Raw genomic sequence first — 56,127 nt, 5'->3', positions numbered from 1 at the left:
GAAACTTATCATTTACGAAGTCTACCCAGGTATTTTTCAAAATGATGGCGTGGAGTCTTCGTTAGATATAATCTCTAATGAGCCACTGAATTGGAATACTGTATCTATGGCCTTGAAAGTAAATCACCTGAAGACTTTCAATGTATTGAACTACGATATTTTTGTAGAGGCTTTAGGGTTGAAGAAATACTATCAGGAGCCGTTGATCAAAGATGATGAAAGATATGTTAGAGGCGGATATGTACAGAAAATCAACGTGAAATCTACTATTCAGCAAAACCACACTGTCTCAAACTATGAGCTTCAGAAGAACCAGATTGACAGTTTCGAAAAGATAGTAGCGCTCATAAAAGATAATGATTACCCGCTCTTATTGGTACAAGCTCCGATAACTCAAAACCTGTATAACTCAAGACTAAATAATTCTGAAGTAGACAGTCTGCTTTCAACTCAGGCACAGTATGTAAATTTCAATGACCTAATGGACTTAAGTAACGATTTTTTTTATGACAGTAATCACTTGAATCAAAATGGAGTAGAGTTATTTAATAAAACCTTAATTAATTGGTTACGAACTAATGGCTTGTAGACTTGAATACAATTAAATTGTCAGATTCCTGTAAGCTCCTTTAATTTGAACACTAGTAATTTCCTTTAGATAGATGAGAGTTTTATTTGTACAAAAAGAGGGAGGTATTTTTGGTGCTGAAAACTACCAGCTCAAAGTGGTCCCTGGACTTTTGGCCGAAGGAGTTCAGATTGAATTTCTTCGGCTTTACACGAATTATCAAGGGGGAGAAGACGGAGACTTTATCGATCGTCTTGAAGTTTTAGGTGTAAAGACCTATCAAGTCAATATTGGAAAAATCCCTACCTTAAGGGTGCTCAATAAGATTAAGAATATTGCAAATAATGGTGATTTTGATATTATCCATACGCATTTAATTCATGCTGATTTTCATCTAGCCCTGATCAAGGCTTTCATGAAGCTCCAGCCAATATTAGTTTCAACTAAGCATGGCTACGATAATAACTTTACTTCCAAATTTGGTTTTGATGCAACCAAACAGACTAAAACCCTTTACTATCTAATCAGTCGATGGGGAGAGCGACAAATGGACGCTTCCTATACAATATCAAAGGGCCTGCTAAATTTCTTCATCAAAACGCGCTTGGCGACACCGGAGAAAATGAGGCTTATTCACTATGGGTTTGATATGCCAGAGAACTACTTAAGCAAGGGCGATTTGTCATTGAGGTTGGCATCTAAGCAAATAATTATTGCCGGTAGGCTGATTCCTTTTAAGGGGCATGAATTTCTGATTAGGGCTATGGCTACGCTTAAATCGAGGTACAAAAGGGAGGTGAAATTATTGATACTAGGGACGGGAGAGTTTGAAAGTCACCTGAGACAATTGGTGACAGAAATGGGGTTGTTAAATCAAATCCAATTCTTAGGCTATTCTAATAGAGTAGGCGCTTATATGGCAAATTCGGATGTGGTAGTGGTGCCTTCAGTGTCTGAGGGATTTGGGGTTGTGTTTCTCGAAGCATTCAGTGCTAAGACTCCGGTTATATCTTGGGATGTTCCTTCCGGTAATGAGCTAATGGAAAACGGTAAAACAGGTTATCTTGTGCCACCTTATGATGTTGACAAATTGGCTGAGTTACTAATACAGGTCTTAGATAATCCCAAAAAACAAGAGAAGGTTGCGGAAAGAGCCTATAACCGGCTAAAGAGTCATTTCAATTTGGAACGTATGATAAACGAAACAATTGAGTTTTATAAAAAGGCTCTTTCTACCTAATGGCTTCTTTTGAAATTCCAGGTCTTTTGATTGCTGTAGTATTGTTTTCTTTACTCGCATTCTTCTACAGTCAAAAACATGTGCCAAGTAAGTTCCATGATATTGTGACATGGGCTGTGGTTATAAGGTTCTTTGGGGTGTTGGCATATGCCTTTGTGGCGTTTGGTATCTATAGAGGAGGAGCTGACCCTGTTATTTATTTTAGATGGGGGCAGAAATTTGCATCGTATTTCAGAGACTTTGATATGTCACCGTTATTTGATCCAACTACTTGGAGGGGGCCGGCTTTTACAGGAACGAATTTTGTGGGTTATCCTGCAGCACTTATGATCCTATTAGTCGGTGAAAGCTTTAGAGGGACTTGGTTATTATATTCTTCTCTATGCCTTATAGGCCTTTTTTATTTTGCCAAGGTATTTTATCGTGCCTATGGAGGTATCGAGTATAAAAAATATCTCTATATACTTTTGATCTATCCATCATTATGGTTTTGGACTGCAAATGTTAGTAAGGATACTTGGATGTTTCTGGGGGTCGCAGTCTTTATTACAGGTATAGTCTCAAACAATGGAAAGCAGAGTATTTGGGCAATGACTTTTGGACTCTTTTGGTGTTATTTAGTTAGGCCTCAGGTCGCTGCTATGCTTGCGTTTGCATTAGCAGGAGCGTATTTTTTAGGGTCTTTTAAGAAATTTAACCTGCAAAATATTTTCATTCTGGTTGTTGCTTCCATTGGGGCATTGTATTTTCTGTCAGTCGTTGGGGTCACTGATATTACGGAAGTAACCAATTTTGCAGAAGATCAGCGTAGAAAGTCGTCATATGGAGGGAGTGAGATTACTGTTTCAGAAGGGCCGCTTGGTTTTGTTCAAGCACCTATAAATATCTTGCTTCGACCGTTCCCTTGGGAGGTGACTAGCTTGTTACAAGTGATTAGTTTTCTAGATATATACATAATTTGGTTTTTAGTAATTAAAAATTGGAAAGCGGTTAAGAGAGCAGCATTCAGCATTCGTAGGGATAGGTTAATGGCTTTTAGTTTTGTATTCATTGGCCTCTTCGCAGTTGGCGCTGGATTAGCCCTTGTAAACATTGGCTTGATCGCGAGACAGCGAATAATACTCTATCCATTTATGTTTATGATTATATATGCTTATTCAGATAGACGAGTGGCATTTCTAAAGCAAAAGAGACAAGTTAAGCACAATCAAAGACTTAAAGAGATTGCAAAACTCCAAAAAGCCTAATTTTTTATTAATTGGAGGGTTCGCCTCTTCTCTAATTAACTTCAGAGGACCTTTACTAAAAAGTCTTGTGAAGGATTTCGAAGTTTATGCAGCAGCGCCATTCATAGATAAAAAAACCAGAACTCTTGTTGAGAAGATTGGTGTCCATTGCATATCTACTGAGTTTGACAGAACCGGACTGAATCCTATCAAAGACGTCAGAGCCTATTTTAAGTTTAAGAGACAGCTACGAAGCATCGAACCAGACTATGTTCTAGCTTATACCATAAAGCCAGTCGTCTTCGGGTTAAGAGCTCTTAGTTCAAAAGATGTATCAAGGTTTGCATTAATAACAGGTAAAGGGTCAGGCTTTGATCAATCAACTTTCAAAAGTCGAATGGTGCGTTTTTTTGTTAAAGCTTTGTATAAAAGTGCCTTGAGTTCTGTCAATGGTGTAATCTTTCAAAACGACCAGGACAAAGATTTTTTTGAATCCGAGGGAATTCTTTCGAAAGCCTCAAGATCCACAGTAATCAAGGGTACCGGTGTAGATTTAAATCACTATAAGAGTAGAGCTAGTCATACTAAAAATGACAAGACGGTATTTCTTTTCATAGCAAGAATGATACGGGAGAAGGGTATTCCAGAACTTTTGGAAGCAACAACTCTACTTCGGCAATCCCATGGGAACTTTGAAGTACAACTGTTGGGTTGGATAGATCCTAATCCGGGAGGTATTTCAAAAGATGAAATTAACAGACAGCATGAGTCAGGTTTGATAAATTACCTTGGTACGACCGATGACGTCCGTCCATTTATGGATGCGGCTGATGTTTTCGTGCTCCCTAGTTATTATAATGAGGGTTTGCCGCGTACGATTCAGGAGGCAATGGCAATGGGTAAACCCATCATTACAACCGACCACCCAGGTTGTAGAGAGACTGTTGAGGATAGAAAAAATGGCTTACTTATTCCGGTAAGAAATAGTGAAGCACTTGCAGAGGCAATGAAATCCTTTCTAATTAATCCAGAACAAATTGAAAGTATGGGAAAGGAGAGTCTTATCTTGGCTCGTGAACGATTTGATGTAAATCAAATTAATCAAAAAATCTTCCGTTTTATGAAACTGGCAGATGTATAGATATTTTTTTAAGAGAATTTTTGACGTTTTTTTTGCCACTCTAGTTATAGTAGCCCTTTTGCCTTTTTTCCTTCTCTTGCTTTTGGTGATGATAGTGATGACCGGAGGAAGTGTATTCTTTTTTCAAAAAAGACCTGGGAAAAATGGAAAAATTTTCACGATTGCGAAATTGAAAACAATGAATGACCTCAAGGACGAAAACGGTGTCCTTTTGGCTGATGCTTATAGACTGACCAAAATAGGGAAGATTGTGAGGGGCTTGTCTCTAGATGAGTTACCACAACTGATTAATGTTCTCAAAGGAGATATGTCTTTTGTTGGTCCACGGCCTCTTCTGGTAGAATATCTACCACTCTACAGTGAGGAGCAAAGTCGAAGGCATAGTGTGAGACCAGGTATAACTGGATGGGCTCAAGTTAATGGTAGAAATACAATTAGCTGGGAAAAGAAGTTTGAATACGATGTTTGGTATGTGGATCATTTATCTTTTGGCTTAGATCTCAAAATCTTACTTTTAACTGTCTTAAAAATTTTTAGAACAAAAGAAACTAGTTCTGCCACTTCGCAGACAATGGAAAAATTTACCGGGAATAAATTATGATACTATTTGGAGCTTCAGGACATGCCAAAGTAATTATTGATATTCTAGAAAAGCAGAATGTTGATATCGGTTATTTAGTAGATGCCAACCCTGAGATTGAGTCACTTCAGTCTTATAATGTAATTCATGATTCTGATTTTTCAATAGGAAGTGAGGATGTTATAATATCAATCGGGTCGAATAAAATCAGAAAGCGAATCGCAGAGAAGCTCAGTGCCAAGTTTGGCTGGGCTGTACATCCCAATGCTACTTTGGGTGATGATGTATCTATTGGTCAAGGTACTGTTGTTATGGCTGGCTCGACAATAAATAGTTCCGTGGATATTGGAAATCATGTAATCATTAATACATCAGCTTGTGTTGATCATGATTGTAAAGTGGACGATTATGCGCATATTTCTCCAGGAGCAATTCTATGTGGAACAGTGCATGTGGGTGAAGGAACACATGTTGGAGCAGGCGCTACTGTTATTCCCAATCTGAGTATAGGAAAATGGGTGACTATTGGAGCAGGTGCGGTCATTATTGAGGATGTACCAGATGGAGCTATTGTGGTTGGAAACCCAGGGAAAATAATAGACTATAATGACTGATCGATCGAAGATTTTATTGTCTTCACCCCACTTGGGAGGACACGAACAAAAATTTGTTCAGACTGCTTTCGATACCAATTGGATAGCACCTTTAGGCCCCAATGTTGATGGTTTTGAATCTGATCTCCAGGACTACTCAGGAGTTCCACATGCAGCAGTTTTGGCAAGTGGTACTGCAGCAATTCACCTCGCTTTGATAATCTTGGGTGTGAAGCAATATGATGAAGTACTGGTTTCTACATTCACATTTTCTGGCTCGGTTAATCCCATCATATATCAAGGAGGTGTTCCTATAATGGTAGACAGTGAGCCAGAAACCTGGAATATGTCACCAGAGCATTTAGAGAATGCCATTGTTGATAGATTAACTAAGACAGGAAATGTGCCTAAGGCTTTAATCTTGGTTCATCTTTATGGAATGCCAGCTAAGCTTGATGAGATAATTGAGGTTTGTAAAAAGTATGAAATACCAATAATCGAAGATGCTGCCGAGGCACTTGGTAGTTCTTACAAGAATAGAAAATTGGGCTCTTTTGGAGACATGAGTATTTACTCATTTAACGGAAATAAAATTATCACTACTTCAGGAGGTGGAGCGCTGTTATCAAATAATGAGGAATGGATCAAAAGGTCTAGATTCTTAGCTACACAGGCAAGAGATAACTATGTTCATTATGAACACAGTGCCATTGGGTATAATTATCGAATGTCAAATGTGGTTGCGGGTATTGGAAGAGGGCAGATGCTAGTGCTTGACGATTGGGTAGAGAAGAGGAGAACAATCAATAGTTTTTATAGACAACTTCTTGAGGGATTAGATGGTGTTGAATTCCTGGTTGAACCAAATAATGATTATTTCTCAAATCATTGGCTTTCAGCTTTGGTTATTGATGAAAGCTCTCTTGGCCTAGATCGAGAAAGGATTAGGTTGCATTTGCTTGCAGATAACATAGAATCAAGGCCCCTCTGGAAACCGATGCACATGCAACCGATTTTCAGTCATTTCCCATACTATGGTGATAGATTATCGGAAAGGCTCTTCCATAACGGACTCTGCCTACCCTCTGGCTCAAACCTGGGAGATCCAGAAATGCATAGAATCGAAAAGAGCTTAAACAGGTTATTGTTGAAAGGATGATAAGTAGAATAAAAACTCTTAACGTACTTCCTAGATGGATAATTGTCTTTATTGATTTGATGGTATTCTCGGTATCCGCCTTGGTTGCCTATCTGCTGAGATTGAACTTTCTAATAGACCAGCTTTATGAATTTGACTTTCTTCGGGGGACACTGATATTTACTGCTTCAGGTTTTATAGGGTCATTGTTAACCAGAAGTTTTGCAGGAATTATTAGGTATACGGGGATTCAGGATACACTTAGGGTACTTTATGCTAATTTGGTTACACTTCTTATCATATTTGCGGTCAATTATCTTTCAGAGAACTCTTTGCCATATTCGGTGGCGCTTATTGCTTTTCTTGTTTCATTGGTTCTTTCAATTAGTTATCGATTGCTGGTTAAAGAACTCTTTGCATTTTATCGTACTGGTCCAAAGGCGGAGAGAAAGGTTCTTATTATGGGTGCCGGTAGATCTGGAATGATGACAAAGCAGTTACTCGACAATGATACTAAATCAAACATTAAGGTAGTTGGTTTCCTTGAGGACAATGAAAGAAAGATAGGGAATGTTATTGGTGGTGTAAAGATCTATTCTGCTACTGCTGAGTTTGAAAAGGTAGTATTAAAGCATGGTCCTACTGAGCTTATTATTGCGGTTACCAACCTTTCCCTAGACAAGAAAAATGACTTAGTCGATCGATGTCTAGAATTCGGTATAAAAGTGTCTGCGGTACCTTCCACAGATAAATGGATTGGAGGTGAGTTTGATATTTCTCAGATTAAAGAAGTAAGGATTGAAGATTTACTTGGCAGAAATGCAATTGTTTTGAATAACGATTTTGTCTCTAATGAGATGCAGAAAAAGTCTATTCTAATAACAGGCGCTGCCGGTTCAATTGGAAGTGAAATAGCAAGGCAGATTGTAAGATATAACCCTTCACAGTTGATCCTATTAGATCAATGGGAAACTGGATTATTCGAAATTGAAAATGAACTACGATCAATTCTCAAGTTAGATGAGCGCCTAGTCTGTTTTGTGGCAGATGTTACGAATGCTAAACGAGTTAGGGCATGCTTTGATGTTTATAAGCCAGATATGGTATTTCATGCGGCAGCATATAAACATGTGCCTATGATGGAGGCTAATGTGCCAGAGGCGATCGAGTGTAATGTGATGGGTACTAAGAATTTGGCCGACATATCTGTAGAGTTCAATGTTCAGAAATTCGTGATGGTTTCCACAGATAAGGCAGTGAACCCAACAAGTGTTATGGGTGCCACAAAGCGTGCCGCTGAGATTTATGTACAATCATTAAATGGGTTTCTTGGATCTTTGGACAAGACGGATAGCACAAAATTTATCACGACAAGATTTGGGAATGTCTTAGGTTCTAATGGATCAGTGATACCAATATTTAAGAAGCAAATTCAGAATGGTGGGCCAATTACTGTTACACATCCAGAAATCACCCGTTTTTTTATGACGATTCCAGAGTCATGCAGCTTGGTATTGGAGGCCGCAACGATGGGTAATGGAGGTGAAATCTTTGTGTTCGATATGGGAAGGTCTGTCAAAATTGTAGACTTGGCAAAGCGTATGATCCAACTGTCAGGACTGATTGAAGGTAAGGATATTGAGATAGCATTTACTGGACTTAGACCTGGGGAGAAACTGTTTGAAGAGTTGCTTGACAGCAATGAAAACAATATGGCTACTCATCATCCGAAAATCATGATAGCTAAAACCCGTACGATAGAGTTTTCGAGTGTAAAATCAACTTTAGATAATATTGCCAAAATACTGGAAGGGGATAAGTCAGAGATTGAGTTTGACTTGGTTACTCAATTGAAGTCCTTTATTGTAGAATACAAAAGTAAAGCATCTCCGTTCGAGGTCTTAGACTGACGCCCTTATTGGGTTATCTAAATTTCGGCTTTCTTCGAGATGATGATAATAATTCCGAAAGGAAGTTGTCGGGCAAATACATTTCTAGTCTAATTTGAAAAATATAATAAGCATCATTATTCTCCCTTCCTCTTACATCGCCAGGGCGCCTTTGCTCAAACCCTCCTTCTACAGATCTGTCAAATATTTGTAAGGCTATCTGAGCTTGTGGTGAACCAACTCCTCCATTCCATTCAATAATCTCATCCACACTAGGGTATACTGTAGCAACATCATCCAAATAGTCTGTAAATGTAAAACGCCTAGCCCCTTCTAATAAAATATCTATTTGTCGACTAGCTTTAATTCTAACACCAATTCCGAACGGAATCACTGTTACAGTCTTTGGATAGCTAGATACTGGTGCGTTCGCTTCTGTCTGGATCTCCCAAAGATTAACAGTATAATTTCCTGCTTCACCAGGAAGGTATGTCTTTGGTCGATTGGTACTACGCCCAATACCAAACATTAAATAAGGGTTTACAATTGGTCTTCTTGTATAGCTTCCGTCTACAGGGATCAGATTGAAAACAGCCATTAATGACATCTCCAGATTCCTAGCTCTGAAATTAAGGTTCCTAATGAATCGAGTATCAGATTCACCCGAAGCCCTGCCCGCTGGCCGATTAATTATGGCACTTGCACCACCCTCGGCATCATTGCCACCAAGTTGATACCAGTTTACGTCAAATCTGAGGGACAACTGTGATCCAAACTTTCTTCTTATTCCAGCGCCAATAGTGGGGTTTGCGGCAGCCGAGAAGCCATCGTACAAGAAATCGTACATGTCTCCATTATACAAAGAGTATCCGATGCCATAGGAGAGCATCCATAGACGATCTCTTCTTCTAGAGTAGAAGCTTTGAGCGTCTGCAAACTCAGCAAACACTAAAAATAGGCAAAAGATGAAAGCAAATTTTCTCATCGAGATAAACTCAATTAATACAAAACTAATTAAATGACGGGGTTAGAGCAAAAAAATCTCGGTCGAGGAGCTCAAATTTACAACTAATTGGCAAAAATAAAAAGTCCTCAATTTACTATTGAGGACTTTTGCGCACCCGGAAGGAGTCGAACCCTCAACCCCCAGAGCCGAAATCTGGTGCTCTATCCAGTTGAGCTACGGGTGCAGACTTTATTATAGAGCCTGTTGTACTTTTAATGCCGCATCTTTCAAGACAATTGCGGATTGTACTGCTAAACCACTTTCATTTATGATTTTAGCCGCTTCTTCAGCATTTGTGCCCTGAAGCCTTACAATAATAGGGATCTCAATGTTGCCTATCTTCTTATAAGCTTCAACCACCCCATTCGCTACTCTATCACATCTCACGATACCGCCAAAAATATTAATCAAGATAGCTTTAACATTAGGGTCTTTCATGATAATACGGAAGCCAGCCTCAACTGTCTCAGCATTTGCTGTACCCCCAACATCAAGGAAGTTGGCAGGCTCGCCACCAGATAGCTTGATAATATCCATAGTGGCCATTGCCAAGCCCGCACCATTGACCATGCAACCTACATTACCATCAAGTTTTACATAACTTAAACCGTACTTGCCAGCTTCTACCTCAGATGGGTCTTCTTCAGTAATGTCTCTAAGCTCTAAAAGGTCTTTATGCCTAAAAAGGCCATTGTCATCCAAATTGACTTTAGCGTCAACCGCTAAAATCTGGTTGTCTGAGGTTTTTAATACAGGATTAATTTCAAACTGTGATGCATCACTATCCTCATATGCTGTATAAAGAGAGTAAATAAACTTCACCATTTCTTTGAAGGCTTGTCCTTCTAAGCCCAACTTAAAGGCAACCTTTCTTGCTTGAAATCCCTGAAGTCCAACTCGTGGGTCAATCCATTCTTTAATGATTTTCTCTGGAGTCTCTTCAGCTACAGTCTCAATGTCCATTCCACCTTCTGTAGAGGCCATTATGACATTGCAGCCTTTAGCTCTATCTAGTAGAATTGATAAATAGTATTCTTTTGGTTCAGAATCACCAGGGTAATAAACGTCTTGAGCAATCAATACCTTGTTGACTTTCTTTCCTTCTGGACCAGTTTGGTGAGTGACTAGGGTTCCTCCCAAAATTGCGTCTGACTTTGGTCCGACTTCATCTAAACTTTTAGCTAAAACCACACCATTGGAACCTGTCTCTTGAACTTGTCCTTTTCCTCTACCACCTGCATGAATCTGAGCTTTCACTACATACCAACTTGTTCCAGTATCGGCATTAAGTTTTTTAGCGGCTTCAGTAGCACTATCTGCAGAATCGGCAACAATACCTTCTTGTATTTTAACTCCGTATCCTTTAAGTAATTCTTTGGCTTGGTACTCGTGAATATTCATGTCTAAAATTTTGTGCGAAGCTAAATCTTTGGGCTTATAATAACAAGGGAATTCCCACTATTACATAGATGGATTTGAGAACAATACGACATTAATCATTATGTTTGACTAGTTATCAATCTGCCAATGTTAAGAGCAACTGATCTTAGAAAGTCGTATGGAACCCTGAATGTTTTGAAAGGGGTGGATCTCCATGTTGAAAGTGAGGAAGTTCTTTCTATTGTAGGAGCTTCCGGAGCGGGTAAGAGCACTCTCTTGCATATCTTAGGTACACTTGATTTAGCAGATATAGGCTCACTGATTATTGATGGCAAGGAGATATCTCAGCTATCAGTCCAACAGTTAGCGAATTTTAGGAATGAGCGGATTGGGTTCATCTTCCAATTTCACAACTTACTTCCAGAATTTACTGCTTTGGAAAATGTATGCCTTCCTGGGTTTATCGGGGGGCGACCTGAAAAAGAGGTAAGAAAAAGAGGTCATGAGCTTCTGGGAATATTAGGCTTGACAGGGAGATTAGATCACAAGCCTTCGGAACTTTCAGGTGGTGAACAGCAACGTGTGGCTGTAGCACGAGCACTCATCAACGATCCGGCAATTATTTTTGCTGACGAGCCCAGTGGCAATCTTGATTCAAAGAATGCAGCAGAACTTCATGGTCTTTTTTTTCGACTCCGGGATGAGCTTAAAAAAACCTTTGTGATAGTAACTCACAACCATGATTTGGCAGAAATGTCTGATAGAAAAGTTGAGATAGTTGACGGAACTATCTCGTCCTCTTAACCACCTTACAGCGGATCGAAGACTTTCCGTAAAGCGATTTTGGCAAGTAGTATCCTATTCTAAAGCCAAATCTCATATATGCATCATTTGATAAGTCCCCTCTGGCCGTCCCTGCGGAAACTGGAGCTAAAGGAGGAGAAAGTGTGACCCGTGGGTCGGATAGAATGCCCAAGGTGGTAGCGTCCACGCCATTAGTATCACTGAATGATGATGGGTCCCTATAAACACCACTAACATCATCTAAGTATCCTGTCAGTGCAATGGTGTATTGTACCTCAAATTGAATGTCCACGTATCGTGAAACATAAATACTAGTACCAACACCAAATGGAATAGCCATAGCAATTCCCCCATATTGAACTCCTTCTAGCGACAGTGGTCGCAATTTATAATCGTTAAGGTTAACAGATGTTTTGGGATTGTTAGAGGTAATACCAAGCCCCAAGTGAAAATAGGGATTTATGAAAGACCTGTCCTTGTAACCAGATCTTGGATGTCGAAAGGCATAGTACATTGCTTGAGCAACGAACTCGACATTGACCGCCTTAAAATTTATATTTCTTTGCTTATTGGCTGCAATTGGAGATAGAGAATCATCCGCTTGTATTCTGTAAACGCTAAACGAAGTTCTTATAGCTATGTTATCCGTAAAAAGGTGCTCATAGCCAAGGCTTACACTTGCACCCGATTGAAATTGAGAGTCAGAAATCCTTCTGAGCTCTCCAATATAGGTATTTAGACCAAAGCCTATACTCGCCTTTGAGATTCGATCAAAATCTCCAGTAGTCACGAACTGTTGTGCCATTGCCCATCCGTTAATCAACAGACAGAAAGACAATAGAATGGTTTTCCTCATGAGACTCTTGTGCATAAGAGGTACAAATTTATAATTCGAACGAAGAATTTTGAGTTTTATTCAATTTTTAATTCTCGAATCATGCTGTCTAGGTGTTTCTTAAATCCAAATAGGTCAGCATAAACAGCTTTTATTTGCATGTTGCCGTCTATGAGATAAGTTATGCGTTTGGGTATTTTGACTACCGGGATTAAGGCGTCATAAGATTTGCAGACTTCTCCTTTAGGATCACTTAATAAGTGAAAAGGGAGTTCATTTTTATCACGAAACTTTTTATGAGAGGAAATAGAGTCTCTACTGATACCATAGACGTCAATTGACAGATTTCTCAATTCAGTAAACCCATCTCTGAAACTGCATGCCTCTTCAGTACAGCCAGGCGTGAAATCCTTTGGATAAAAATAGATGATACATGGAACGTTGTCCTTTAATTTGAAGTTCTCGTCAGAAGTACTTTTCAATTCAAATTCAGGGGCTTTTGCTCCGACTTTTAAGGCCATAACTAATTGGTTTACTAATTTTTAAATCTACACTAAAAACTGATATTCGCACGTGATTTCAAAAGGAGTGATTTACATGCTATTGGCAACATTTGTTTTTGCCGTAATGAATGTTCTAATAAAGTATGTTCCTAACATTCCTGCTGTTGAAATCATTTTGTTTCGCTCAATTGTTTCGTTTGTAATGTCAGGTGTGGCATTGAAGTATCAACGAGTGCCCCTTTTAGGGACAAACAGGAAAATTCTGTTGATTAGAGGGCTGGCAGGAGCAATAGCTCTGATTATGTTCTTCACCACTCTTCAAGAAATTCCCTTAGCGAGCGCGGTAACTCTAATGTTTTTGAGTCCGATATTCACTGCTATTTTAGGCATATGGATAGTTAAAGAAAAAGTCAGCCCATTGCAGTGGCTGTTTTTTGCAGTATCATTTGGAGGTATTGTCATGATCAAAGGGTTCGATACTCGAATCTCGATAGAGATGGCCTTACTTGGGGTTGGTGCGGCTTTCTTTTCTGGCGTAGCCTACAATATGATTCGAAAACTGAAAACTTCAGAACATCCTCTTGTCATCATTTTCTATTTCCCTCTTGTTACTCTTCCGGTGGTAGCCATATATTCAGGGTTTAACTGGGTAATGCCGGCAGGTGTGGAGTGGGTGATTCTTTTAGGAATTGGAGTGCTCACTCAGGTAGCGCAATACTTCATGACAAAGTCATATCAATCTGAAGAGTTGGCCAAAGTAGCGAATATCAATTTTATCGGAATAATCTATGCCTTGGGCTTTGGTTATGTACTTTTCGATGAGACTTTCAATCTTCTTACTTACCTTGGAATGACCGCGGTTTTGGTAGGGGTGGTATTGAACGTGATATTTAAAAGTAGAAAAAAGAATGAGGCTGTTTCAAATTGATTCATTTACACAGGAGCTATTCAAAGGTAACCCTGCGGCTGTATGCATAGTCGATAGGTCCCTTACCGATTCACAGATGCAGCAGATTGCGGTGGAAATGAATCTTTCAGAGACTGCTTTTGTCAAAATTGGGAAAGACTCTTGTAACCTTAGATGGTTCACACCTGCCAAAGAGGTGCCGCTCTGTGGACATGCTACATTGGCTTCGGCTTATGTCTTGTTTAATGAGGGATACTGGTCTGCCGAAAAACCAATCATCTTCAATACATTGAGTGGCGAGCTCATTGTGACTCAGAATTACGATAGCAGTCTTTCTATGGATTTTCCTTCATTGACCCCAGTTGAAGAACGTGATGTTGCTGTTTCTAGGCTTGAAGAATTATTTGGGGGAGAGGTGGCAGAAGTACTTACAGTTCCAAATGAACTCATTGTGATTTTCAGGGACTTGAATACTCTTTTGAATACCAATCCTAATTCAGATGCAATATCCAATTTAGCCGTGAATGGAGTAATCGTTTCGGCTTGGGCAGGAAATGAGGATTATGATTTTGCTTCCAGGTATTTTGCTCCGAATCTTGGGATCAAAGAAGATCCAGTGACCGGATTTATGCATACTATTCTAACTCCTTATTGGTCAAAAAGAATGGAAAGACTAGAGTTTAAAGCATTGCAGGCATCCGACCGGACGGGCAAAATGACCACAAAACTTAAGGAGGAAAGGGTCATCTTAAGTGGCGATGCTATCAAAGTGTTTGAGACAGAGCTCAGTTTTTAATTCTGCTTTAATATGAAGGCGGTCATAGCAGGTACAGTAAGACTTCCAAACCTTGATCGACCAATGCCTTTTTCATCTATGACCTGACCATTTCCAACCAAAGACCAATTGCCTTTTGGCAGGGTTAGCGTTTTATTTAGGTCACTACCGTTAAATAGCACTAATATTTCTTTCCAAGAATCTTCATTGGCATTGTCCTTTAAACGATAGCCTAAAAAGTTTTCTCCCTGGGTATCTAGAAACTCTAAATGGTCTTGAATCATCTCTGTTTCAGGCATTCTGAAAGCAGGATGATTCTTTCTAAGGGCAATTAAGTCCTTGTAGTAATTGAATACATCTTCATACTCCTCTTTACGCGTCCAAACTATCTGATTGATCTCATCAGGCAAATTGTAAGAGTTCTCCTCTCCATTTTTCGTTCTTAGCATTTCCATGCCAGCATGAATGAAAGGAACGCCCTGAGAAGTAAGTACAATTGTTTCAGCCAGCTTGTGCATCTTAATCAACTCTTTTTCTGAGGCTTCTGGATTCGATATCTTCAATCTATCAAATAGGGTATGATTGTCATGACAAGAAACGTAACTAATGGTCTGGGAAGGCTCTGACGCCCAAGGTGCATTAGAGTAGTTGACAGCTTCATAATTAATCTGCGGATGCTGTGTTGATCCTACAATACCAAATTTGATACTCTCTTTCATTCCACCACCTTGGCTTACAAAACCTCTTTGTTCATGCTCAAACACACTGCCTTTAAGACCATCTCTTAAATCATCGCTAAAGGCAGATACTTGTTCCATTTGGAACGTATTTGCCTTAAGGGCAAGCTGATCATCTGGCAGCGGGGAATCACCAGCCTTCCAGCCTTCACCATACACAAATATGGTCGAGTCAATTTCCCTCACAGCTTTACTAATGTCATTCATTGTTTCTTTATCATGGATGCCCATCAGGTCGAACCTAAACCCATCAATATGATATTCATTTACCCAATGCTTGACTGATTCAATCATATACTTCCTCATCATTAGCCTTTCAGAGGCTGTTTCATTGCCACAGGCGGATGCATCTGAAAAAGAGCCATCAGCCCTTTGACGATAGAAGTAATCAGGTACTAATTGATTGAAGTTGGAATCTTCGGTTTGACCAGTGTGATTGTAAACCACATCAAGAATAACCCGAATGCCATTTTTATGAAATGCCTGTACCATTTGTTTGAACTCCTTGATTCTTGTTCTGCCATCATATGGATCAGTAGAGAAACTTCCCTCTGGGACATTGTAGTTTAAAGGATCGTAGCCCCAGTTGTATTGGGCTTCTTCAAGACGAGTTTCATCTATTGATTTATGATCGAAAGTTGGGAGGAGATGAACATGAGTGACTCCCAATTCTTTTATGTGATCAAGTCCGGTTGTAAGCCCATTAGGACTTTTTGTTCCTTCTTCGGTAAGTGCAAGGTACTTTCCATTGTTCACGGCTCCAGATGTCTCGTGGATGGACATATCTCTGATGTGTAATTCATAGAGAATGATGTCTGTATAATTATCCAGTGCAGGTCTTTTATCATTTTCCCATCCTTCCGGATCTGTTTCATCCAAAGAGGTAATCATCGAACGTTGTCCGTTGACTCCTACGGCAACAGAATATAAGTCAGGTTTCTCCTGAAGCCAAACACCATTCTGTCTTACTTGGTATGTGTAATACATGGGACTACTTTCACCATTGTTCTTAAACGACCAGACACCATTTACGCCCCTCTTCATACCATAAGAGATCATTGGCTTACCGCCATTTCCAAACTGATAAAAATTGATTTTTACTTCCTCCGCTGTAGGAGACCACATTTTAAAAACACTGAACTCTTTTGTGTAGGTCAATCCTAAATCGTCTCCATCGTAAACTGGGTAGTCCTCTAATGTATCGTACTGTGGGGCTTTATTGCAGGCTGTCATAGTAATGATTAATAGAACTGCTATTCTCGGGATGAATTTCATGCTGTGTTGTTTAATGCCCACCTGATGTGCTTAGGGTAGAGGATTTTGAATGAGTGTCTTTAACAAATAGCCAGAGTACAGCTGAAACCCCTAGGGCAATTGCGCTGATAATGAATATGCTATTCTTGTTGGCTTGGCCATCTATAAAACCACCAAGACTTGAAGCTACTAACTGAGGAATAACAACCGATAAGTTGAACAGCCCCATGTACAGTCCCATTCTGCTCTGATCTACGGTTTCAGACATAATGGCGAATGGCAAACTCACCACCGCTGCCCATCCAATTCCTACTACGGCCATAAGGATAAAAAGCATATTTGACGATTGTCCAAAAAGTATAATCAGAACGTAACCAATTGACATGATAGCGATGCAAAGCATATGTGTTTTCACCCTGCCTATTTTCTTTGTTATGGGCTCTAAAACCAAGGCAGGCAGTAAGAAGCCAACCGTGTTTAGTACCGCAAAAGAGATTCCGGTGATAAACCCAATCTCATTATTCTGAGCCTCAGCTAGTGTTTCTGAGGTGCTGAAGCCCATGATTGTTTCTTTGATATAGGCGAAAGTATAAACGAACATGGTCTGAACACCCAGCCATGTAAATGCATGTGCGACACATATTTTGAGGAATTCGGGCATGTTGGTGTTACCCGGCTTGCTTTCATCAGGAGATCCCTCGCTAGCATTCAGCTGTTTAGGTTCTGTTATGAAGAGTGTAGGAACTATTGAAAAAACAAAGACCAATGCCGCACCCATATAGATGAGCATATAGTTGCTGACAAATGCGCCAATTAGATAGGCGACCACACCGAAAAAACCTGAGATGGTTTGCATCCAGGTATATCCTTTCGTGCGAGTAGAGCCTTCTGTGGTCACATCAGCAATGAGGGATCGGGTAGGGTTGAAGCTGATATTGATGGCTAGGTCTAGGGAGAGGGCTACCGCAATTGCAACGCCTAAGAACTCTTCAACACCAAGTGCTTTGCCGATGATGTCAATATTTGGCAAAGCCAGAAGCATCAAAGCAGCAATCATTCCGCCAATCAGAATGAAGGGTCTTCGTCTTCCACCCCAAAACCAAACTTTGTCACTTATAAGACCGATTATCACTTGGCCGATGATTCCTGCCAGAGGTCCTGCGGCCCAGACAATTCCTATCTCATGCAGGTCAAAACCGAACTTAGTGTTTAGAATCCAGCTTAAAGCTGCGATTTGTACGGACAAAGCAAATCCCATTGCTGTTGCCGGAAGACTGAGTATTACAAAAAATGATTTTGTGAAATTCTTCTGAATAGGAAGCATAGTGAGGGTTGGGCTATAACCAAAAAAGAAAGATAAGGCTTTCGGCCCGAAACGGAAATGCGAACGTTTGCACGCTCGTTAACTCACTATTAAACGATTAAGTATTGGCCCTTATCTTACGTTGAACGAGGATTGACCTATTTCGTATGTGTCCGCTAGAATGATGATTTTATAGTCGCCAGCATCAAATTCAGAACCTTTGTCATAAACAAATGATAGCTCTTGTTTCGAGTTGTCAAAGACAATCTCTTGCATGGCGGTGTAGAACTCCTCACGTCCATCTATTTTGAAAGAACCTGAGCCTCTCGCCACATCAAAAATCACATTCCCAAGTGGGTCTACGAGTTGTATCAAAATTTGGTGTCCTGCAACTGGAGCAACATCATTAGGCGCTAGATTGAAAGTGACTTTGATTTTCTGGGCTTGTCGTTTTCTAAAGTTTCCTTCACGCTCTTTACCTCTACTATTGATATTAAAAATCTGGATGTTTTCGGCTCTATGTTTGGCGGCTAGTGAAATCCTTTGCTTATAGGCTTCTTCTCGCTGTGCAGCTTCGGTAAGCGATTGATTCAATTCGTTCTTATCTACCTTCAGAACGTTATTCTCCTCCAATAAATCATTATTCAACTTCTTCAGTTGAACAATTTCTTCATCCTTGGCCAAAAGGAGTTCCTCATAGCCATTTACTTTCCTATCTAATCTTTGGATCAAAGCTTTATTGGCAACTCTAGTTCTTTGTAATTGATCTCTTTCAGCGGTAATCGAGTCCTTTAGAATAATCAATGAGTCAATATTTCCTCCTAATTCAGAAATCTCAGATATTCTTCCGCTTAGTTCCACAGAGATACTGTCAAGCTTGGTTGTTAGCGTTTCGCGCGTCAGATCATATTCAGTCTGGAGTGCTTTCCTTTCCTTACTGTCTTCATTGATTTTATAACCGCCTCCTACTACTACACCAATCAGAATTACGATTAGAACGATTCTGATAATATCTCTGTTATTTTTACCTGTTACTTCACTCATGATCCTAATGGATTTGCCAACCAACTAAAAAACGCTGGGTCATTTAATTATTGGGCGAAGTACTCACATTTTTTTTAATTATTCAATGTCAGAAAAAAGAGAAAGCGCAATTGTTGACTTAAACGAAGGATTCTGGACTGACAAATATCAAAATGATCAGATAGGTTGGGACATAGGATACGTTTCTAGTCCTTTGAAAGCCTATTTTGATCAATTAGAAGATAAAGGACTGAAAATACTTATCCCTGGAGCGGGTAATGCTTACGAAGCAGAATATTTGTGGGCCAATGGTTTTAAGAATATTCATATAGTTGATATTTCACTAGCACCACTAACTGCCTTTAAGAAGAGGATTCCTGATTTCCCAAATGAACAGCTGATCCATGCAGACTTCTTTCAGCTAAGCGATAAGTTCGATCTGATCATCGAACAGACTTTCTTTTGTGCTCTGAACCCTAGCCTAAGAAGAGATTATGTTTTGAAAATGAGGGAGCTCTTAAAGAGTAATGGGCAATTAGTCGGTCTTATGTTCAAAGTCCCATTGTTTGAGGACAGGCCTCCCTTCGGGGGAAATGAAATCGAGTACCGTGACCTGTTTTCAGATTGTTTTCGGATTGATATTATGGAAGTGGCCTATAACTCCATTTCACCGAGGCAGGGCAGTGAATTATTTGTGAAAATGGTTCCATCAGAACTTTAAGATATAGTCAGCCTTCTCCAATTTAGGGTCGAAGAATAATAGGCCTGCCTCAAACAAGTCTATCGAAAGAGTGACTTCTGGTCGGTCTTTTAATTCTAGCCAAGCCTTGTTCATCTCCTTTGACCAATGGATGTCATCAATTACTATCATGCTTTTGTCATGAGTCATTGGTTGGATTAACTCATAGTAGTTAAGAGTAGGACTGTAACGATGATTTGCATCCAAATAGGCTAGGTCTATTGGGTTTAGAGCATCGATATATTGAGGAAGCGTGCTGTCAATATTTCCCACGATAGTGTTGACTTTTTTTCTTCCAAAAGCTTCGAAATGGCCTTGGGCCAATTGCGCAATGGTTGGGTCACCCTCAAAAGTAGTGACCTGAGTATTTTGATTTTGGCTCAAATAGAGTGCGTTAAGGCCTAGAGACGTGCCAAGTTCTACGATATTGCAGAAGCCAAAATGATCAATGGTCTTGCTCAAGAATCGCGAGAATTTGGAGGGTGTCGATGCGTGCTTTGCTATGCCACCTATCGACCGATTTGTTTTTTTTGTAAGCTTGGAGCCAGCGCCAAAATCAACAACCTCAATTGCCTTTTTTGAATACCTGAGTTGTTGTCTTAGAAATTCAATCTCATTGTCTTTTGCATTTGGTCGAGAGATGACTTCTGTGAACAGGTTGTAGACAAAAGGAGAGTGCAGTGAGTGCTCATCGACTCTGTTTAACCAATAATGAAAAAAGGAGACTATTTCGAACAAAACTAGTTCATCAGGTAGGGCACTACCATATTGAACTCAGGAATGGCAACCTCAAACTCTCGGCCATCTACCACTTTTTCCATGAGGTAAGTGCCATACATTTTTCCAAAACCAGACCTCAGGTTACAGCCCGATACATATTGATGTTTCTCACCCGGCTCTAGGATGGGCTGTTGTCCAACAACACCTTCACCTTCTACTTCACGCATTACATTATTAGCATCGTGAATGTACCAGTGTCTTCTATGGAGTTTAATGGTGTAATCACCTTCGTTAACAATGGTGATTCTATAGGTAAATACATAGTGCGACTGACTTGGACTGGAATATTCCGCCTGATAGTTTGTTTCTACACAAACTTTGATGCCCTCAGTTGTCGCTGTAACAATCATTTTCTGTTTACTTCTGTGATTTAAAGTTATAGATTAGTTCGAAAATAACTAACCGCGTTTAAGAAAATTCGATGGGTGTTAAAATAGAGGAAAGTTGGTCAAAAGTATTGTCAGACGAGTTTGAGAAGGACTATTTCAAACAATTGATTGCGTTTGTTAAAGACGAGTACAAGAGTCAAACGATTTACCCCAAGGGCAAGGATATCTTTAGGGCATTCGATGCGTGCTCATTTGATGACGTCAAAGTGGTTATCTTGGGTCAAGATCCCTACCATGGGCCGGGTCAGGCTAATGGTCTCTGCTTTTCTGTGCATGAAGGAATCCCTTTTCCTCCTTCACTTGTCAATATTTTCAAAGAAATAAAGAATGACCTCGGTCGAGATATTCCACCTAATGGTTCGTTGGAACGCTGGGCTAATCAAGGAGTACTTTTATTGAACGCGACCCTAACTGTCAGAGCACATCAGGCGGGTTCCCATCAGAAGAAGGGGTGGGAGCAGTTTACTGACTCGGTAATCACCCATTTAGCCAAGTCCAAAAAAGAGATTGTTTACATTCTCTGGGGTAGTTATGCCCAGAAAAAGGCAGCCATTGTGAGTCCTACTGACAATTTAGTATTGAAGTCTCCGCACCCTTCGCCCTTATCAGCGCATAGGGGATTCTTTGGAGGTAGTCATTTTAGCAAAGCAAATACTTATTTAGAATCAAAGGGCGTGCAACCGATCGATTGGTAATTAGTCGAAATTGAGGAAATCTTCCATGGACTTGATACCCTTCTGATCTTTTAGCCATTCGGATACAGCAATGGCTCCCTTGGCAAATCCTTCCCTAGAATGTGCAGTGTGCTTAATTTCGATGGTGTCGACTGTTGAGCTATAACTTACCTCATGGGTGCCGGGTGCCGGGTCAACGCGCTCAGATATGATTTCCAATTCTTTGGGTTGATTGGTTTTATGGTTGACCCAATCTGATTTTCTATCAATTTGCCCAATTATGCCTTCGGCAATAGTGATGGAAGTACCACTAGGCGAATCGAGTTTTTGTGTGTGGTGAATTTCCTTTGTTTTAACCGAGTACTGCTCTTGGTTATTCATCAGCTTGGCTAATTGCTGATTCAGCTTAAAGAAAAGGTTAACGCCAATGCTGAAATTCGAAGCATATAAATAGGTGCCATCTTTAGTTTGGCAATAAGAATCTATTTCAGCTTTTCTGTCAAGCCACCCAGTGGTGCCAACGGCTACTGGGATTTGATGATCAATACACCACTTTATATTATCAACAGCTGCTTCAGGCTGACTGAAGTCTATGGCCACATCGACCTTAGAATTATCGAGTTGATCGAGATCTGACCTATTATCAATATTTATCTTCGCAATGATCTGATGACCACTCTGGGTTGCCAATTGATCTATCAATTGACCCATTTTTCCGTAACCGAGTAATAAAATCTTCATCGTCCAATCGGGAGGGTGACACCAAAACCGAGGTAGGGGACACCGTTGGAGATCACTCCAAGTTTTGGTTTAATATTCAGTGCCAAATTTTCGTCTACATTAAATCCTTTCAGGTGAGCATCCACGGCTGCTTCAATAATTTGTAGGGCGTAAATACCTGCCATGGTGAGAATTACCAAATCTCGGTTCTTCCTCCAATTATCAGCACGTCTTCTATAAATTCTTATGAGGTTTTCATTGGGTGTATCCTTTGCCAATTCTGCGGCTGCAAAGTCGAGGTTTTCGTTTCTGTTCCGTTCATTTACCCCGATAAAGTGTATCGCGACCCCGAAGCCCGTATAAAGAATTGGGACCTTCCACCAACTGTCATTATAGAGTTGTCCCCAACCGGGAATAATTGCTGATCTACTAGAAGCGACTCTTGGATTATAAAACTTCTGATTCGGATCGACTTTCACCTCTTTCCCAGTAATAATTCCGTTTTCTAAAACGGCATTATTTTCTTGAGCCAAAACTGGAAGTGTAAGTAAAAGACAAAGGGTAATAGAAGCAAAAAGTCGCATTACATATTTATGATTTCCAATATGCGATTTAGGTCTTCAGTAGATACAAAAGGAATCTTTATTTCACCTCTAAACTGACTATCTGCCTTGAGACCAACCCTCGTTCCGAAATGTGAAGACAATTTTTGTTGCACTTGTTGCACTTCATAATTTCTGTGCTGTGTGCTGCCTTTCTTTTCGTTTCCAGATTTATCGCTGCTCGAAGACATCAAATCTCGTACCAACTGTTCTACTTTTCTTACCGAAAGCTCTTCTTCAACAATCTTTTTATAGATATGTAGCTGCTTATCGACATCATCTACGTTGACAATGGCTCTGGCATGGCCCATCGAGATTTTCTTGTCTCTAATGCCAGCCTGAATGTCCGGGGGTAGCCTAAGTAGTCTTAAGTAGTTATTAACGGTTGTCCTATTTTTTCCTACACGGTCGCCAAGCTGTTCTTGCTTAAGATCACATTCTTCTAATAGTCTTTGATAACTTAATGCTATTTCCATCGCATTCAGATTCTCTCTCTGAATGTTTTCGATCAATGCCATTTCTAGCATTTGTTGATCATCAGCAGTTCTTACATAGGCAGGAATCTTTTCAAGGCCGGCAATCTTGGACGCTTGAAACCTTCTTTCTCCTGAGATCAACTGAAATTCATCATCACTGAGTTTTCTAACCGTTATCGGTTGGATAATACCCTGTACCTTGATTGAATCCGCTAGCTCCTCAAGCGCTTGTCTGTCAAAATGTGTTCGAGGTTGATATGGGTTCACCTGAATTTGATCTAGTTGAACTTCGTTCATAGACCCAACAGGGTTTTTGTTTAATGATTCTGCAGCGTTTGTTGAGGAATCCTCCAAAAGTGCTCCCAAACCTCTACCTAATGCGTTTCTACTCTTTGGAGTTTTAGATGCCATATTAAAAAGTATTATTACTGATTCTTATCAGCGATTTCTTTAGCCAAATTTAAATATGCGAGTGCACCTTTACTATCCGCATCATGCTGGATGGCCGGAATGCCAAAACTTGGTGACTCACTTAATTTTACATTTCTCGGAATAATGGTTTTGAAAACCATATTCTTAAAGTGCGTTTGCACTTCATCTACCACCTGATTAGACAAACGAAGTCTCACATCATACATTGTCAAGAGTATGCCCTCGATCTCCAAGCTTGAGTTGAGTCGCTTCTGAATGATAGTAATAGTGTTTAGAAGCTTACCTAAACCTTCTAGCGCAAAGTACTCGCACTGTACAGGAATAATGACTGAGTTGGCTGCTGTTAAAGAGTTGATGGTAATCAATCCTAGAGAAGGAGCACAGTCAATTAGTATGAAGTCATAATTGTCAGAGATTTCGCCTAGCACATTGCGCATTTTCTCTTCTCGATTGGTCAAATTGACCATTTCTACTTCTGCACCCACCAAGTTAATATGTGATGGTACAAGATCAAGATGAGGTACATCAGTTTGCACAATGCAATCTTGGATATTGGCTTTGCCCACCATGCACTCATAAATGCTGAGTTCTACTTCTCTTGGGTTACGCCCAAGACCAGAAGTAGTATTGGCTTGTGGATCGGCATCAACAACCAATGTTTTAAATTCTAACACAGCCAGGCTGGCAGCCAAGTTCATGGCTGAAGTAGTCTTACCTACACCTCCTTTTTGGTTTGCTATAGCGATAATTTTACCCATGTGTTACTTATAGTGAAAGTGTTTGTCCAATTTCTGGTAGTGTCAACCGTACATTATTTTCTGAGGCAATTGCCATTGATGCTTCTTTATCAATGGCAACATAAGGAAAGGTATCAAAGTGGACTCCGATAACCTTTTCACATTTGACCATCTTTGCCGCTTTCATAGCGTCAGTAACACCCATTGTGAAATTATCGCCTACTGGCATAATGGAGAAATCGAGATTAAACTCTTCTCCAATCAACTCCATGTCTTTAGTCAATGCAGTGTCGCCAGCATAGTAGAAACAGCCTTCTTCGTTTTTAATGACAATCCCTGCAGGATGCCCCCCATAACTACCGTCTGGCATTGAACTTGAATGAACCGCATTGACAAGTTTTACTTTGCCAAAGTCGAAGTCCCAAGCACCGCCATGGTTCATAGGGTGTCCTCTTTCCAAGCCTTTAGCTCCGAACCATCCTACCACCTCGTAAGTGGAGATAATAGTCGCCTCTGAGTTTTCATAAATCCGTTCTACATCCGCCACATGATCGGCATGACCATGGCTCAATAGAATGTAGTCTGGTTTTATAGCGTCTACATCAATTTCCTTAGCCAATTCATTAGGAGTAATGAACGGATCGAAGAGTAATTTCTTTCCCATTGTCTCTATCAAAAAAGAGGCATGTCCAAAGAAGGTAAATTTCATTTAGGAGTAGATTTTACTTGGTTGACGAATAGCTTACAAAGATATAAGTTTAGTCGAAAGTATAATGCGATTCCTTAACGTGCTATATAGTTGTTTTTAGACCCAGTTTGGAGTATTTATAAGATGAAATATTGTATGTGTCTTGAGTGGACTTCAATAAAAAAGGAGGCCTGAGCCTCCTTTTTTAACTATTTCTTGCCTTTTTGTTTCTGGCGTTGTGCCTCTTGGCTTGCCTTCATGGCTTCTTCGAGCCTCGTGGCAAACTTAGACTTCTTCTTGTTCACATTCTTTTTCTTATTCTCTTCCAGTGTAGCTCTGATTTTGTCTTCATCTACAAACCTTCTGATCAAAGTCTGCTGACCGAATGTGATGATGTTAGAGACAAAGTAATAGAAACTCAAACCCGAAGAGTAGCTGTTAAGCACAAACATGAAAATGACTGGCATTACATAGCCAATACTCTTCATTGGACCCTGTACCGAACTTACTTGGTTGTTGGACCAAGTATAGAGTAGGGTAGAGAGCGTCATTAACAATGTGAAACCACTGACGTGAGACCCATAGAAGGGTATTGTTACTGGAAGGTTGATCAACACATCATAAGTGGAAAGGTCAGTCGCCCATAAGAATGATTGCTGTCTTAGCTCTATCGAGTTTGGGAAGAAGAAGAACATCGCAAACAAAATCGGCATTTGTAAGACGAGCGGAATGCAACCACTAATTGGATTGACACCGACTTCACGATAGAGCTTCATTTGCTCTTGTTGCATCTTCTGCTGATCTCCGCCAACCTTTTCCTTCATAGCATCTAACTCAGGCTTTAAGACCTTCATTTTTGCCATGGAGAGATATGACTTACGCGATAATGGGAATAGAACAAGTTTGACAATCAAAACAATGATCATAATGATCACTCCATAATTGCCAATGTATCTTTCAAGGAAGCCGAAGAGTTCAACAATAATGTATTTGTTGACCCAACTCACCAATTTATAGCCCATGTAGACATTGTCTTCATAGCCTTCGGTTACCTTCTTTAAGCCTTTATAACTATTTGGACCATAGTAGTAAGTGAAGTTTGCACCTTCGTAAACGTCAGTCATTGGAATGGAGAGTTCCATAAGACCTTCTTTTACAATGGTAGAGTCTAAGCCTATGGTTGAACCAATTGTTGCTTGATTAAACCCTTTCTCAGAGATAATTCCTGAGTTGAAGAACTTTTGCGAAAAACTTAACCATTTGACTCCACCAATGGTCTCTTTCTGTGGGTCTTTTGAAGTTGCACTTAGGTTATCAGAATCCTCATCAAGCGTATAATATCTAAGCGTTGTCTTGTTTCTGGAGTCTTCCAGATTCTTCTCATATCGTTGCATGGCTACAGCCCATGCCATAGTGGCTTCGCTGCCGATAACTTCGCTTTGAAGACCGTTCATTTTTAGCTGATAGTCTACTACATATTTACCTGAGGTAATGGTGTAAACCTGTTCTACAGATTTGCCTTCTCCCAAACTTGCTGTAAAGCGAATAGTAGTGTTGCCATCTGTTCCAATGGTTCTGTTTGCACCATTAGATTCAAAATAGAGGTCATTCAGGTTAATGTTGCCTTTAGTAGTAGGAAGGTTTAATACCCGCTGACTGGAGGTTTCATCAAAAAGCATTAAGGGTTGCTGATCGAAGGTCACATAGTCTTTTAGCTCGACAGACTTGATAGCTCCACCTTTATTTGAGAAAGTGTATTTTGCCTTATCTGTCTCGATTACGAAAGTCTCTTCAGTACCCTGCATGGCTGCACCGAAAACTCCGAATTGGGCCGAAAGGTCATTGGTAGTTGGTGTCTCATTAACAATCTCAGCCGGCTGGGCTTCTTGAACTGGCACCCCAGGGTTCACTTGCTCAACAGATGTTGTATCTGCAAATTCTAAAGGTTGTTCTTGAGCCGGTGGCTTATAAACTATTGAGTATACTATGAGTATAACCGCTATTAAAACGAGACCAATGGTCTGATTTCTATCCATTTCTGTAAAATTAATTCTTTTTGTTTTTCACTATAGCAGCAATAAAGCTAACAAATAGTGGATGTGGGTTCATCACGGTACTTTTGAGTTCAGGATGAAATTGAGTACCCACAAAGTATGGGTGATCTGGAATTTCTATGATTTCAACCAGATTAGACTCTGGGTTTACCCCAACTGCGCTCATTCCGGCCTTTTCAAAATCATTCAGGTATTCATTATTGAATTCGTATCTGTGTCTGTGTCGCTCTGCTACATTCACAGCACCATAGGCATTATAGACCTTTGATGGTTTCTTGACCTTACAATCATAAGCACCAAGTCGCATCGTGCCACCATAGTCCTCAATCTTTTTCTGATCTTCCATCAGCCCAATCACGGGATCGGGAGTATCTGGGTTTAACTCGGTAGACGCTGCTTTTTCTAAGCCGAGCACATTTCTGGCAAATTCAACCACTGCACATTGCATACCCAGACAGATGCCGAAAAACGGTATGTTATTTTCTCTAACATACTTAATAGCCTCAATCTTTCCTTCAATACCTCTTTCACCAAAACCCGGTGCTACCAAGATACCATCCATATCTCTCAAGGTCCTATGTACGGATTTTGCGGTTACCGATTCCGAAGAAATCCAGTGAACGTTCACTTTACACTCTAAGTGAGCTCCAGCGTGGATGAAAGCCTCGGCAATTGATTTATAAGCATCAGGAAGTTCAACGTATTTGCCGACCAAGGCAATGTTTACTTCGTTGGTAGGGTTCTTCAATTTCCCTAAAAACTTTCTCCAGTCATCAATCTCAGGCTGGTCTTTAGAAGGGAGCTTTAATTTCGTTAACACCCTTTCATCAAGCTTTTCTTTTCTCATTAAAAGAGGCACATCATAGATCGTTTCAGCGTCTAAGGCCTCAATGACTGAGTTAAGTTGAACATTACAGAATAGTGCTAATTTCTTTCTAATGTCGTTCGGTAATGATTTCTCAGAACGGCAGACTAGAATATCTGGTTGAATTCCCGCTTCTAGTAATTGCTTGACGGAATGTTGTGTAGGCTTTGTCTTTAACTCTTTGGCTGCTTTTAGGTAAGGTATCAGGGTAAGGTGAATAACTAAACAGTTATTCTCTCCAACATCCCATCGCGCTTGCCTTACTGCTTCTATAAATGGAAGTGACTCGATGTCACCCACACAACCACCTATTTCAGTGATCACAAAGTCATAGTCACCTGTCTCACCAAGTCTAAAGAAGTTTCTCTTGATCTCATCTGTAATATGAGGAATAACCTGAACCGTCTTTCCTAAATAGTCACCACGTCTTTCCTTGGTGATTACATCGTAATAGATGCGTCCAGTAGTCACATTATTGGCTTGCGAAGTAGGCGTATTTAGAAATCGCTCATAGTGACCTAGGTCTAAGTCAGTTTCTGCACCGTCATCAGTTACGTAGCATTCCCCATGTTCATAAGGGTTTAACGTTCCTGGGTCTACATTAATATAAGGATCAAACTTTTGAATGGTCACCCGGTATCCACGGGCTTGTAGAAGATTTCCTAATGATGAAGCAATGATTCCTTTTCCCAAAGAAGAAGTAACACCACCAGTAACAAAAATGTATTTCGCAGAAGCCATAAGTGTGATAAGAGAAATTAACTTATGGGATACAAAGGTAAGAATTTCAATTTAATCTGACGGGCAATTTTTAATCTTTAAATAGATGTCTTTTTGTTCGTTTTGAACTCCATAAGATAAACTGCTAACTTTGCGTGCCTTTTAAGGAAATTGATCGATGAATCTAGCTAATAAGCTCAAAGACCCCATTTTTAAAACTATCAGTCAAGCCGCTCAGAGTGAGGGGCTAGAAACATATGTAGTTGGGGGCTACGTGAGAGATTTGTTGCTCAAACGGCCATCCAAAGACATAGACTTTGTATGTGTTGGAAGTGGTATTCAGCTTGCAGAAGCTGTCAAAAAGGTATTGGGCGATCATGTGCCGCTTTCAATCTTCAAAAACTTCGGGACAGCCATGATTAAAGATGGTGATTTAGAGTTGGAGTTTGTAGGGGCTCGAAAGGAATCCTATCAAAGAGACTCTCGTAAACCGATCGTGGAAGATGGTAGCCTGGAAGACGATCAAAATCGGAGAGATTTTACGATCAATGCGATGGCTATTAGCTTGAACGAGTCTAACTATGGTGAATTGGTAGATCCATTTGGCGGTGTCAACGACCTGAAGGAGAGGCTTATCCGAACACCCCTTGAACCAGATGAGACATTCTCGGATGACCCCTTACGCATGATGCGTGCTATCCGTTTTGCCTCTCAACTGAAGTTTGACATTGATGCGGATACCTTTCAAGGTATCATCGATATGAAAGATCGCATTGAGATTATCTCAAAGGAGCGAATCATTGTCGAATTGAATAAAATCATTTTGTCTGACGAGCCTTCTTATGGTTTCAAATTATTATTCCATTGTGGTCTTCTGAAGCTTATTTTTCCAGAATTAGTAGCGTTGCAAGGGGTAGATAGTATTGAAGACAAATCACATAAGGATAATTTTTACCATACGCTTCAAGTTCTCGATAACATAAGTAAAAATACAGATGATCTCTGGTGGAGGTGGGCAGCTATTATGCATGACATAGCCAAGCCAGCCACTAAGCGCTTTAACAAAAGAGTAGGGTGGACCTTCCATGGTCACGAAGACAAAGGTGCCCGCATGACACCTGGTATTTTCAGGCGAATGAAGCTTCCAATGGGAGAATCAATGAAGTTTGTGCAGAAGATGGTCAGACTTCACTTGAGGCCAATAGCCTTGGTAAAAGAAGAGATTACCGATTCTGCCGTAAGGAGACTCCTCTTTGAGGCTGGAGATGATATTGAAGCACTAATGACCCTTTGTCGTGCCGATATTACTTCTAAAAATAATAATAAGGTAAAACGCTATCTCCAGAACTTCGATAAAGTTGAAAAACGTATGCTGGAGGTAGAGGAGAAGGATAAAGTTCGTAACTTTCAGCCCGTAATTACCGGAGAAATGATCATGACGGTTTTTGGCTTGAAGCCAGGCAAGACGATCGGAGATATCAAGGAAGCGTTGAAAGAGGCGGTTTTGGAAGGTAAAATCAGAAATGAATTTGAAGAGTCTTACAGTTACTTACTGACCATAGGTAGGGAACTTGGCTTGAATGTTGTTAAATCACTGAAATAATTTAGTTACCGATAATAAAAATGAAGAAGATTAAATTTTTAGTGCTGGCCATCACACTGATGTTTGGAAGCCAAAGTATAATGGCGCAAGACAGTACTTATATATCAAATGAGTACGCAAAAGCAATTGCGCTTCTTAGAAAAGCCGAACAGTACAATGATGTACTTGTACAGAAGCAAGCTTTGACGGAAATCTTAGTGCTGAACCCGGTTGATTCTGCGGCAATGCGTATGTTGGCTGAGCTCTACTACAACACTTCACAGTTCTCCTCTAGTGCGCTTGTAGGAATGGATTTCCTTCAGAAGTATGCTAACAATGAGATTGCTCTTGAGATTATAGCGCTTAGCTATGAAAACTTAAGGTTGTATGACCGAGCTGTTGAGTACTATGAAAAGCTTTGGCTAAAAACTGAAGATATTCAGGTACACTATCAAGTGGCTTACCTTCAGTATTCATTACAACGTTTTGCTGAAGCAGAAGTGAACTTGAACCTGATGGAGGCTAAGCTGAAAGATGGGGACAAGATTGCCTTGAGTAAGAGTGATGGCAGCGCACAAGAGGTTTCATTTAAAGCAGCTATACAAAATATGAGAGGTTTAATGGCCGTGGAGCAAGGGAAGAATGAAGAGGCTAAGAATTTCTTCAGTCAGGCCTTAGCCTTGAGTCCAGACTTCGAATTGGCAAAGACGAGCTTAGAAGCTTTGAACAAAGGATAGATATAAAGAAATCACTTTCCTAAAACCCCGACTAGTCGGGGTTTTTTTTATGCTTATCTTTCAGTATGCAACCCTTTAATGGTTGCGATGTCTTTAGTGTGATTTTGGACGTTGGAAACAGGATATCAGAACATACATCAACCAATTATTGATCGCTGCCTAACTGGTGACAGTACAGCCCAATATGAATTATACAAGCTTTATTCCAAAGCAATGTATAATACTTGCTTGCGCATTACCGGAAGTGAAATGGATGCGGAAGACGTATTGCAAGAGTCCTTTTTGAGCGCCTTTAGAAACCTGAAAAACTATAAGGGAACTGCCTCTTTTGGTAGTTGGCTAAAGCGAATAGTCGTTAACAATGCCATTAATTTGGTTAAGAAACGAAGACTTGATTTAGAATCTGTTGATGACATTGGCCAGTTTGATGATCGAGTAGTAGAGACAGAGTCTAGAGATATCAGTTACGATGTCACGGTTGTTAACGAAGGTATATCTCGCTTGCCTGATGGATATCGAGTGGTTTTGACCTTGTATCTTTTGGAAGGCTATGACCACAAAGAAATTGCAGAGGTACTAGGCATTACGGAATCTACGTCAAAATCACAGTTTAATAGATCAAAGAAGAAATTGAGAGAAATACTCAGAGAGGAGTTGCAGTATGCAGGATAAAGATAACCTAGAGAGATTTATTGAAAACAATAAGAGCTCGTTTGACCTAAAGGAGCCCAAGGCTGAGGTCTGGAGTAACATTGAAACCGAGTTAAGACCTAAGTCTGTAACGCTTTGGTATTGGAAGGCAGCTGTGATTCTTCTAATAGGGGCAGTGGCATTTTTATTGACAGATAAGTTTTTGCCCCAGAGCCCAGATGTGACTTCTTTTGATGATGTTGAAGTGTTAGCTTCATCGAATCTGGAAAAATTTGAAGAGCTCGAGTTCTTTTACACATCAATCATTTCTAAGAAAAGAGATAAGGTTACAGAGGAGCTTGAAACGGGTAGCATGTTCAATTTCTTGGATGCCGACCTCGAGGAGCTTGACGTGATTTATAAAGACTTGAAAGATGTTTTTCTGGAAAGTCAGCAGTCTGATGAAGTTCTAGACAGGCTTATTCATCTGTTAAGACAAAAGATCCACATCCTAAACAGCCAGTTAGATATCCTTGAAAGAGATAAGTTGCCTGATGATATGAAGGAAGATATAGACGTGTCTATGTAACAGGCGCTGTCGCAGAATCTAACACCTGACCGTTTTCACAGCTAAGCGTTCTTTTCGGATAATTTTCAATGAGCTTGAAGTCATGTGTGGCCATCAATACGGCAGTACCACTTCGATTGATATCTTCAAAGGTTTTGAAAATGCCTTCAGATACTTCCGGGTCTAGATTTCCTGTAGGTTCATCTGCTACTAGAATTGATGGTTCGTTGATTAATGCTCTGGCAATTACAACCCTTTGCTGTTCTCCTCCAGATAGTTGATGTGGCATTTTATTAGAAATGGCACCCAAACCGACTTTCATTAGCACATCGGCCAACCGACTTTTCATCTTGGCTTTGTCCTTCCAGCCGGTGGCTTTCATTACAAAGAATATGTTTTCGGCAACGGTTCTATCGGGTAGCAGTTGAAAATCTTGAAATACGATCCCCAATTTTCTTCTAAGCATCGGTATTTCCTTCCGCTTGATCTTCTCGATTTCGAAATCACAAATGCGAATACTTCCCATATGAAGTGGGAGGTCGCAATAGAGTGTTTTTAGCAGAGAACTCTTACCACTACCCGTTCTACCGACTAGGTAAACGAATTCTCCCTTGGCTATTTTTAGATTGATATTGTTGAGAACGGTTTGATCTTCTTGAAAAATACTGGCGTCAGTAATTTGAACAATGGGTTCTCCTGAAAAGGGCATACTAGATTTCTAATTTTTGAAGTTTACCGAAAGGCAAGTTATTAATTACTTTCTCTAACGCAACTTCCTTGCCTTCCAGTCCATATTTCTCCAATTTTTTCAGTGGACGATCAGCCCTGAAATAAGCAATCAGAACAAAATTCTCGTCCCTGAGCTGGATGTAGTCTGGAATTTTGGCCTTCCCCTTTACCTTAATTATATACATTTCCGCAAAAACAATCGGGTCATTTGGGGAATAACCAGAAGTTCGCGCTAATGTTTTAGCCATTTGCTTTTGCATGGTCAGCAAGAAATTGCTCCAAGCCCTTATCAGTTAATGGGTGATTCAAAAGACTGGTAATTACCTTCAATGGACAAGTAGCTACATCAGCACCAATTTCGGCACACTGGATCAGGTGCATGGTGTGGCGAACAGATGCGGCTAGCACTTCCGTTGCGTAACCGTAGTTGTCATAGATTTGAACGATTTGCTCGATCAATTCAAGACCATCATAACCAATATCATCAAGTCGGCCAATGAAAGGAGATACATAAGAAGCACCAGCTTTCGCAGCTAGAATGGCTTGTCCTGCTGAGAACACCAAAGTACAATTAGTACGAATGCCTTCAGAAGTAAAATGCTTAATGGCTTTTACACCATCCTTGATCATTGGGACTTTAACCACGATTTTGTCATCGATTTGTGCGAGTTCTTTACCTTCCTTGATCATCCCCTCAAAATCGGTAGCGATTACCTCGGCACTTACATTGTCATCCACAATGTCACAAATTGCTTTATAGTGAGCAATTACATTGTCATGTCCTGAAATCCCCTCCTTAGCCATCAAAGATGGATTGGTTGTAACTCCGTCTAAAACACCAAGATCATAGGCTTCTTGAATGTCATTTAGGTTCGCGGTATCGATAAAGAATTTCATAGGTTCAATGTCTTAATTTGTGGATGCACAAATCTATAACATTTGGCTCTTAGTACAGGCCTAAATTCATGAAGTTTTGCTCAAGAGGTTTCCGAATAATTCGATCGGTAAAGATTGGCTTGATTCATAATGGAAGATTCAATAGCTTGAGATTCAAGGATATATTAATAAACACATTTACACTACTATGTCGACACAACACATTACACTCTCCAAGAAGCTTATGAGCTTTGCCGATGCCGATACTGGCTCTGAAAAAAAGGGCTTTGTCGAAGCTGGAGATTACTCACTCTTATCTTCTAAACTGAATTTCCCCAGTGAAGATACTGACTATGCTCAGATAGAAACTGCTGGAGGAAAGGTCTGGATCTGTACCCGATGGAAGCAGAACAGCTATACCCAAACTCATGATTCCCCCGCGAGGCCATCGGAAGATCAGCCGGCAAGCCTGCTTGATGCCATAGGTGCAGTATCTCGTATTAATTTCGATAATGATGACAAGGCAGTTGAAGAGTCGAATTTAGTAGCCATTGTAAAAGACTACGATGGGTTTGCCTACGATCTGCACCATCCTGCATATCCATATGACCTTAAAGGAGTTAACCTTCCCATAGCCCCACCAAAACCTAAACAGAATAACTGTTGCACATTTGCAGAAGGATTGATCGTTAAAGCATGGTCAGATAAATTCCCTGATTTTGAATGGAACAATCATCGTCATGGACAAATGATGATCTTTTCTACTGATGACTACTTCTCACCCGTTACTGCGGCCGTTGAAAGCGGTATGGGGGATATGGTTGATGATGTCGAAGCAGCACCCGCGCCATGGACGCTGGTTCAGGGTTGGAAGTCCAAAAAGTCTGATGATATACCTGGTTCAATGTGGTCAGGTGGGCATACCTTTATTATTGTTGATCATCACCCCGAGACCGATAAGATTTTGACCTTGGAGTCAAACCAAGCTTTTGGCTTAAACGGAGTGGGCTTTCGGAAGATCGGTATGGCATCTGCCTTTAATCACCAGCCACCAGCCAATTGGTGGGACTTGCCCGGTGTTTGGACATGGGCGCAGATCAAGAACAGCTATAAAGCAAGGGCAATGGCCACTTTGAAGGTGAAAGGTAGAAGCTGGTCAGGTCTATCTTGACCAACTTCTATTGACATTATTCTGAGTTTAATTCGTGATATTATCTTTTACGTCATAGGTGATGTAAGCAGAGCTTCCCCAGTCGTAAGTCACCTTTTTGGGTAAGTTAAAATCATTGTATTCATAAGAATAGTTGCAAGGATTGCATGCGAGATCTAAGAGGCCAGAGTAGTCCTTATACCTTGCTTGGGCAAGGTTGTTCCTATTGGCAAGACTAATTTCATAATCACTGAAAAATGGATTACCCAGCTTATAATTTGGGTAGTTATCATACTGATAAAACACTTCATACATGAGTGCATCTCCGTAAGAATGCTCTGTTTTCACCACATTTCCATTTTCCCAGTAGAACCGATTACTCACCTCCGTATCCGGAGAAGTGGGGTTGTAAGAGGTTCTTGATCGCAATGTTCCATCATCATTATAGGTGTATTCACTCACCCAGTTAGGAGCCATAATGCCTCCATAAGCATAAGACGAATACACCTTGTGAATTTTACCATTGCCGTAATAAGTTAAGGAGTCTTGTCTATGTACGGTGTCTGTCGATTGGTAACTATAAGTCTTAAATGCTAATTGATTATTCTCATAAAGAAAGTTCGTTACCTCTATGTATTCATTTGACCCAACATTAGCATTGATGTCATTTATTACACTGACGAGTTTTCCATTGGTGTTATAATTGAAATCCTGAACCTGACGCTGATCGCCCTGTTCAATTACAATCTTGGAAACGGTGAAGTCCGCTACTCTGGAAGGATCGATTTCGTTTTCGCAAGCCCAAAAGCTTAAGAGGAGGAGGGTGAGGAGTAAGTGTTTTTTCATTTTGTGGTTGTTTCTGCCTTCTTTGACACAGCCTATGAGGTGGAGGTTGTAACCACTCCTTCAGCACCTTGTTTAGTTTACATATTCTTGCTTCTTCACCAATGCAAAATGATCACCTTCAATTGGTAAGTATCCATACTCGTAGCAAAAATAATAAGTAGCTCCAGCCTTGGTGGTATAGGTACTCGTATGGTAGTTAAAGTCAAAACCTTTTTCGGTCAGTTTGCTGCGGGTTGTTTTAGACTTTCCATTGGGGTTTAGCTCTTCCAGAATGCGTCTGTTCCTTCTAAGAATATTGTGGACATTCCTGACGTAGTTATTGCTGTCAGAATTCTGCTTGTTATTGAAAGTGTTGCGGCATTGATCGTCACAAAACTTCTTGTCTATTCTCCCATAAACAGGTTTTCCGCACTCGAGACACAATCTTTCTTCCATTTTTACCATTTGTTTACGAGTTCACAAGTTATTGAAAAACAGCGAGATATTCAATTACAAACGTTTACAAACGAATGTTAATCGGTTACAAGCGCTTAGCAACCGACTTTACTTTTTGGGCTGCCCTTACTTTGCCATTGTCAATTCGAACAAAACGAAACGGACGTCAAATTGAATGTTAAACACTAAATTTTATAATCATGCAAAATCTTAGAAATCGTGTACAGTTAATCGGAAGACTTGGTCAAAATCCTGAAACAAAAACTTTGACTTCAGGTAAGTCACTTACCACATTCTCTATCGCCACCACGGACAGTTATAGAAACTCAGATGGTGACAAAGTTGAAGAAACTCAGTGGCACAATATAGTAGCATGGGGCAAGGTAGGAGAGATCGCTGCCGAGTACCTGACCAAGGGGCAAGAAGTTGCGCTTGAAGGAAAGCTCACTCATCGCTCTTATGAGTCAAAAGAAGGTGACAAGCGATACGTTACAGAGATCAACCTCAATGAACTTTTGATGCTAGGTAGCAAGAAGTAAAACTCGTAAAGAGCCTTTGGTCAAAGGAGTGCTTGATGTTCAAGTGCTCCTTTGTTTTTTGTCATTATTTGAAACTCGAACTTTTGGAATGCTTCGGTTAAGCCAAGCCGTACTTCGTTCTTTTTCCCTTGATTTAGAAAAGAATATTCAATGGAATTGAAGACCAATTTCTTAATGTCCTGATAAGATAGTTCCGGTAAGTACTGAAGGGCGAGTTGATACTGATTAGTTAAATCACTTCTCAGAATACCAGGGTCGTCAGAACTGATACAAACAGGGACTTCCGAGGCCAAGTACGCTTTGAGCGGATGAGTAGCGCTGTCACTTTCGAGTATTACCTGATTGGTTTCAATGTTGACTTCAACGGCTACTCCCTTGAGCCTCATAAGCTCTAATGTCTTTTGTGGATCATCCTGCTGCATTATGTCAAAGCCATGCCCAATTCGGCTCGCACCGGCAACGCTGACTGCTTGATGAATATGGCCATTGATTGGTTGATTGGTATCATTTAATTCTCCAGCATGCAGGGTCAAACTAACCTCAGGATATTTCGACTTTAAGAATCGAAACATCGCCATATGGGTCGAGTAGTTTTCAATTGAAATTGCATCATCTTCTGGTGCTACAAAGTTGACACCCACCACATGATCGGAGAGGAGTGCTGTTTTGAATGCCAGCATTAGGTGACTGAAAATGACTGCTTGATCTGGAATGATTCGCATACCGACAGTCTGAAAGCTTAATGTAATCCCGTGGGTATTGATGTTTTGCATCCAGTGGTCCATTACTTCTGCATTGTAATCCGCCCAGGCGTCTACACCTTTTTGTTCCAGATAGTCAAACCATTCTGCTAGGTGATCTTTTACTGAAATACCGGGGTTCCACTCTTTTCCCTGAGTCAAATCAGCAACCTGTTTCATTATGCTAGGTATACCGACCATAGTTTCGAGGTACTGAATATTCTCGGCTGCAGCGGTTTTACAAAGTTTGGAGAGCAACTCCACTTCATTCCCTGACATGGCCTCTTCAAACTTTTGAAAGGAATTAAAGAAGTGATCTCGCCCCTTTACTGAATCAACCTTGTGATTTCTCATAGACCAGCTGTCAATTATAAGGTCTCGACCAACGGGTGACTCACTGAGGTACTGATTGATATTCAATACGTTTGAGTCGTTATGAGCCTTGGCTACTGATTCCGTTGCGTAAAGTTGGAATGTGTGTGGGTTGATTAGGAAATCTTTTTCAATAGCGATTTTTAGATAATCCTCTGCCCAGATGGCACCTAAGGCATGATGGTGAATATCTCCACCCTTTGGCATTGCCCATAGGAATTCTCTGAGGAAATGCGCTTGATCCTTTATTTGATCGAAATAGGTTTCAGTTGCCTGTTGTGATGTTGTGTAGTGAGTCTCCTTAGGTGCTGTAGTGCAAGCCGATATTAAAGTCATTTGTAGTAGCAGTGTTAGTCTTTTCAAGTGCGTTTAAATAGCTAATTCATCTACAAAATTCTGAAAATGTATACTAAAATCTAGAGAATGGATATTTATTAGAGATTATTCCTATAATTTATTTCTGAATAGGAATTAGTACTTTTGAAGGGTAAATCAAGTGCTTGAATAAGGAAAAAACACCATGGCAGTTTTAGATAAGATAGATCGAAAAATATTGAGGTTGCTTCAAGAAGATGCCAAACTCAATGTGAAGGACATCGCCATTCGACTCAATTTGACCAAGACACCTATCTATGAACGGATCAAAAGACTCGAACGTGAGGGTATTATCGACAAGTATGTAGCGATAGTAAACCGAAAAAAATTGGCACCATCCATCCTTGTCTTTATTTCTGGTAAGCTAGAGGTGAGCAAATTTGAACAGACCGAAGAATTTTATAATGGCATTATGAATCTTCCTGAAGTATTGGATTGCTACCTGATGAGTGGTGAGTATGACTTTCTATTGAAGGTAATGGTGAAAGACTTAGATGACTACCATGAGTTTTACTCCAAGCAACTTTCGCAAGTACCTAGGGTTAGTTATGTCAGTAGCTCTTTCGTTCTGAATGAGGCGAAGCGTTCAACTGTTTTACCTGATTAAAAAAATGGAACACTAGCTAGGCAAGTGTTCCATTGATGGCATCAAATGCTTTACACAAAATGATGGCTGTAGTTAATGTAAAGAAGGCCCAAACGATCCAGTGTCTTTTTCCACCAGATCTGATTCGCCTTCTCCTTTTCTCTCGGTGATTCAGGGAGTCATTCGCTGAAGTCATAACAGTAGTCTTAGTCAGCTACTAGAGCAACAAATGACTTGCCAAACCTCTAAAACAGTCAAAATGTGTATTTCAGGATGCGTGAGTATCCCATATTGGGAATCTCTTCTAAATAAAAAGTATGTGAATTGGGATTCTACTTCTTCGATTCTTCGATGATCGCATAGATGATTGCGACAGCCGCAAGGCCGAGACAAACCCAACCAATAAGGCTGGTGCCATCCTTAAAAGCAATGTAATAAAGGGCTGCGCCTGTGCCACCACCTAAGATTGGTCCTACTATGGGTACCCAGCTGTATGACCAATTCGAGTCCCCTTTGCCTTTGATAGGAAGAAGGAAGTGAGTTAATCGCGGTCCGAAATCTCTTGCAGGATTGATTGCGTAACCAGTACTGCCACCCTGAGCCATGCCTATAATGACGATTAATCCGCCTACCACTAATGGGTTGAGTCCTTCTGTGAATTCATTAGCGCCAATCATCATCAGACCAAAAACAAGAACCATGGTACCCAGCATCTCACTGACCAAATTAGATCCTCTTTGATCGATGGCACCAGAAGTACAGAAAACACCCAGTTTAGCACCTTGATCTTCCGTTTTACGCCAGTGTGGTAAGTATTGAAGCCAGGTAAGTGTAGCACCTAACATGGCACCTAATACTTGGGCAATGATATAACCTGGGACAATATTCCATTCAACTTCTCCAGCTATGGCCAGTCCAATCGTCACAGCGGGGTTGATATGTGCTCCACTGATTTCTCCTACGGCATAGATACCAAATGTTACGGCAAGTCCCCAGCCAATGGTGGTGATGATCCATCCTGAATCTTTGGCATATGAATGATTGAGTGTAGTGGCCGCATTAACACTATTACCAAAATAAAGTAGTATGGCGGTACCAATAAATTCTGCAAGATAAACTGACATGAGCTTCGAAAATCGTTGGGTAATGATACGATTTAGGAGGGAATAAAAAAAGGCATCAGGATGTCGCACCGCTCAACCGCTTACCCTTGCTCTGTTCCCAGCCTGGGGGATTCAGCAGGAGCTGGTCGCATCCCTTTGCCGGGCACAAAGGTATCAAGAAATAGTTAAGGGGAAAGCTAGTTTTTTAGAAATTTTCAGATTTAAAAATACCCAAAAGTGGGTATTTTTTTAACCAAGTATTTAAATCTAATTTGTGTATACACACACGATTCTTCGCCATTCGGTGGAGCTTTACTGACAAAGAGAATTTTATTTTTTACACCATTAAACAACTATTGTTATGTTTAGACTATTATTGAACACATCTGACGATGTCGTAGAATTGAGATCAACTATAAACAGCCAATTGGCTAACTTAACGGACCCAGATCCAGACCCAGAACCGGATGCTACTGACGATGATGGCGGAGGGACAGGAAATCCAGGTTCAGGTAATGGGCCAGGTAAGACGAATGGATAAAAGACTTTTCATAATTAGCTTCTTCATAACTCTGTTCGTTGGGAACTTGTTTGCCCAGACCGAAGAGTTAGAGAAGTTGAGAGTTATTGGAGAAAACTACACGGCAGAATCTAAGTATGATTCTGCCCTGTTTACGTTTCAGAGGCTTGACTTAGAAGCAAAAAAAGCCGAAAATGTCCCGTATCAGGCAGCGGCAGCAATGGGGCTCGGGAGACTTTATGGTACGACAAAGAAGGCTGACCTAGCCATTGAATCATATAAAAAGGCCAACAAACTTTCCAAAATAAGTAATCTTCCCAAGTATCAGAACTCTTCAATTTTTGGTGTTGGCACAGGTTTCCAAATCATTTGGGAGTTAGACTCAACGGAAATTTGGGCAGCTGATTCAGCCCTCTATTATTACTCCTTGACGAGAGATGGTATGATTGAGCTCGAGCAAAAAGAGGAAGTCGCCATTTTACTTTATAACACCGCTCTCATTAATACTGCTCAGGGAGATTATCTTTCGGCTAAGGACAACTTAATCAAGGCTGTTCGGTTCGACACAGAGATAGAGAACTCTTATGGTCTCTCTAGTGAACTTAGACAATTGGGTCTAGTAAACTATAGGCTGTCTCTTTATGACAGCGCTGAGTACTATTATTTGAAAACTCTAGCTATTACCGATTCATCTAATTTCGTGGATAAGGGACTTCAGGTACTGAACAATCTTGCGGTCCTATATGAGTCTCAAAAGAATTATGAGAAGGCAATTAGTTACCGGAAGAGGTATTATGATGATTCGAAAAATATTTTTAGGCTCGACTATCAGGACAAGTTGCTTGAGTTAAGACAGCAATACAATATGGAAGAACTAGAACTCAGAAATGAGTTGCAAGAAAATAGGATATTGGTTCAGAAACGATCACAGCTTTTAATCCTGATTATTGGTATTTCCCTTCTTGTAATAATCTCCATCTGGCTCTATATCGTTGATCAGCGCAGAAAGACTATCAAGGCTTTAGCCGCTAAGAATGATGAGATCAATAAGCAGAAAATTGATGAGCTGTTACAACACCAGGAAATTGCTTCACTTCAAGGAGTTTTAGAAGGTCAGGAAACAGAAAGAAAGCGTGTGGCTATTGATCTACACGATCGCTTAGGGGGTATACTATCTATGGTAAAACTCCATTTTAGTGCCGTAGAAGAAAAAATTGATCCAGAAAATCCTACTAAGGAGAAGTTTTTAACCGCCTCTGAGTTGCTTGATTTAGCGGCAGGAGAGGTAAGGAATATTTCCCATAATATGATGTCAGGTGTTTTGGCCAAGTTCGGGCTAATTCCTGCCTTAGAAGACTTGAAAACGAGAATTTCAGAAACCGGCAAGCTGACAGTGAATTTATACACCAGTAATATCAACGGGTCGCTGGATGGGGAGCAGGAGCTTCAACTCTATAGAATTGTTCAGGAACTTATGAGTAATATACTTAAGCACTCAGACGCCACTGAAACCAACATCCAGTTGAATGAGAATGAGGATAGTGTTAACTTGATAGTTGAAGATGATGGGATTGGGTTTAATCCTGAAAAGCTGGATGTAAATGCAGGTATTGGTCTAAGTAATCTAAAGGCCAGAGTGGCTAAACTCAATGGTACCTTGCATATTGATTCTGGCCTTGGGTCAGGCACCACCGTTTCCATCGATATTCCAATAGAAGATGATTAGAGTTTTTATCGTTGACGATCACCAGGTAGTAATTGATGGCTTGTCTTCCATTCTTTCGGATGATGACAATATCCAATTCTGCGGTAGTGCGCAAAATGGTAAGGAAGCTTTGCATCAATTAGAATCCGTTTCTCCAGACGTTTTATTGCTTGATATCAATATGCCCGAAATGGATGGTATTGCAGTGATCAAGGCACTCAGGGCTAAAGAAGACAAGACCAGAATACTGGTGCTGACCATGCACAATAACCCTCAATTTACTAAGCAATTGATCCAGCTAGATGTAGAAGGTTGTGTATTGAAAAATGCAGGTAAGAAAGAGCTTATTCAAGCCATCAGTGATGTAAATGATGGTGAGCGCTATTATGGCAAAGATGTAACGGATACACTATTTGCTGATGTAAAAAAGACTGAAAAGGCTGTTGAAAAAGTTCAGCTGACTAAAAGAGAAGTCCAGATTATTCGTTTGATCGCCTCAGAATATACTACCAACGAAATTGCGACTGATTTGGCAATTAGTACTCATACTGTTGATACACATCGAAAGAATATTGTCAGTAAGCTTGCTGTAAAGAATACGGCTGGATTGGTGAAGTTCGCGATTGAGAACGGTTTGATCTAATCGGCTTTTCGTTCAAAGAAATCCTTCTTCATATATAGCTGAAACTCCAAAGGACTGCTCTCCTTGAACTCATCTACTTCCAAATCTTCATAGATGTCTTCGTCAAATTGCATATCGGTTTTCTCTACTTTTTCATCTGGGTGAATAATGAGTTCAACACCCGTAAGGTCGATTGGATTAACAGCTACTAATACCTGATAATCTTCAAATACACGTTTAAAGTATTTGTAAACGATGGCATCCTTTTTACCCATTGTTCAACGGTTTTATTTTTTCTAAGCGAAGCTTTAAGTAGAAAACTAAATAGGCAGCGGCAATTCCGATCAAACCACCCATAATAATGTCTCCAGGGAAATGAACACCCAGGTAGACTCGACTGTAAGCCACAAGTGCTGCCCATGGGATTAATAGCCAAATGTATTTCAGTCGATCTTTGAGCAATAGCCAACAAAATATGGCTACAGCAAATGAGTTTGACGCATGGGAGGATGCAAAACCATATTGACCCCCACAACCTTTCAGTAAATGAACACTGTCTGCTAACTCTGGGTCGTAGCAGGGGCGCAGTCGACCTACCCAGGGTTTAAGAATTCCTGAGGCTACCTGATCACTTATTAAGATCAATAGTCCAATGCCTATTAGGGTGAAAACCAAGTTGCCTTTTTCGTGCTTAATCAAAAGGTAGATCAGGAGTGCGTAGAGCGGAATCCAAATCCATTTGTCGCTGATCCAAGGCATTAGGAAATCAAAAAGGTCGTTGTGAGCTCCGTTGAGGAGCTTAAAAAGTGACTTGTCCCATTGTTCTAGCCGGTCGATCATGCTGTCCAGTCAATGCCCTTTTTAAGTAATCTTAAAGTATCTGATTCCATCGATTTGGTAGGTGGGTCATAGTCATATTCCCAACCCGCTTCAGGAGGTAGGCTCATAAGAATCGACTCTGTTCTTCCATCTGTTTCTAGTCCAAACTTAGTGCCTCTGTCAAGAACCAAGTTAAACTCTACATATCTACCTCTTCTCAATCGCTGCCAATTCTTTTCTCTTGAACCGAAAGGCTTGCCCGCATTTTTGGACATAAAATGAGTGTAAATAGGGGCAAAGCAAAGCCCTACATCTTTTACAAAGTTGAAGATGTCTTCCTTCGTGTGCTCTTTATCTTCTGATTTATGATCGAAGAAAATGCCTCCTATTCCCCGTGTTTCCTTGCGGTGTTTGATGTAGAAGTAATTATCCGCCCAGTCTTTAAATTCTTTATAGTAGAAAGAGTCATGTTTATCACAAACCGCCTTCAATTTCTCGTGGAAGAAACTTGCATCGTCATGATCTACGTAGTGAGGGGTTAGGTCAATTCCACCACCAAACCAGTAGGTGCCTGTAGACATTTCGAAGTAGCGAATGTTCATGTGAATGATAGGCACCCATGGATTTTCAGGATGTAATACAATGGAGACTCCTGTTGCAAAGAAGTCACCTTCCGTTAGGCCGAAAGATTTTAATAGTTTTTCAGGCGTCTTACCATGAACTTCAGAGAAGTTAACACCACCTTTTTCAATGATGTTGCCATGTCGTAAAACTCGACTTCGGCCACCACCGCCACCAGGGCGAGTCCACTTATCCTCTTGAAACTCTCCAAGGCCATCAGCCTTTTCTAATTCTGTACAGATATGATCTTGAATATTCTTGAAAACACGAGCTATATGTTCTTTATCGATCTGCGGCATGATGCAAAAATATCAGAATATTCTGATGGTAAATTAAAAGTGATGAAAAGCTAAACTGTATACCCATTCTGGGAGTTATTAAAAAGATAACCTAACGATCGGTAGGTTTTTCTATTAGCCTTTAAATTATTGATTATTTTTGAATCGAAACGCCAATTACTCCATGGAATTGACTAAGGACAAAAAGACAAGCACTTCTAAAAAGAACGACATCAATATTCCTAAAAAGACCTTAGAAAAAGCATATCGCCTTATGCAGACTGCTAAGAATATGGCAATTCTCTATGATGAGAACCGCGCTGTATGTAGCAAGTATGTCCATAGTACTTCTAGAGGCCACGAGGCTATTCAACTAGCAGCCGCTTTTCAGCTGCAAGCCTATGATTTTGCAGCTCCCTACTATCGCGATGAGTCTATTCTATTGGGTATAGGCATGCAGCCTAATGAGTTGATGCTTCAGTTGATGGGTAAAAAAGACGATCCGTTTTCTGGCGGTAGAACTTATTACGGACATCCATCTTTGAGAAGAGAAGGATTTCCGACCATTCCGCATCAAAGTTCTGCAACGGGTATGCAGGCGATTCCAGCTACAGGTATGGCGCATGGGCTTCATTACTTGGAGGAACAAGGGCTGTTAGCTTCGAACAATAAACCTGTTGTCCTATGCTCATTGGGTGATGGTTCTGTAACGGAAGGAGAAGTTTCAGAAGCCATGCAAATGGCAGTGCTGCATAAACTACCTGTCGTTTATTTAATACAAGATAATGATTGGGGTATCTCGGCCACTGGCAAAGAGATGCGTGCCATGGATGCTTATGAATTTGCTGCTGGTTTCAAAGGAATGGAACGCATGCGAGTTGATGGTGCTGACTTTGCTGCTTCTTATGAAGGAATGAAAAGTGCCTTTGAGTATGTACGTGAACACAGAGCTCCAATTCTAGTGCATGCCAAAACCCCACTTCTGGGCCATCATACCTCAGGTGTTAGAAAAGAGTGGTACCGAGGAGATTTTGATCTGGAAGATCACCAGAAATCAGATCCAATTCCGACTCTAAGAAAGGCACTTAAAAAATCTGGCTATAAAGAGTCAGAAATAGTGAAGTTGGAAGATGAGACAGTCGTTTTCGTTCAAGCGGAATATGCTAGAGCGCTCAACGGAGATGATCCAGATCCTGCGACAGTACTCGATCACGAATTTGCTCCTACACCAATTACCGAAGAGAAAGGACAGCGCAAGCCGAGAGGTGCTGAAAAAGTGGTAATGGTAGATGCTGCATTGCATGCAGTCGATGATATTTTAAGAAATAATCCTGAAGCCTTGTTCTACGGGCAGGATGTAGGAGGTACACTAGGTGGTGTCTTCAGAGAAGCTGCTACGCTTGCTCAGAAATATGGAGATAGTAGAATTTTCAATACACCTATTCAAGAAGCTTATATAGTTGGATCGACTGCGGGAATGAGCGCTGTGGGTGCCAAGCCGATTGTAGAGATACAGTTTGCGGATTACATCTGGCCGGGTATTAACCAATTGGTTGAAGAGCTATCAAAAAGCTGTTACCTGTCAAATGGTCAATTCCCGATTCAATCCTTGATTCGTGTGCCGATAGGTGCCTATGGTGGGGGTGGACCTTACCACTCTGGATCTGTAGAGTCAACCTTACTGAATATTCGAGGTATTAAAGTGGTTTACCCATCCAATGCTGCCGATATGAAAGGTCTGATCAAGGCTGCTTTCTATGATCCTAACCCAGTGGTTATGCTGGAACATAAAGGACTTTATTGGTCGAAAGTACCAGGAACTGAGGAGGCCAAAACCTTCGAACCAGATTCAGAATATATTATTCCATTAGGCAAGGCTTTAGTGGCGCAAGAGGCGTCTGAAGAAGCTATAGAAAATGGTGAGTCTTGTGCTGTCATCACTTATGGTATGGGAGTCTATTGGGCCAAAGCTGCCAGTAAAGCATTTAAAGGTCAGGTAGAAATCCTTGATCTGCGAACACTTAATCCATTGGATTGGGAAGCTGTAATGGCTTCTGTGAGAAGGCATAATAAGGCTTTGGTGTTAACGGAGGAGCCGTTGATGAATTCATTTGCGGAGTCATTGGCAGGTAGAATCTCTCAACATTGTTTCCAAGAATTAGACGCTCCGGTTATGGCCTATGGTGCTGAAAACCTTCCGGCAATAGCTCTAAATGTAGACTTGGAAAAGGCTATGTTACCTACACCAGATAAAGTAGAAAACGTTATTGGTAATCTTTTGAATTACTAGAAAGCGTAACCCACAGCAATGTTATAAACCGTTTGGTTCGGTCGTTTGAAAAGACCTTGCCAGCGCTCACCTTCTGGGAACCTTGGGTCTTTGATTTTATGACCGACATCTAGTCTGAATACTAGAAAAGAGAAGTCGAGTCTGACTCCTATACCTGCGCCAATAGCCAATTCCTTATAAAAGTCATTGACATCGAATTTTGCGCCTTGCGAGATCCGAACTACTTCGCCCGGAGCTGGTGTTTCAAATTCTCTTAGTCTCCAGATGTTACCGGCATCGATAAAGACAGCCCAGTCTAAAAAGCCGGAAATCTTGGCTCTGTATTCTGCATTCATCTCTATAAGTACTTCACCTGGCTGCTCAAATTGATAGCTGTCGGCCCCAGTTCGGTTAGGCTTGAGCTCTCCATTTTCCAATACATTTTGACCGGTATCGTCTAACTCATAAGGAAAGGCTGACCCTGGTCCTAGACGCCTAGGGCTCCATGCTCGGTTACTACTGCTGCCCCCAGCGAAGAAGTACTTTTCATAGGGGAGGGCATTGTTTCCACCATAGGGGTCGGCAATACCTCCATTGACTCTAAAAATGACAGATTTATTGATGCCCAAGGGTACCTGTCTTCTGTAGTCAACTTGAACCTTGTAGAACTGATAGTTTTCAAGATCATTATTCTCCAAGAGGCCTCTTCCTACAATGTCATAGATAGTTCCTCCTGACTCAAGGAAGAACCTGAGGTAACTCGATGGGTTAACTGGGTCGCCATAGTCATAATTATAGGTGGCATTGAACGAAGAACTTGAAACGAAAGATCGATTAAAAGAGAAGGCCAGTGTATTGCCCTGTAAGAGTAAATCATCTAGTTGTTGCTGGAAACCCGAGGCTGAATCAATTTCCGTATCGATCAGACTTATGTCGGCTAGGTTGAAGGAATAACTTTTATTGCCTTTTAGGTTTTGCCAGGTATAAGCAAAGCCCCCATTGAGATTACTTCTGACATATTCAGGCCGATCTGTAAAGTTGAAACCAAGAGAAACCCTAGTTCTGGGGTTGAAAGTAATCTTGTTCAATCCACGCGATCTAAATGGAGTGATAAACCTTGGGAAGGTAAGAGAAGCATTAGCACCATACTGAATGGTTCGAAGTACCTGGTTTTGGGCTGATGCCGTACTAACACCGTCCAGACCGGCAAATATTCCGATTTCTAGAATTTCAGAGCCAAGAAAGATGTTTCTATTCTTAAGACTCGCATTGTACAATGGACCAGGGAGTCCTTCTGTCACGTTGAAGCCTAGCTCCTGTGTCAATTGAAACTTTTGTAATGGTGCGGTGTAGAGGTTGGCGATAAACTTGCCAGAGACAATTGAGGTGTCAAAATTACTGTTCACGAAGCGGAACATATCCATGTTGAGCAATTGCCTTTGAGTATTTTCTATATCGGTGAAGTTGTATTTCTGACCTGGCTCAAATCTCAGTCGGGCATCGATCGATTTTGGGGAATAATTGAAGTTGCCATAGTTGTACTTAATTCCGAAGTAGTCTTTGGTACCGGATATTGGATCGTTCCCATTGGTATTAATGATAATAGAGTCTAATCGATAGGATTGATGAGCATCTTGACCGGCTGGTTTGTTGATAATAGTGACTACCCAAAGATCGGTTTTGGTGGGGTCTTCTAAAATCTGAAATTCTATATAGCCTTTGTTGAAGCCGAAGTATCCATTTTCAATCAGTAATAGATCGATTCTATCCCTTTCAGCATCGAGGAGGGTTCGGTCATAGTAAGATCCTTTGAGAAGGAATGACCCTGACTGATTAGCCTCGAGTAACGCGGTGAGTTTAGGATCTCCAGTACGTGTGATCAAACTATCGATGGTATTCCTTGGGCCAGTGTCTATCTGGTAAGTCAGTGAGATTTTACGATTCCTTTCAGTTGTGGTGGTAGTGACATTTGATTTTCTAAAGCCCTTTGAGTTAATCAAGAAAGAGTTAATACGCGCCTTAATTCCCTCCACCGTGGAACTGTCGTATATGGATAAAGGACTTCCCGTTTTCATTCGAAAATTCCCGTCTTTGATTTTTCTATCGAACCGCGCGATTTTCCTCTTCTTCTTGGCTTCAAGTTTCGAGGTGCTTTTCTCTGCTGCTGCTCGCTCTTCGATTTTACTATCAATTCTTGCGATTGCAGCTTTTTTCGTTCGATTTAACTGTGCTGTGTCGAAGCTATCTTCGCCTTTTTCATAGAGTGCAGCGCCTAAAGGACCAATTATTGGAATACGTGTATTGGGCTTAAGAGGGATTAATTCGTTGATCTCTGCTTCAAGGTTTTTATCAACGCCTTCAATCTGTTGTTTGTAAAGCCATTTTTCCCCATCTTCCAAATGCCTGACTCCAGAGCAGGCGTAAAGGAGATGCACCAATAAGAGAAAGAGAAAAAAACGAGTGCCTGACTTCACGAACAAGTAAAAATATGCTTTCTAAACGATTAAGTAAGTACTTTAAATCTCTGCAATTAAAGAAATATCGACTGCAAGAGCGAAAGTTTTTGGTTGAAGGTGCTAAAGGGGTTTTGGAGGTACTCAAGTCCGATTTTCAAGTTGCTACTTTGTTGGCAACGCCAGACTTTCTGAGTACGCTTGATCCCTCCTTAAGAACTACGACAAATGAGATCATCGAATGTAAAGTCGCTGACCTCGAAGCGGTAGGTACGTTCAAGTCCAATAACGCGGCTATTGCTATTGTCAGTATACCAGAACAGGCTTCAATAAGTATTCCCAGTAATGAATTGAGCTTAGCGCTAGATGATGTGAAAGATCCGGGCAACTTAGGAACGATCATTCGAATTGCCGATTGGTATGGTATTAAACATATCTTCTGCAGCCCTGAAACTGCCGATTTGTACAATCCAAAAGTCATCAACGCTACCATGGGGTCGTTCACGCGAGTGAGTGTCCATTATGCCAATCTTGTCGGTTTAATAGAGTCTTCGGGTGTTCCCGTATTTGGTGCCTTGTTAGATGGAGAATCTATCAGAGAGCGTAAGTTAGCGGCAAATGGGTTACTGGTTATGGGTAGCGAGTCGCAGGGTATTAGTGCATCGTTAAGGCCTCTCGTAACTGATCCTATCTATATTCCGGGCAGAGGAGGAGCAGAGTCACTCAATGTGGCTGTCGCGACAGCTGTGATGTTGGATAACTTCTTCCGTTAGAAAAGTGATTCGCCACTTTCCTGACTGGCTTCTTCCATTAGAGCTTCGGCATTTTCTTTGCCCAAATATCTGTCGATAAAATAATGAGCAACATAAAGAAGTGGGGTTAGCGCAATGGCTATTAAGAACTTGTAGATGTAATTGGTAGTGCCAACCGCCAAGACCTGACTCAGTGACCATCCACCGAGGATATAAAAGGCAACAATCAAAACCACGAAGCTGTCAATCAGTTGAGAGATAAGAGTAGATCCAGTCGCCCTAAGCCAAATTTTATGTTTACCGGTCATTTTTCTAAGCCTATGGAAAACATAAACATCCACAAACTGACCAATCACAAAGGCTACTAACGAAGCGAAAATTATGTTTAAGCCTTGGGTTAATACCTGCTGGAAGGCATAATTAATATCAAAAGGCGCCCCATTCTCATCAGTACCAAACACGCTCAACCAAAAGTCCGCTGGTACCAATCGCATGGCAAGGTAAATGGCTATGAATGCATAGGTGATCAGTCCAACAGTAATGAAGGTAATCTTTCGAACTCCCTTCTTTCCAAAGTATTCGTTAATGATATCGGTTGTTATGAAAACAATCGGCCAAAGGACAACCCCAGCGGTAAGATTAAACTGAAGCACAAAGTCTCCAAACATTGGAACGTTTAAGGGATCGTATCCTAAGGTCTTTTCAACCGAGAATATCTTTCCTCCAATCAATTCAGCGATCAGCGCATTCGTAATAAAAATCCCGCTAAGGATAATAAAGAGATTTGTTTTCTTATCGCTGAGAATTGACTTCGCCATGGATTAAAGGTCTAGTATAAATTCCTCGCCTTCAAGGGCCAATTCAGAGTTTTCGAAGACGGTTTGTGCTTCATCTCGAATAGGTTCTAGTTCTTTATATCGAACTGAGAAGTGCCCTAAGATCAATTTTCCAACTTCCGCTTTTTTGGCAATGGTCGCTGCTTCTTTGGCAGTACTATGGTAAGTGCTGCCAGCTCGGTCAGCATGTTCTTCTAAGAAAGTGGCTTCGTGATACAACATATCTACTCCCTTGATTATTGGGATAATAGATTCATCGTATTTCGTGTCTGAGCAAAAGGCGTATGAATACGACTTCCTTGCTGGGAGTGTGAGTGCAGCGTTTTTGTACTGCAAGTTGCCATCGTCATCGAAGATGTCCTCTCCGTGCTTTAGACGAACAATATTTCTTATGGTAAAATCATCTGGAAGAACTTCTTTCTTAATTCTTCGGTTTTTCTTCTTCTCAGCAAAGAGGTAGCCGCAGCAGGGGATGCGGTGGTTTAGAGGGATGCTCGTGACCTGCACAAAGTTGTCTTCATGAACCACTTTGCTTTGGGTAGTATCCACTTCTACAAAGTTGATTTCATAGTTAAATACTGTTTGAGAGTATTTAAGCTGCATGGTGATGATTTCCGATAGGCCTTTAGGCCCATAGAGGTTCAGTTTCTGGCTTCTACCCATGAGATGCATGGTAGACAGGAGCCCCATCAGTCCAAGATAATGATCACCATGAAGGTGCGAAATGAAGATGTTGTTGATCCGCTGTGCGCGAATTTTATATCGCTTAAGTTGAAGCTGAGTCGCTTCACCGCAGTCCATCAGGTAATACTTGCCCTCAATGTTAATGAGTTGGGCAGTGTGATGTCTGCGATGAGCGGGAGCAGCGGAATTAGAGCCTAATATTTTTACACGTATACCCAAAGCGGAGCTTATTCTTCTCCGTCTTCTGGGCTATTGGCAAGTACTAAATCCTGAGCTGCTTCGTCACTAGCCAAAATGGTCAGTACGTTGTTCAACTGAGAAATTGTCAATAGCTTATCTACAAACGGAGTGATTTCTGTAAGTATGAAAGCACCACCGTTTTCTGCATATGCTCTATTACCTGTCAGCAAAGCACTGAGACCAGATGAATCGGCATATTTGGTTGTGGAAAGGTTCAAAATTAGATTTTGAGTTCCTTGTGCCTGTAGCGAAACCAGTTCTGATTTCAGGTCTGGAGACAGGGTGGAGTCGAGTTTTTCTTCCTCGAGCTTGAATACTGTATATAGGTCTTGTTTATCTATGCTAAACTTCATAATGTCTGTTATCTATTCTGTAGGTAATTAGTAATGTTATTCTCAATCCTATCGAGTAAGTTTTGGTTCCCATCTTTTTCAAATGATTCACCAGTCACCTTCTCGAAGAGTTCAATATATCTTTCGGAGATAGAATTTACAACTTCGTCAGACATTTCCGGAATTTCTTGTCCTTCCTTGCCCTGAAAGCCATTCTCTATCAACCATTGTCTTACAAACTCTTTTGAGAGCTGTTTTTGTTTTTCATTGTTTTGTTGGCGCTCTTCATATCCTTCTTTGTAGAAGTACCTGGAAGAGTCTGGCGTATGAATCTCATCGATTAGAATGATCTCTCCATTCAATTTTCCAAACTCATACTTGGTATCAACCAAGATTAATCCTTGGTCAGCGGCCATCTCAGTGCCTCTAGCAAAAAGAGCTTGGGTGTAAGCTTCAAGCTGCTCGTATTCGTTCTCAGCTACAATACCCTGCGCTAGTATCTCTTCTCTAGAAATGTCCTCATCATGCCCCTCCTTTGCTTTTGTAGTTGGTGTGATAATAGGCGAGGGGAGTCTGTCATTTTCTTTGAGGCCATCGGGCAGGGACACGCCACAAAGCGTTCTCTTACCATCCCGATATTCTCTCCAGGCATGGCCTGCTAAATACCCACGGATGACCATCTCTACCTGATACGGATCACATTTAAGACCAACACTAACGCTAGGGTCGGGACTTGCCGAAATCCAATTCGGAACGATGTCACTTGTTGCTTTTAGAAACTTGGAAGCGATCTGATTAAGTACTTGTCCTTTAAAGGGAATCGCCCTCGGTAGCACTACATCGAAAGCAGAAATTCTATCAGAAGCTACCATCACCAAAAGGTCCGAGAAGTAATATATGTCTCTTACTTTGCCTCGATAAAAATCTTGTTGATTTGGAAACTGAAAGTTGGTTTCCTTAATGCCTTCAATCATCGGGTAAAAATAGTCAAAAATTGAATCTAGGCATTCAGGAAATTAATTTTCTGAGCTACTCATGAGGTTGCCCCGGGAATAGTTTTCTGTCTTAATGACTTTGCCCTTTGTATCGTAGTATTCCCAGTTACCCTGTCGTACATCATACAGGTGGTTTCCCTTGATTTTCACTTTCCCGTTTTCGTAATACTCATAGTAGCGACCTGATTTTTGACCATTTAAAAGTTTGGTTTCAGTACGCTTTTTCTTGCCAGGGTAGTAAGTGATTTCAGATCCGGTCTTTCTGCCAAACTTATAAGGAACAGTTTTCTCCAGAACCCCTTCTATCGAGTACATCTCTACATTGCCGTTGATTACATCTTCCAAGTATGGGGATGATGTTGCCAACCGACCATTTTCATAATAGGTCTTCCATGCTTTGTTTTTTCGACCGTCCTTGTAGAATTGCTCAGTTTTGACCTGACCACTTTTGTAGTATTCGGTGAGCTCACCATCCTTGGTGATTTTTGTATAGTTTTCGAGCCACATTAGTTCGCCAGTAGGGTAGTAAACATAGTTCTCTCCAATTTTGGCACCTGTCTGGAAATTGAAAACCTCTTTTTTTGCACCGTCATCGTAATAAGTCTTTCGAATTCCAGTCTGAACCCCTTCATCATAGAAGCCTTCGTCAATGAGTTGTTCTTTAGTGTTGTAATGGGCATATGGGCCTGTTTTATAACCCTTCACATATTGATAAGTCCATTCTTTGACTCCATTGCTATAATATGTTTGGTAAAGACCATTGACAACTCCTTTTTGGTAGGAGAATTCGGCCGATGTCTGGCCGTTTTGATAGTAAGTTATTGCATCGCCCTCCTGAGTGCCATTAAGGTAATTGAAGGCTTGCTTTAGTTTGCCGTTAGCAAAGTATTCTTCGGCACGTCCATTGGGAGTACCTTCTTTGAACGCTGTCTTTGTTTTTATGGAACCATCTTCGAAATAGCCATTTACCAATCCATTGAGCTTACCGTCAACGTATGCTCCTTTTTGAATAGGATTTCCACTTTTCGAAAGGATCTCAAAGGCACCAGTTTTGACCCCTTGCTGATAGGTAGTCTTAGATAGCACGTTGCCATTTTCATAGAACTCGGTAAAAACTCCATTGGGCTTTCCTTGTACAAACTCACCTTTCATGGCCACTGTACCAGCTTGGAAGTACTTGGTATAAGTACCATGGATAAGTGAAGAATCACCATTGAGAATGGTATACACTTCTTTTTTTACTCTGTAATCAGGTGGATAATAAGTGGTGATTTGTTCTTGTGCTACAATGCTCGTAGCACTCAATAGAAGGAGTAGGGTGTAGATGTGGTTGCGCATAAAAAAGCCTTACGTAAAATTACGTAAGGCTTTCACAAATAGTATGTTAATCTTATAATTTCTCAACAACCATGGCAGAAGCACCACCACCTCCGTTGCAGATACCTGCAACGCCAATTTTGCCATCATTTTGATCTAATACATGGCAAAGTGTTGTGACAATTCTGTTTCCAGAAGCACCAAGCGGGTGACCAAGTGCTACGGCACCACCGTTGATATTTACTTTAGAAGCGTCTAACCCTAACTCTTGGTTGTTAGCGATAGCAACTACAGAGAATGCCTCGTTAATTTCATAATAGTCAACATCATCCTTACTCACACCTGCCATTGCCATCGCTTTCGGAATTGCCTTAGCTGGTGCTGTTGTAAACCATAGTGGGTCTTGAGCTGCATCAGCAAAGCCGATGATTTTAGCCATTGGAGTAACTCCGAGTTCTTCCGCCTTTTCTTTGCTCATTAATACCATAGCAGAGGCACCGTCATTGATAGTCGAGGCGTTTGCGGCAGTAACCGAACCCTCTTTGTTAAAGACAGGACGTAGGTTTGGAATCTTTTCGAAGATGACGTTATTGAATTCTTCATCTTCTGTCATCATCACGGGGTCGCCTTTACGCTGAGGAATGGCAACTGGAATGATTTCGTTCTTGAACTTGCCAGCAGCCGTAGATGCTGCGGCTTTTTTGTAAGAGCTAATCGCATATTCATCTTGTGCTTCACGAGAGATGTTCATCTCTTTTGCTGTGTTGTCCGCACAATTCCCCATTGGGAATTCATTGTAAACCTCCCACAAGCCATCTTTGACTAGGCCATCAACTAGTTCACCATTACCATACTTGTAACCATATCGTGCTTTTGGAATATAGTAAGGTATGTTACTCATGCTTTCCATACCACCAGCAACTACTACATCATTAGCGCCAACCATAATTGACTGAGCAGCTAACATTACAGATTTCATGCCTGAGGCACACACCTTATTGATAGTTGTACAGGGTACATTGTCACCAATGCCCGCACCCAGTGCAGCCTGACGAGCAGGTGCTTGACCTAGACCGGCCGACACAACATTACCCATTAAAACTTCTTGTACTTGATCTGCGGCTACATTGGCTTTTTCTAAAGCACCTTTGATCGCAAACGATCCTAATTGAGTGGCTGTAAAACCTGATAATTTTCCTCCAAAGCTGCCGATTGGGGTTCTAGCAGCTGATATTATGTATACTTCCTTCATTGAATATTAGTTTACCTAACGACTGTTAGCAAAGTTAATCAAAGGAACGGGAATACCATGCGAGAAGTTCCGTTGTTTGACGCAGGATGGAATGATGAATGTTTAATTAAGAATTAAGAATTAAGAATTAAGAATTAAGAATTAAGAATTAAGAATTAAGAATTAAGAATTAAGAATTAAGAATTAAGAATTGTTCTTTTCTAGAAGTCAGAAGTCAGAAGTCAGAAACTCTCTCGAATGTTTAATGAATAATTAATAATGAATATTTGTGAGAGGTTATGAAGTCACGATCTTCACCTAATCACCTAATCACCTAATCACCTAATCACCTAATCACCTAATCACCTAATCACCTAATCACCTAATCACCTAATCACCTAATCACC

59 protein-coding genes and 1 tRNA gene (1 of these 60 only partly in view) are annotated in these 56,127 nt (G+C 40.8%); 25 read left to right on the top strand and 35 right to left on the bottom strand.

Annotated elements, in window-relative coordinates; all coding sequences use genetic code 11:
- From J4E76_RS07860 to J4E76_RS07825, 8 genes are all read left to right on the top strand, one after another.
- Positions 1-589 carry the 3' portion of a hypothetical protein gene (locus tag J4E76_RS07860; RefSeq protein ID WP_208502872.1) on the top strand. Its footprint begins 341 nt before the window's first position, so 589 of the gene's 930 nt are visible here — the last part of the coding sequence; its start codon lies beyond the left edge, outside the window; the stop codon is at positions 587-589.
- Positions 590-662: 73 nt separating this feature from the next.
- Positions 663-1,808 (top strand): glycosyltransferase family 4 protein, encoded by a 1,146-nt coding sequence (locus tag J4E76_RS07855; RefSeq protein WP_208502870.1) that lies wholly within the window; start codon positions 663-665, stop codon positions 1,806-1,808.
- Positions 1,808-3,055, top strand: a complete 1,248-nt coding sequence (locus J4E76_RS07850; RefSeq protein WP_208502869.1) for a hypothetical protein — start codon at positions 1,808-1,810, stop codon at positions 3,053-3,055. Before J4E76_RS07855 ends, J4E76_RS07850 begins: the two co-directional genes overlap by 1 nt.
- Positions 3,033-4,175, top strand: coding sequence for a glycosyltransferase family 4 protein (locus J4E76_RS07845; protein ID WP_236017333.1), 1,143 nt, complete (start codon positions 3,033-3,035; stop codon positions 4,173-4,175). The genes J4E76_RS07850 and J4E76_RS07845 overlap by 23 nt, the downstream gene beginning before the upstream one ends.
- Positions 4,168-4,776 carry a sugar transferase gene (locus J4E76_RS07840; RefSeq protein WP_208502865.1) on the top strand — a complete coding sequence of 203 codons (609 nt, stop codon included), beginning with the start codon at positions 4,168-4,170 and terminating at the stop codon, positions 4,774-4,776. Before J4E76_RS07845 ends, J4E76_RS07840 begins: the two co-directional genes overlap by 8 nt.
- Positions 4,773-5,369: an acetyltransferase gene (locus tag J4E76_RS07835; protein ID WP_208502864.1), complete on the top strand. Its 597-nt coding sequence runs from the start codon at positions 4,773-4,775 to the stop codon at positions 5,367-5,369. The genes J4E76_RS07840 and J4E76_RS07835 overlap by 4 nt, the downstream gene beginning before the upstream one ends.
- Complete coding sequence (locus J4E76_RS07830; RefSeq protein ID WP_208502862.1) at positions 5,362-6,507, top strand: DegT/DnrJ/EryC1/StrS aminotransferase family protein; 1,146 nt, start codon at positions 5,362-5,364, stop codon at positions 6,505-6,507. The genes J4E76_RS07835 and J4E76_RS07830 overlap by 8 nt, the downstream gene beginning before the upstream one ends.
- Complete coding sequence (locus J4E76_RS07825) at positions 6,504-8,396, top strand: nucleoside-diphosphate sugar epimerase/dehydratase (protein ID WP_208502860.1); 1,893 nt, start codon at positions 6,504-6,506, stop codon at positions 8,394-8,396. The genes J4E76_RS07830 and J4E76_RS07825 overlap by 4 nt, the downstream gene beginning before the upstream one ends.
- A gap of 13 nt (positions 8,397-8,409) precedes the next feature.
- Here the strand turns inward: J4E76_RS07825 and J4E76_RS07820 are convergent, their stop codons facing one another.
- The 3 genes from J4E76_RS07820 to sucC form a co-directional block, all read right to left on the bottom strand.
- Positions 8,410-9,360, bottom strand: a complete 951-nt coding sequence (locus tag J4E76_RS07820) for a hypothetical protein (RefSeq protein ID WP_208502858.1) — start codon at positions 9,358-9,360, stop codon at positions 8,410-8,412.
- 131 nt (positions 9,361-9,491) lie between these two features.
- Positions 9,492-9,565: transfer RNA gene (locus J4E76_RS07815), tRNA-Arg, on the bottom strand.
- A gap of 8 nt (positions 9,566-9,573) precedes the next feature.
- Positions 9,574-10,782, bottom strand: a complete 1,209-nt coding sequence (gene sucC / locus J4E76_RS07810; protein WP_208502857.1) for an ADP-forming succinate--CoA ligase subunit beta — start codon at positions 10,780-10,782, stop codon at positions 9,574-9,576.
- Positions 10,783-10,908: 126 nt separating this feature from the next.
- Between sucC and J4E76_RS07805 the strand changes: the two genes are divergently transcribed.
- Positions 10,909-11,565: an ABC transporter ATP-binding protein gene (locus J4E76_RS07805; RefSeq protein ID WP_208502854.1), complete on the top strand. Its 657-nt coding sequence runs from the start codon at positions 10,909-10,911 to the stop codon at positions 11,563-11,565.
- Here the strand turns inward: J4E76_RS07805 and J4E76_RS07800 are convergent.
- Together J4E76_RS07800 and J4E76_RS07795 are read right to left on the bottom strand one after the other, a co-directional pair.
- Positions 11,549-12,436, bottom strand: coding sequence for a hypothetical protein (locus J4E76_RS07800; RefSeq protein ID WP_208502852.1), 888 nt, complete (start codon positions 12,434-12,436; stop codon positions 11,549-11,551). The genes J4E76_RS07805 and J4E76_RS07800 overlap by 17 nt on opposite strands.
- A 41-nt stretch (positions 12,437-12,477) precedes the next feature.
- Complete coding sequence (locus tag J4E76_RS07795; protein ID WP_208502851.1) at positions 12,478-12,921, bottom strand: peroxiredoxin; 444 nt, start codon at positions 12,919-12,921, stop codon at positions 12,478-12,480.
- Positions 12,922-12,973: 52 nt separating this feature from the next.
- Here J4E76_RS07795 and J4E76_RS07790 point away from each other — a divergent pair, with 52 nt between their 5' ends.
- Positions 12,974-13,831: a DMT family transporter gene (locus J4E76_RS07790; RefSeq protein WP_370592797.1), complete on the top strand. Its 858-nt coding sequence runs from the start codon at positions 12,974-12,976 to the stop codon at positions 13,829-13,831.
- A complete protein-coding gene (locus tag J4E76_RS07785; RefSeq protein ID WP_208502849.1) occupies positions 13,812-14,606 on the top strand; it encodes a PhzF family phenazine biosynthesis protein in 795 nt (264 codons plus the stop codon). Before J4E76_RS07790 ends, J4E76_RS07785 begins: the two co-directional genes overlap by 20 nt.
- Here the strand turns inward: J4E76_RS07785 and pulA are convergent.
- The 3 genes from pulA to J4E76_RS07770 form a co-directional block, all read right to left on the bottom strand.
- Positions 14,603-16,597: a type I pullulanase gene (gene pulA / locus J4E76_RS07780; protein ID WP_208502847.1), complete on the bottom strand. Its 1,995-nt coding sequence runs from the start codon at positions 16,595-16,597 to the stop codon at positions 14,603-14,605. The genes J4E76_RS07785 and pulA overlap by 4 nt on opposite strands.
- Before the next feature lie 10 nt (positions 16,598-16,607).
- On the bottom strand, positions 16,608-17,900 hold the full coding sequence (locus J4E76_RS07775; protein WP_208502845.1) for an MFS transporter: 1,293 nt from the start codon (positions 17,898-17,900) through the stop codon (positions 16,608-16,610).
- 111 nt (positions 17,901-18,011) lie between these two features.
- A complete protein-coding gene (locus tag J4E76_RS07770; protein ID WP_208502844.1) occupies positions 18,012-18,923 on the bottom strand; it encodes a chromosome segregation protein SMC in 912 nt (303 codons plus the stop codon).
- Positions 18,924-19,008: 85 nt separating this feature from the next.
- Here J4E76_RS07770 and J4E76_RS07765 point away from each other — a divergent pair, with 85 nt between their 5' ends.
- Positions 19,009-19,623, top strand: coding sequence for a methyltransferase domain-containing protein (locus J4E76_RS07765; RefSeq protein WP_208502842.1), 615 nt, complete (start codon positions 19,009-19,011; stop codon positions 19,621-19,623).
- On the opposite strand, the gene J4E76_RS07760 is transcribed toward J4E76_RS07765, so the two are convergent.
- Positions 19,612-20,379, bottom strand: a complete 768-nt coding sequence (locus J4E76_RS07760; RefSeq protein ID WP_208502840.1) for an O-methyltransferase — start codon at positions 20,377-20,379, stop codon at positions 19,612-19,614. The two genes, J4E76_RS07765 and J4E76_RS07760, sit on opposite strands and share 12 nt — an antisense overlap.
- A 2-nt stretch (positions 20,380-20,381) precedes the next feature.
- Positions 20,382-20,768 carry a Co2+/Mg2+ efflux protein ApaG gene (gene apaG, locus J4E76_RS07755; protein ID WP_208503491.1) on the bottom strand — a complete coding sequence of 129 codons (387 nt, stop codon included), beginning with the start codon at positions 20,766-20,768 and terminating at the stop codon, positions 20,382-20,384.
- A 74-nt stretch (positions 20,769-20,842) separates the two neighbouring features.
- Between apaG and ung the strand changes: the two genes are divergently transcribed.
- On the top strand, positions 20,843-21,505 hold the full coding sequence (gene ung / locus J4E76_RS07750) for a uracil-DNA glycosylase (RefSeq protein ID WP_208502838.1): 663 nt from the start codon (positions 20,843-20,845) through the stop codon (positions 21,503-21,505).
- Here the strand turns inward: ung and dapB are convergent, their stop codons facing one another.
- From dapB to J4E76_RS07715, 7 genes are all read right to left on the bottom strand, one after another.
- Positions 21,506-22,225, bottom strand: coding sequence for a 4-hydroxy-tetrahydrodipicolinate reductase (dapB, locus tag J4E76_RS07745; protein WP_208502836.1), 720 nt, complete (start codon positions 22,223-22,225; stop codon positions 21,506-21,508). It abuts the gene before it with no gap.
- Positions 22,222-22,788: a DUF5683 domain-containing protein gene (locus J4E76_RS07740; RefSeq protein WP_208502834.1), complete on the bottom strand. Its 567-nt coding sequence runs from the start codon at positions 22,786-22,788 to the stop codon at positions 22,222-22,224. Before J4E76_RS07740 ends, dapB begins: the two co-directional genes overlap by 4 nt.
- Positions 22,788-23,693: a ParB/RepB/Spo0J family partition protein gene (locus J4E76_RS07735; RefSeq protein ID WP_208502832.1), complete on the bottom strand. Its 906-nt coding sequence runs from the start codon at positions 23,691-23,693 to the stop codon at positions 22,788-22,790. Before J4E76_RS07735 ends, J4E76_RS07740 begins: the two co-directional genes overlap by 1 nt.
- A gap of 14 nt (positions 23,694-23,707) precedes the next feature.
- Positions 23,708-24,472 carry a ParA family protein gene (locus tag J4E76_RS07730; protein ID WP_208502830.1) on the bottom strand — a complete coding sequence of 255 codons (765 nt, stop codon included), beginning with the start codon at positions 24,470-24,472 and terminating at the stop codon, positions 23,708-23,710.
- A 7-nt stretch (positions 24,473-24,479) separates the two neighbouring features.
- Positions 24,480-25,160 (bottom strand): metal-dependent hydrolase, encoded by a 681-nt coding sequence (locus tag J4E76_RS07725; RefSeq protein WP_208502829.1) that lies wholly within the window; start codon positions 25,158-25,160, stop codon positions 24,480-24,482.
- A 188-nt stretch (positions 25,161-25,348) separates the two neighbouring features.
- On the bottom strand, positions 25,349-27,175 hold the full coding sequence (gene yidC, locus J4E76_RS07720) for a membrane protein insertase YidC (protein ID WP_208502827.1): 1,827 nt from the start codon (positions 27,173-27,175) through the stop codon (positions 25,349-25,351).
- Positions 27,176-27,185: 10 nt separating this feature from the next.
- Positions 27,186-28,799, bottom strand: a complete 1,614-nt coding sequence (locus J4E76_RS07715) for a CTP synthase (RefSeq protein ID WP_208502826.1) — start codon at positions 28,797-28,799, stop codon at positions 27,186-27,188.
- Between the two features lie 157 nt (positions 28,800-28,956).
- Between J4E76_RS07715 and J4E76_RS07710 the strand changes: the two genes are divergently transcribed.
- From J4E76_RS07710 to J4E76_RS07695, 4 genes are all read left to right on the top strand, one after another.
- Complete coding sequence (locus tag J4E76_RS07710) at positions 28,957-30,381, top strand: CCA tRNA nucleotidyltransferase (protein ID WP_208502824.1); 1,425 nt, start codon at positions 28,957-28,959, stop codon at positions 30,379-30,381.
- A gap of 20 nt (positions 30,382-30,401) precedes the next feature.
- A complete protein-coding gene (locus J4E76_RS07705) occupies positions 30,402-31,097 on the top strand; it encodes a hypothetical protein (RefSeq protein WP_208502822.1) in 696 nt (231 codons plus the stop codon).
- 213 nt (positions 31,098-31,310) lie between these two features.
- The gene (locus tag J4E76_RS07700; protein ID WP_236017331.1) at positions 31,311-31,769 is read left to right on the top strand and encodes a sigma-70 family RNA polymerase sigma factor; all 459 of its coding nucleotides are present in this window, start codon (positions 31,311-31,313) and stop codon (positions 31,767-31,769) included.
- Positions 31,759-32,316 carry a hypothetical protein gene (locus tag J4E76_RS07695; protein ID WP_208502818.1) on the top strand — a complete coding sequence of 186 codons (558 nt, stop codon included), beginning with the start codon at positions 31,759-31,761 and terminating at the stop codon, positions 32,314-32,316. Before J4E76_RS07700 ends, J4E76_RS07695 begins: the two co-directional genes overlap by 11 nt.
- Here the strand turns inward: J4E76_RS07695 and J4E76_RS07690 are convergent.
- The 3 genes from J4E76_RS07690 to fsa are packed head-to-tail and all read right to left on the bottom strand — an operon-like array spanning position 32,309 to position 33,921.
- The gene (locus J4E76_RS07690; RefSeq protein WP_208502816.1) at positions 32,309-33,004 is read right to left on the bottom strand and encodes a cell division ATP-binding protein FtsE; all 696 of its coding nucleotides are present in this window, start codon (positions 33,002-33,004) and stop codon (positions 32,309-32,311) included. The two genes, J4E76_RS07695 and J4E76_RS07690, sit on opposite strands and share 8 nt — an antisense overlap.
- Position 33,005: 1 nt before the next feature.
- Complete coding sequence (locus J4E76_RS07685; protein WP_069844250.1) at positions 33,006-33,209, bottom strand: fructose-6-phosphate aldolase; 204 nt, start codon at positions 33,207-33,209, stop codon at positions 33,006-33,008.
- Between the two features lie 55 nt (positions 33,210-33,264).
- A complete protein-coding gene (fsa, locus tag J4E76_RS07680; RefSeq protein WP_208502814.1) occupies positions 33,265-33,921 on the bottom strand; it encodes a fructose-6-phosphate aldolase in 657 nt (218 codons plus the stop codon).
- A gap of 187 nt (positions 33,922-34,108) precedes the next feature.
- Between fsa and J4E76_RS07675 the strand changes: the two genes are divergently transcribed.
- Entirely contained in the window at positions 34,109-35,071 is a 963-nt protein-coding gene (locus J4E76_RS07675; protein WP_208502813.1) for a hypothetical protein, read from the top strand.
- 27 nt (positions 35,072-35,098) lie between these two features.
- Here J4E76_RS07675 and J4E76_RS07670 read toward each other — a convergent pair whose 3' ends face one another.
- Both J4E76_RS07670 and J4E76_RS07665 read right to left on the bottom strand, forming a co-directional pair.
- Positions 35,099-35,896: a hypothetical protein gene (locus J4E76_RS07670; RefSeq protein ID WP_208502811.1), complete on the bottom strand. Its 798-nt coding sequence runs from the start codon at positions 35,894-35,896 to the stop codon at positions 35,099-35,101.
- Between the two features lie 72 nt (positions 35,897-35,968).
- A complete protein-coding gene (locus J4E76_RS07665) occupies positions 35,969-36,331 on the bottom strand; it encodes a hypothetical protein (protein ID WP_208502809.1) in 363 nt (120 codons plus the stop codon).
- Between the two features lie 200 nt (positions 36,332-36,531).
- Here J4E76_RS07665 and J4E76_RS07660 point away from each other — a divergent pair, with 200 nt between their 5' ends.
- Positions 36,532-36,870 (top strand): single-stranded DNA-binding protein, encoded by a 339-nt coding sequence (locus J4E76_RS07660; RefSeq protein WP_208502807.1) that lies wholly within the window; start codon positions 36,532-36,534, stop codon positions 36,868-36,870.
- A gap of 20 nt (positions 36,871-36,890) precedes the next feature.
- On the opposite strand, the gene J4E76_RS07655 is transcribed toward J4E76_RS07660, so the two are convergent.
- A complete protein-coding gene (locus J4E76_RS07655) occupies positions 36,891-38,318 on the bottom strand; it encodes a hypothetical protein (RefSeq protein WP_208502805.1) in 1,428 nt (475 codons plus the stop codon).
- A gap of 184 nt (positions 38,319-38,502) precedes the next feature.
- Between J4E76_RS07655 and J4E76_RS07650 the strand changes: the two genes are divergently transcribed.
- Positions 38,503-38,964, top strand: coding sequence for an Lrp/AsnC family transcriptional regulator (locus J4E76_RS07650; protein ID WP_208502803.1), 462 nt, complete (start codon positions 38,503-38,505; stop codon positions 38,962-38,964).
- Positions 38,965-38,980: 16 nt separating this feature from the next.
- Here J4E76_RS07650 and J4E76_RS07645 read toward each other — a convergent pair whose 3' ends face one another.
- Entirely contained in the window at positions 38,981-39,139 is a 159-nt protein-coding gene (locus J4E76_RS07645) for a hypothetical protein (protein WP_208502801.1), read from the bottom strand.
- Positions 39,140-39,275: 136 nt separating this feature from the next.
- Positions 39,276-40,067, bottom strand: a complete 792-nt coding sequence (locus tag J4E76_RS07640) for an MIP/aquaporin family protein (protein WP_208502799.1) — start codon at positions 40,065-40,067, stop codon at positions 39,276-39,278.
- A 340-nt stretch (positions 40,068-40,407) separates the two neighbouring features.
- On the opposite strand from J4E76_RS07640, the gene J4E76_RS07635 reads away from it, so the two are divergent.
- Genes J4E76_RS07635 through J4E76_RS07625 form a run of 3 tightly spaced genes read left to right on the top strand, consistent with a single transcriptional unit; the run spans position 40,408 to position 42,914 of the window.
- Positions 40,408-40,587 carry a hypothetical protein gene (locus tag J4E76_RS07635; RefSeq protein ID WP_208502797.1) on the top strand — a complete coding sequence of 60 codons (180 nt, stop codon included), beginning with the start codon at positions 40,408-40,410 and terminating at the stop codon, positions 40,585-40,587.
- Positions 40,580-42,292, top strand: coding sequence for a sensor histidine kinase (locus tag J4E76_RS07630; protein ID WP_208502795.1), 1,713 nt, complete (start codon positions 40,580-40,582; stop codon positions 42,290-42,292). The genes J4E76_RS07635 and J4E76_RS07630 overlap by 8 nt, the downstream gene beginning before the upstream one ends.
- Positions 42,285-42,914, top strand: coding sequence for a response regulator (locus tag J4E76_RS07625; protein WP_208502793.1), 630 nt, complete (start codon positions 42,285-42,287; stop codon positions 42,912-42,914). Before J4E76_RS07630 ends, J4E76_RS07625 begins: the two co-directional genes overlap by 8 nt.
- Here the strand turns inward: J4E76_RS07625 and J4E76_RS07620 are convergent.
- The 3 genes from J4E76_RS07620 to hemF are packed head-to-tail and all read right to left on the bottom strand — an operon-like array spanning position 42,911 to position 44,632.
- Positions 42,911-43,168, bottom strand: a complete 258-nt coding sequence (locus J4E76_RS07620) for a hypothetical protein (RefSeq protein ID WP_208502790.1) — start codon at positions 43,166-43,168, stop codon at positions 42,911-42,913. The two genes, J4E76_RS07625 and J4E76_RS07620, sit on opposite strands and share 4 nt — an antisense overlap.
- Complete coding sequence (locus tag J4E76_RS07615; RefSeq protein WP_208502788.1) at positions 43,161-43,733, bottom strand: phosphatase PAP2 family protein; 573 nt, start codon at positions 43,731-43,733, stop codon at positions 43,161-43,163. The genes J4E76_RS07620 and J4E76_RS07615 overlap by 8 nt, the downstream gene beginning before the upstream one ends.
- Entirely contained in the window at positions 43,730-44,632 is a 903-nt protein-coding gene (gene hemF, locus J4E76_RS07610) for an oxygen-dependent coproporphyrinogen oxidase (RefSeq protein ID WP_208502786.1), read from the bottom strand. The genes J4E76_RS07615 and hemF overlap by 4 nt, the downstream gene beginning before the upstream one ends.
- A 163-nt stretch (positions 44,633-44,795) precedes the next feature.
- Here hemF and J4E76_RS07605 point away from each other — a divergent pair, with 163 nt between their 5' ends.
- Positions 44,796-46,901, top strand: a complete 2,106-nt coding sequence (locus J4E76_RS07605) for a thiamine pyrophosphate-dependent enzyme (protein WP_208502784.1) — start codon at positions 44,796-44,798, stop codon at positions 46,899-46,901.
- Here the strand turns inward: J4E76_RS07605 and J4E76_RS07600 are convergent.
- Positions 46,898-49,354, bottom strand: coding sequence for a BamA/TamA family outer membrane protein (locus tag J4E76_RS07600; protein ID WP_370592800.1), 2,457 nt, complete (start codon positions 49,352-49,354; stop codon positions 46,898-46,900). The two genes, J4E76_RS07605 and J4E76_RS07600, sit on opposite strands and share 4 nt — an antisense overlap.
- Positions 49,355-49,368: 14 nt before the next feature.
- Here J4E76_RS07600 and J4E76_RS07595 point away from each other — a divergent pair, with 14 nt between their 5' ends.
- A complete protein-coding gene (locus J4E76_RS07595; RefSeq protein ID WP_208502780.1) occupies positions 49,369-50,106 on the top strand; it encodes an RNA methyltransferase in 738 nt (245 codons plus the stop codon).
- Here the strand turns inward: J4E76_RS07595 and J4E76_RS07590 are convergent.
- The 6 genes from J4E76_RS07590 to J4E76_RS07565 are packed head-to-tail and all read right to left on the bottom strand — an operon-like array spanning position 50,103 to position 55,741.
- Complete coding sequence (locus J4E76_RS07590; protein ID WP_208502778.1) at positions 50,103-50,903, bottom strand: queuosine precursor transporter; 801 nt, start codon at positions 50,901-50,903, stop codon at positions 50,103-50,105. The genes J4E76_RS07595 and J4E76_RS07590 overlap by 4 nt on opposite strands.
- A 3-nt stretch (positions 50,904-50,906) precedes the next feature.
- Positions 50,907-51,824 (bottom strand): ribonuclease Z, encoded by a 918-nt coding sequence (locus J4E76_RS07585; protein WP_208502776.1) that lies wholly within the window; start codon positions 51,822-51,824, stop codon positions 50,907-50,909.
- Between the two features lie 8 nt (positions 51,825-51,832).
- Positions 51,833-52,198: an STAS domain-containing protein gene (locus J4E76_RS07580; RefSeq protein WP_208502772.1), complete on the bottom strand. Its 366-nt coding sequence runs from the start codon at positions 52,196-52,198 to the stop codon at positions 51,833-51,835.
- Between the two features lie 8 nt (positions 52,199-52,206).
- Positions 52,207-53,148: a phosphoribosylaminoimidazolesuccinocarboxamide synthase gene (locus J4E76_RS07575; protein ID WP_208503489.1), complete on the bottom strand. Its 942-nt coding sequence runs from the start codon at positions 53,146-53,148 to the stop codon at positions 52,207-52,209.
- 45 nt (positions 53,149-53,193) lie between these two features.
- The gene (locus J4E76_RS07570; RefSeq protein WP_208502771.1) at positions 53,194-54,510 is read right to left on the bottom strand and encodes a toxin-antitoxin system YwqK family antitoxin; all 1,317 of its coding nucleotides are present in this window, start codon (positions 54,508-54,510) and stop codon (positions 53,194-53,196) included.
- 52 nt (positions 54,511-54,562) lie between these two features.
- Positions 54,563-55,741: an acetyl-CoA C-acyltransferase gene (locus J4E76_RS07565; RefSeq protein WP_208502770.1), complete on the bottom strand. Its 1,179-nt coding sequence runs from the start codon at positions 55,739-55,741 to the stop codon at positions 54,563-54,565.
- Positions 55,742-56,127: the final 386 nt, after the last annotated feature.

Origin of the sequence: Roseivirga sp. E12 (assembly GCF_017592825.1) — a bacterium.
Taxonomy (GTDB): Bacteria; Bacteroidota; Bacteroidia; order Cytophagales; family Cyclobacteriaceae; genus Roseivirga.
Note: the sequence above shows the minus strand (reverse complement) of the source record. Positions and strands in the feature narration are given on the sequence as shown.

What these genes read in the sequence shown, in the direction of transcription:
- ung (WP_208502838.1), top strand. Translation starts at nt 20,843, where the DNA reads ATGGGTGTTAAAATAGAGGAAAGTTGGTCAAAAGTATTGTCAGACGAG.
- J4E76_RS07735 (WP_208502832.1), bottom strand. Translation starts at nt 23,693, where the DNA reads ATGGCATCTAAAACTCCAAAGAGTAGAAACGCATTAGGTAGAGGTTTG.
- J4E76_RS07700 (WP_236017331.1), top strand. Translation starts at nt 31,311, where the DNA reads ATGTATAATACTTGCTTGCGCATTACCGGAAGTGAAATGGATGCGGAA.
- pulA (WP_208502847.1), bottom strand. Translation starts at nt 16,597, where the DNA reads ATGAAATTCATCCCGAGAATAGCAGTTCTATTAATCATTACTATGACA.
- J4E76_RS07635 (WP_208502797.1), top strand. Translation starts at nt 40,408, where the DNA reads ATGTTTAGACTATTATTGAACACATCTGACGATGTCGTAGAATTGAGA.
- sucC (WP_208502857.1), bottom strand. Translation starts at nt 10,782, where the DNA reads ATGAATATTCACGAGTACCAAGCCAAAGAATTACTTAAAGGATACGGA.
- J4E76_RS07835 (WP_208502864.1), top strand. Translation starts at nt 4,773, where the DNA reads ATGATACTATTTGGAGCTTCAGGACATGCCAAAGTAATTATTGATATT.
- J4E76_RS07740 (WP_208502834.1), bottom strand. Translation starts at nt 22,788, where the DNA reads ATGCGACTTTTTGCTTCTATTACCCTTTGTCTTTTACTTACACTTCCA.
- J4E76_RS07625 (WP_208502793.1), top strand. Translation starts at nt 42,285, where the DNA reads ATGATTAGAGTTTTTATCGTTGACGATCACCAGGTAGTAATTGATGGC.
- J4E76_RS07850 (WP_208502869.1), top strand. Translation starts at nt 1,808, where the DNA reads ATGGCTTCTTTTGAAATTCCAGGTCTTTTGATTGCTGTAGTATTGTTT.
- J4E76_RS07820 (WP_208502858.1), bottom strand. Translation starts at nt 9,360, where the DNA reads ATGAGAAAATTTGCTTTCATCTTTTGCCTATTTTTAGTGTTTGCTGAG.
- J4E76_RS07690 (WP_208502816.1), bottom strand. Translation starts at nt 33,004, where the DNA reads ATGCCCTTTTCAGGAGAACCCATTGTTCAAATTACTGACGCCAGTATT.
- J4E76_RS07800 (WP_208502852.1), bottom strand. Translation starts at nt 12,436, where the DNA reads ATGCACAAGAGTCTCATGAGGAAAACCATTCTATTGTCTTTCTGTCTG.
- J4E76_RS07665 (WP_208502809.1), bottom strand. Translation starts at nt 36,331, where the DNA reads ATGGAAGAAAGATTGTGTCTCGAGTGCGGAAAACCTGTTTATGGGAGA.
- hemF (WP_208502786.1), bottom strand. Translation starts at nt 44,632, where the DNA reads ATGCCGCAGATCGATAAAGAACATATAGCTCGTGTTTTCAAGAATATT.
- J4E76_RS07770 (WP_208502844.1), bottom strand. Translation starts at nt 18,923, where the DNA reads ATGAGTGAAGTAACAGGTAAAAATAACAGAGATATTATCAGAATCGTT.
- J4E76_RS07660 (WP_208502807.1), top strand. Translation starts at nt 36,532, where the DNA reads ATGCAAAATCTTAGAAATCGTGTACAGTTAATCGGAAGACTTGGTCAA.
- J4E76_RS07855 (WP_208502870.1), top strand. Translation starts at nt 663, where the DNA reads ATGAGAGTTTTATTTGTACAAAAAGAGGGAGGTATTTTTGGTGCTGAA.
- J4E76_RS07710 (WP_208502824.1), top strand. Translation starts at nt 28,957, where the DNA reads ATGAATCTAGCTAATAAGCTCAAAGACCCCATTTTTAAAACTATCAGT.
- J4E76_RS07640 (WP_208502799.1), bottom strand. Translation starts at nt 40,067, where the DNA reads ATGTCAGTTTATCTTGCAGAATTTATTGGTACCGCCATACTACTTTAT.
- J4E76_RS07775 (WP_208502845.1), bottom strand. Translation starts at nt 17,900, where the DNA reads ATGCTTCCTATTCAGAAGAATTTCACAAAATCATTTTTTGTAATACTC.
- J4E76_RS07605 (WP_208502784.1), top strand. Translation starts at nt 44,796, where the DNA reads ATGGAATTGACTAAGGACAAAAAGACAAGCACTTCTAAAAAGAACGAC.
- J4E76_RS07675 (WP_208502813.1), top strand. Translation starts at nt 34,109, where the DNA reads ATGTCGACACAACACATTACACTCTCCAAGAAGCTTATGAGCTTTGCC.
- J4E76_RS07840 (WP_208502865.1), top strand. Translation starts at nt 4,168, where the DNA reads ATGTATAGATATTTTTTTAAGAGAATTTTTGACGTTTTTTTTGCCACT.
- J4E76_RS07715 (WP_208502826.1), bottom strand. Translation starts at nt 28,799, where the DNA reads ATGGCTTCTGCGAAATACATTTTTGTTACTGGTGGTGTTACTTCTTCT.
- J4E76_RS07590 (WP_208502778.1), bottom strand. Translation starts at nt 50,903, where the DNA reads ATGGCGAAGTCAATTCTCAGCGATAAGAAAACAAATCTCTTTATTATC.
- fsa (WP_208502814.1), bottom strand. Translation starts at nt 33,921, where the DNA reads ATGAAATTCTTTATCGATACCGCGAACCTAAATGACATTCAAGAAGCC.
- J4E76_RS07580 (WP_208502772.1), bottom strand. Translation starts at nt 52,198, where the DNA reads ATGAAGTTTAGCATAGATAAACAAGACCTATATACAGTATTCAAGCTC.
- J4E76_RS07785 (WP_208502849.1), top strand. Translation starts at nt 13,812, where the DNA reads ATGAGGCTGTTTCAAATTGATTCATTTACACAGGAGCTATTCAAAGGT.
- J4E76_RS07595 (WP_208502780.1), top strand. Translation starts at nt 49,369, where the DNA reads ATGCTTTCTAAACGATTAAGTAAGTACTTTAAATCTCTGCAATTAAAG.
- J4E76_RS07620 (WP_208502790.1), bottom strand. Translation starts at nt 43,168, where the DNA reads ATGGGTAAAAAGGATGCCATCGTTTACAAATACTTTAAACGTGTATTT.
- J4E76_RS07685 (WP_069844250.1), bottom strand. Translation starts at nt 33,209, where the DNA reads ATGTATATAATTAAGGTAAAGGGGAAGGCCAAAATTCCAGACTACATC.
- J4E76_RS07650 (WP_208502803.1), top strand. Translation starts at nt 38,503, where the DNA reads ATGGCAGTTTTAGATAAGATAGATCGAAAAATATTGAGGTTGCTTCAA.
- J4E76_RS07630 (WP_208502795.1), top strand. Translation starts at nt 40,580, where the DNA reads ATGGATAAAAGACTTTTCATAATTAGCTTCTTCATAACTCTGTTCGTT.
- J4E76_RS07765 (WP_208502842.1), top strand. Translation starts at nt 19,009, where the DNA reads ATGTCAGAAAAAAGAGAAAGCGCAATTGTTGACTTAAACGAAGGATTC.
- dapB (WP_208502836.1), bottom strand. Translation starts at nt 22,225, where the DNA reads ATGAAGATTTTATTACTCGGTTACGGAAAAATGGGTCAATTGATAGAT.
- J4E76_RS07645 (WP_208502801.1), bottom strand. Translation starts at nt 39,139, where the DNA reads ATGACTTCAGCGAATGACTCCCTGAATCACCGAGAGAAAAGGAGAAGG.
- J4E76_RS07615 (WP_208502788.1), bottom strand. Translation starts at nt 43,733, where the DNA reads ATGATCGACCGGCTAGAACAATGGGACAAGTCACTTTTTAAGCTCCTC.
- J4E76_RS07730 (WP_208502830.1), bottom strand. Translation starts at nt 24,472, where the DNA reads ATGGGTAAAATTATCGCTATAGCAAACCAAAAAGGAGGTGTAGGTAAG.
- J4E76_RS07795 (WP_208502851.1), bottom strand. Translation starts at nt 12,921, where the DNA reads ATGGCCTTAAAAGTCGGAGCAAAAGCCCCTGAATTTGAATTGAAAAGT.
- J4E76_RS07670 (WP_208502811.1), bottom strand. Translation starts at nt 35,896, where the DNA reads ATGAAAAAACACTTACTCCTCACCCTCCTCCTCTTAAGCTTTTGGGCT.
- J4E76_RS07695 (WP_208502818.1), top strand. Translation starts at nt 31,759, where the DNA reads ATGCAGGATAAAGATAACCTAGAGAGATTTATTGAAAACAATAAGAGC.
- J4E76_RS07655 (WP_208502805.1), bottom strand. Translation starts at nt 38,318, where the DNA reads ATGACTTTAATATCGGCTTGCACTACAGCACCTAAGGAGACTCACTAC.
- yidC (WP_208502827.1), bottom strand. Translation starts at nt 27,175, where the DNA reads ATGGATAGAAATCAGACCATTGGTCTCGTTTTAATAGCGGTTATACTC.
- J4E76_RS07565 (WP_208502770.1), bottom strand. Translation starts at nt 55,741, where the DNA reads ATGAAGGAAGTATACATAATATCAGCTGCTAGAACCCCAATCGGCAGC.
- J4E76_RS07725 (WP_208502829.1), bottom strand. Translation starts at nt 25,160, where the DNA reads ATGAAATTTACCTTCTTTGGACATGCCTCTTTTTTGATAGAGACAATG.
- J4E76_RS07805 (WP_208502854.1), top strand. Translation starts at nt 10,909, where the DNA reads ATGTTAAGAGCAACTGATCTTAGAAAGTCGTATGGAACCCTGAATGTT.
- J4E76_RS07825 (WP_208502860.1), top strand. Translation starts at nt 6,504, where the DNA reads ATGATAAGTAGAATAAAAACTCTTAACGTACTTCCTAGATGGATAATT.
- J4E76_RS07705 (WP_208502822.1), top strand. Translation starts at nt 30,402, where the DNA reads ATGAAGAAGATTAAATTTTTAGTGCTGGCCATCACACTGATGTTTGGA.
- J4E76_RS07830 (WP_208502862.1), top strand. Translation starts at nt 5,362, where the DNA reads ATGACTGATCGATCGAAGATTTTATTGTCTTCACCCCACTTGGGAGGA.
- J4E76_RS07570 (WP_208502771.1), bottom strand. Translation starts at nt 54,510, where the DNA reads ATGCGCAACCACATCTACACCCTACTCCTTCTATTGAGTGCTACGAGC.